Below are 56,159 nucleotides of genomic sequence, written 5' to 3' on the forward strand. Positions count from 1 at the left end.
AAAAGCTGACTCAGTTACAACGCTGGGCCGTCGAGACCGCCGCGCGCATTGGGCACAACAAAGCGGCTGTGGCCCTGGCCAACAAACTGGTACGGATCTGCTGGGCGGTGTGGTGCCATGAACGACGCTTCAATGGCGACTGGCAGAGCGTAAAGCCCGCCTGACGGCGGAGGTAATCAGGAAGGAGTGATGGTTTTCTAGTGGTTGTGGTGAGCAGCAGCACTGTCGGAACAGGCGAGTCCTGCAGCGGAATAAGGCCGATAACAATGCTGATCCTCGGGATCGTTTGAGCGCTTGGCCCCCGCTGCGCGAACTACAGAATGGCCAGGGCGATAAAGCCCAAAACAGGCCGGATATACGCATGCAACCGCGCTGACGACAGATGCAAAAGAAAGGCTTTACTCACTACTTGTGGGGAGAGTCCATATACGCATTGTTAGAGGAACTTCGGAAGGTTATTCCTGATTCGATATTCTTTAGCAGCTTCGAAGACGATGGACATTCGTGTTGCTGTCTTGTATGAAATTGTGATGTTTAGCAACCCTAAGATTGGAGTGATTATATTCCATATTACATGGCGAATATCTTCTGCGGAAAAAATTGTAGATGAGGCAGGGGCTGTTGAGAGGAATATTGGTGCTGACATGTAGATTAGCGTGAATAAAGTAAATATGGTTACCCCTATAGCTGCTCTGAATAGCGAGATAACGAAATACATTTTGTCTTTTAGTAACGACTCAATAATAATTCGCCTCCTTTCTTCGCGCGTAGCTCTCCATGCTTTTAGTCCGGTAAAAATATTGCTTAATAGTTTTTCAATATTATCCTTTAGGAATCCGGCAAAGATACTGGCAATGATTGCAACAAATACAGCCGAAAACCACCAGCCGGGATCTTTAATATAAGCAGCGATGCTTTCCATGTTTTCCTCTAACTATAAATAGACACCAATTGGTGTGATAACGCTTTTACGGTTGTGGTGGATAACATTCCTTGTCCTCTCGTCTATCCCTGTCTAGGCTAGGCATTGCAGCGGTCGGATGACCGTATAAGGGAGTTATACACCATGGACGGAAAGCCCCGGTTGCTCGATCAGATGCGCGAGCAAATTCGCCTCAAACACTACTCGATTCGGACAGAGCGCGTCTATTGCGAGTGGGTCAGGCGTTTTATTCGATTTCACCACTACCGCCACCCGCTGGAAATGGGGGCTGCTGAAGTCGAGGCGTTTCTTTCCGATCTTGCTGTGCGCCGAGATGTTTCCGCATCCACGCAGAACCAGGCGCTGGCTGCTTTGTTGTTCCTCTACAAGCAGGTACTCAAGCTGGATCTGCCGTGGCTTGGGGATGTCGTCCGGGCGAAAAAGCCTGTGCGTTTACCCGTGGTGTTGAGCATTGCCGAGGTTCGGCAGGTGTTGTCGCGTCTTGAGGGCGAACTCTGGCTGGTTGCCAGCCTGCTGTATGGCTCGGGCATGCGCTTGATGGAGGTCATGCGTTTGCGGGTCAAGGACGTGGATTTCGTCCGGAAGGAGATCCTGATCCGTGACGGCAAGGGAATGAAGGACAGGGTCACGGTGCTGCCGCAGTGCTTGATTCTGCCGTTGCAAGGACACCTGGCCATGGTGAGGGCCATCCACCAGACGGAACTCCAGGCTGGACGCGGCGACGTGTATCCGCCCTTCGCGCTCGAACGGAAATACCCGAAGGCGCCGATGGAATGGGCTTGGCAGTATGTCTTTCCTGCCCCCGGTCTATCGCGAGATCCGCGCAGTGGCAAGGTGCGCCGCCATCATCTCGACGAAAAGCGGGTGCAGCGTGCCTTCAAGGCGGCGGTCAAGGAGGCCGGTATCGTCAAGCTGGCCACCCCGCACACGTTACGGCACTCCTTCGCCACCCACCTGCTGGAAGGCGGCCAGGATATCCGCACGGTGCAGGAGTTGCTGGGCCATGCCGATGTGAAGACGACCATGATCTATACCCACGTACTCAACCGCGGCGGATTGGCTGTGCTGAGTCCGCTGGATCGTTGAGCAGCACAGGGGACCCCCACGATTTACCCTGCAAATCTGCACGGAGATACTCGTGTTGCCTATTACCCGGACGCTCGAGTCCGACAGGCTGTTAGCTATGACTCAGGCACGCTACCGCCTTCCCTGCGCACAACGGGGCTGGCGACTGCGTGGCAAACAAGACAGGGAGTAGCGGCGGTCCTTGCCGGATAGGCGGGGTTGGCTGACATTCCCTTGGATTGGCCGAGCATAGTGCAGTGTGTCGCTCGCGCCAAGGCTCCTGCGGCCTGGCAACGAACACCTGGCGTCTGGTTTGTCCGGGCAAGGCGCTGGCGCTCTGCGTTCCGGCCCTCACTCGGGCGGGCGTCCCGGCCAGGTCAGGGCCTTGATGAAGCTGCGGCCCCAGTTGCGGATGTGGTTGGCCTCCAGCACGGCGTACATCTCCCGGTGGCGTGCGCGGCGTTCCTCCAGCGGCATGTCCAGGGCGCGGTGGATGGCGTCGGCCATGGCGTCGCGGTCGTGGGGGTTGACGATCAGCGCCGCGCCCAGCTCGGCGGCGGCGCCGGCGAACTGCGAGAGGATCAGCACGCCCGGGTCGGCCGGGTCCTGGGCGGCGACGAACTCCTTGGCCACCAGGTTCATGCCGTCGCGCAGGGGCGTGACCAGGCCGATCCGCGCCATGCGCATGATGGTGGCGACTTCCTCGCGCTGGTGGTTGCGGCTGACGTAGCGCAGCGGCACCCAGGAGGCGGCGCCGAAGCGACCGTTGATGTGCCCCACCTTGGCGCTGACCGCGGCATCGATGTCGATGTATTCGGGGATGTCGATGCGGCTGCCGGGGGCGATCTGCAGGTAGCTGATGTGGCCGTGCCACCCGGGATATTTCTCGAGGAAGCGCTCGTAGCCATCGAGCCGGTTGACGATGCCCTTGGAGTAGTCGAGGCGGTCGACGCCGACCATCAGGGTCCGCCCGGAGAGGCTTTCGTCGAGTTCCGCGGCGAAGCTGCTGTGCGTCGAGGCCTCGGCCATGCGGCGAAAACCTGCGGCATCGATACCCACCGGGAACACGCCGACGCGAAAGTGTTGCGGGCCCAGGTGGTAGTGGCGGCCGTCGCGGGTGGTCGCGCCGATCACGTGGGTCAGGTAGCGGGTGAAGTTGCCTGCGTCGTTGTCGGTCTGGAAGCCGATCAGGTTGTATTCGGTGAGCGCGCCGACCACTTCGGCATGGTGGGGCAGGGCGGTGAGGAGGTCCGGCGGGGGCATGGGGATGTGCAGGAAGAAACCGATGCGGTTGGCGTGGCCGCGCGCGCGCAGGGCCAGCGCCAGTGGCATCAGGTGATAGTCATGCACCCAGAGGATGTCGTCTGGCTCGAGGAGCGCATCGAGGCACTCGGCGAAGAACGCGTTGACCCGTTGGTAGCCGTCCAGATCGGCCTCGCTGAACTCCGCGAGATCGAGCCGGTAGTGCAGGATCGGCCAGAGCACGCGGTTGGCGAAGCCGTTGTAGTACTCCTGGAAATCCTGCGGGCGCACGTCGGTGAGCACGTACTGCATGTGCCCGCAATCGACCCTGGTGGGTGGCGGTGGCGCGTCGGACACCTGTCCGCTCCAGCCGAACCAGAGCCCGTCGCGCCCCTGCAGGGTGGCCTCCACCGCCACGGCGAGGCCGCCCGGCGCCGGTCGGCCGTCCTCGTCGGGAAGCGCGACCCGGTTGGAGATCACCACGAGCCGCGACATAGGCCTTCCTCCCAGCTGATGGACAGGCGCATCGCGGTGTTGACCAGGCCGGCCATCGAGTAGGTCTGCGGAATGTTGCCCCACATCTCGCCGGTATGCGGGTGCAGATCTTCAGCCAGCAGGCCGTAGGTGTTGCGCGCGGCGACCAGCTCGGCATAGCGCTCGCGGGCCTCGTCGCGGCGACCGATCGCGGCCAGGGCGTCCAGGTACCAGAACTTGACCACCAGGAACGCGGTTTCGGGCAGGCCGAAATCGTCGGCCGTGGCATAGCGCAGCAGGTGGCCGTTGACGTTGAGCTCGCGGCCCACGCAGTCCACGGTGGCGATGAAGCGCGGATCGCTGGCGTCGATGATCCCCAGCTCGTTCATCAGCAGCACGCTGGCGTCGAGGTCGTCGTGGCCGAAGCTGCCGGTGAAGGATTGGCGGCGCGGGCTCCAGGCTTCGCGCAGGATGCGTTCGCGCAGGCGCTGCGCTTCCGCGCGCCAGGTCGCTGCCGCTGGCGCCAGGCCGAGCCGTGCGGCGATGCGCCCGACCCGATCGCAGGCGACCCAGCACAACAGGGCGGAATGGGTGTGCACGCGCTGGCGACCGCGATATTCCCAGATGCCGGCGTCGGGCTCGAAGGCGAAGCAGGCCGCCCGCGAGGCGAGCGATTCGAGCAGGCGCAACATGCCCTCATCGCCCGGGTTCGGCAGGCGTTGGTCGACGAAGCTCTGTGCCACGGCCAGCACCACGGATCCGAAGACGTCATGCTGGATCTGCTCGGCGGCCTGGTTGCCGACCCGCACCGGCCCGTGGCCGAGGAAACCGGCCAGGTCGGGCTCGATCCGTTCTGTGAGGTCGAGGTCGGGCACGATGCCGTACAGCGGTTTGAGCTCGGCGCCGCCGGCGGCCACCGTGGTGATGAAATCGACGTAGCCCTCCATGGTCTTGGTCGCACCGAGGCGATTGAGCGCGAGGATCACGAAATAGGCGTCGCGCAGCCAGCAGTAGCGGTAATCCCAGTTGCGCTGCGAGCCGGGGGCTTCCGGGATCGAGGTGGTCACCGCGGCGATGATCGCGCCGGTCTCCTCGAAGCTGCACAGCTTGAGGGTGATCGCGGCGCGGATCACCACCTCCTGCCATTCGAAGGGGATTGCCAGCGCGCGCACCCACTCGTGCCAGTAGGCGCTGGTGCGCTTGAGGAAACCCTTGACCACCTCTTCCGGGGCGTCGTCGAGCGGCTCGTCGACGCCCATCACCATGCTGATCGGGCGGGTCAGGGCAAACGGTGTCTCGCGCAGGATGTAGGACAGCGGTGCATCGGTGGTCAGGCGAATGGTGTCGGCGCCGCCCAGGTAGCGAATGTGGCTGGACCCGGCGACGGCGTGGCAGGGCTTGCCGTAGCCATGGGCCGGGCGCATGCGCAGGGTTATGCGGGGCAGCCCCTGCAACGGCTCGATCAGGCGGCACAACTGGGCCGGGCGGAAGTTGCGGCCGTACTGGAGAAAGCGCGGGGCGAAATCGGTGATGCGCACGGCGTTGCCGGCCGCGTCCTGGAGGGTGGTGCCGATGATCGCGGTGTTGCGCAGGTATTCCGAGCGGCTGCTGCTCATCCCGTCGAGCAGGCAGTCGCTGAAACCCTTCTCCTCGTCGCCGGCGAGCAGGCGCGAGAAGGCCGGATCACCGTCGAAGTTCGGGTAGCACCACCACACCAGGCGACCCAGGGTATTCACCAGCGCGGCGACGCGGCAATTACCGATGAGCCCGAGTTCCAGCGCACCCTGGTGCTTGATCATCGATCGGTCCCTCCTGCCGCGCGGACGAGGGCGGCCCGCACCGCCGCCGGATTATCGAAGACGGCGCTGGCGCCGGGCAGCAGGCGCCCGACCGACAGGGCCAGGCCGTTCAGCTCGGGCATCAGGGCCAGGGCGGGCTCGTCGGTCACGTCGTCGCCGATGAACAGCGGGCGCCGCCCGGCGAACGGCGCCACCTCGAGGAAACGCCTGATCGCCTGGGCCTTGTCGCTGCCATGGGCGATGACCTCGAACACCATCTTGCCGGGCAGCAGGCGCAGGCCCGCGCCCTCGGGCTCGCTCAGCAGCGCGCGCAGGGCCGCCGCCAGCGCCTGGCCGGCGGCCGGTGCGGCGCGGTAATGCAGGGCGAAACTGCTGCCCTTGTCCTCGCTCAGGATGCCGGCATGGCTGCGCGCCAGGGCGTGCAGCCGCTCACGCACGGGGGCGGCCAGCGATGCTGCCGTCTCGTGGTGCAGCGGCTCGTCGGCATGCACTCGCCACTGGGCGCCGTGGACACCGCAGGCGGGCAGCCGCAGGGGGGTGAAGAGCCGGTCGAGGTCGTCGAGTGGGCGGCCGCTGACCAGCGCCAGCGCCCCGCCGAGGCGGCGATGCAGGCACTCCAGGGCTGCGCGCAACTCGCGCGGAACGCAGACCGCAGTGGGGGATTCGGCGATATCCAGAAGGGTGCCGTCGACATCGAGAAACAATGCGCCTGCCTGCTTGCGGTCGCTCAGCCAGGCGTCGAGCCGGGCACTTGCCGAAGCCTCGCCAGGCGAGGCACTGGCCGCGCCGGCCCGTCCGTGAACCATCGGACGAGACATGGGCCAATCTCCACATTGCCAACCCGTCGCTGCACGCATCGGCGGCAGCGAACGAGAGGAAGGGAGAACCAAGAATAGCACCGCATGCCAGGGGCATCGACCCGGAGGTGGTTCGTCTGGCGCGACCGCGGCGTACGCCGCGGGATCGGGCGCCGGGTAGGGTGCGCCGTGCGCACCGCTGGCAGACGAAGCCTGGTGCGCACGGCGCACCCTACGTGTCATGACAGCGAGTCCGGCATGGGGCGCCTTTTCCGCCAGCCTCAGAGGCTTGTTTCACCCTAACGCGGATATCCCTGCCATCCATGCAGTTCGGCACCTGCCCATCCGGGTAGGGTGCGCCGTGCGCACCGCTGGCAGACGATGCTGGTGCGCACGGCGCACCCTCCGGGCCATGGTCGCGAGTCAGGGTGCGGATGGCTTTTTGGGCAGGTTTTCTGCGGCTTGTTTCAGCCTAGATCCCGAACGGGTAGGTCTCGTCATCGTGACTGGCGCTGCCGGGGGCGCTGAGCGGTTTGATCGGGTGGGTTTCGTCGAGCCAGATGAAGGCATCGAACTGATCGGCCAGCACGGCCTGGAAGTAGTGGCTTTGCAGCTCGGTCAGCGGCCGGTAGATGACGCCGATGGCGCGTTCGAGCAGGAGGGTGGACAGCCCGTCGCGCAGGGGTTGGCGCTTGGGATCGCGCCAGTCGAGCAGGGCGGCGCCGAGGCCGCTCTGGTGAAACTGATACTCCCAACTGTTCGGGCGCGCCGGGCGGATGTCCTTGATGTGCATCTCGCCATCCCAGTCGTCGGCGGCGGCCACCTGGCCATGGTCGGTGCCCATGCCGATCAGCACGGCGTCGTGCTCCCAGGCAATCCGGCTGAGTTGACCGATGTTGAATTCGCCGCGCCAGCCCATGGCGCTGGCGGCGGCATTGCCGATGTGCGAGTTGTGCGCCCAGACCACGGCTTTCGCCGCGGGGCCGCGGTGCTGCAGCAGGGCCTGCAGGGTCTCGAACATATGCCGGTCGCGCAGGTTCCACGAGGCCGCGGAGCCGCGGTACATGATCCGGTAGTACTGCTCGGCCGCCCGCACCACCCGGGCGTTCTGCGCGGCATTGAAGAGGTCTTCGTGGTCTTGCTCGAAGGCTTGCAGGCGTTTGCCCAGCAGGCTGTTGAGCTGGGCGACCACAGCGTCCTCGCAGGAGCTGCCCTTGCCGTGTTCGACGAACAAGCCATAGCGCGCCGGCTCGTCCTGCCAGCGCGACAGGCAGGCATAGCGCTGGCGTGCCTGCTGGGCCTGCTGCGGGTCGACCTGATCCAGATAATGCAGGACCTCGGCCATGGAGTTGCGCAGGCTGTAGACATCCAGGCCGCGAAACTCGACGCGCTGGTCCTCGCGCAACGGCTGGTTGTGGTGGTGCAGCCAGTGGATGAAGCGCGATACATCGGTGTTGCGCCACATCCAGGTGGGGAAGCGGGTAAAGGCGCTTTGGGTCCAGGCCGAGGCGTTGCGCTGGCGGGCGAAACGGTCGAGCTGCGCGGCATCCGGCCAGTCCGCCTCGACCGCGACTATGTTGAAGCCATGCCGTTCGATCAGGCACTGGGTAATGGCGGCGCGGGTTCGGTAGAAGTCCGTGGTGCCATGACTGGCCTCGCCGATCAGCACCACGCGGGCATCGCCGTAGCGGTCGAACAGTTCGGCGAAGGCGCTGCTGTGCAGATCCGGCAGGGGCTCGGCGTATTGGCGGATGAGTGCCGGCAGGTCGGCCACCTGCGCGGGCGAACGGTTGGTTATTTCGACCGGGGACCCCATGGCGCACCTCAGCTGACGAATCGATCACTTATCAGCTTAGTGCGGCCAGGCTCACGGACTCTGGCGCGGCGACGAACGTGCGCCGTCTGTGTCGGGCACCCTGGCAACCGTCTGCCGGTCAAGGGGAACTCACGGCGGGAAGGGGCTGTCGGACCGACTGAATTGTGCTGGTCCCGCGGGGGTGGCGACTCCAGGGCTCTGGCCTCCATCAAGGGGCCACTGTCGATCTGGGGTGACGTCTGGTCGAAAACGGTGTTTGGCGACACCTGGCTTCTCCCGGGGCTTTTCTTTATTGTGGCGGCCCGCCAAAAAGCTCGAGTAATCAATATGTTGGAAAATAGCCTAAGTCAGTTGGAACAGCTGGTCAGCGACCTTGTGCAGGCGAACAAGGCGCTGCAGAGCGCAAACGTGCAATTGAGCAGCGAACTGGCGCAGATCAAGGATGAAAACGAGACCCTGCAGTTGAGCGCGATCGAGCAGGAAGAGCTGCACAGCGCCACTGTCACGCGGATCCAGGCCCTGGTCGAACTGGCCACCGGCAGCAGCACTGTCAAGGCGAGCCCGGCTAGCATATGAGTGGTGACGGTACAGCGATCAAGGTCATTTCAATCCTGGGTAACGACTACAGCATCAAGGTGCCGGTCGGCCAAGAAGCGGATTTAAACGCGTCTGTGTTGCTGCTCAAGCGCCTGCTGGCGGAGACCAAGGCCCAATCGTCGACCCTGATCGGCGAGCGCCTGCTGGTGCTCACGGCGTTGAAGCTGTGTGCCCAGCAGGTCGAGCTGGAGCAGCGCCATCAGCAGGACATCGAGCGTATCGAGGGCGCGGTCAGCGCCAGAGTCGCCGATATCGCCGGCTTGATCCGCCAGGCCTGAGAGGCGGTGAAAAAACTCCCGCCTACTGCGACCGCCTCCAGGCGCCCGCTGCTGACGTTGCGCTCGATATTTTCACAACCTCTGAGGCCAGATACAGTCGCCGACTGTCGGGGCAAGCCCGTCTGCACCGCGGCGCGCTGCTAGGCTTTTCTATTGGCCAGCCCCTTGGAGGGGCTGTCGATCGGCTCCCGCTGTCGGCCACTGGAGAGTGCCGAGCGGCGCAGGAGTTAAGGCTATGACGGAACTCGCGACAGACAAGCAGGCAATCAACCAGGTGGTGCGCACTTATGTAGAGGGTATGGTGTTCGCCGACCAGGCCCGGCTGCGACAGGCGTTCCATCCCGACTGCCGGATCATCGGCCACTTTCATGGCGAACTGGAGTGGTTATCGCTGGATGACTTCATCGCCGCCATCGAGGCCGAAGGCCCGGACCCGAGCGCTGCCCAGCCCGTATGGGAGTTGGAAAGCATCGATATAACGGGTGATGCGGCCGCGGTAAAGATGACCGATCTGTATTTCGACCTGAAGTTCACGGACTACCTGGCGCTGCTGAAGATCGGGCAGGACTGGGTGATCGTTAACAAGCTGTATTACCACCGTGCTTAGGAGGCGGCTAAGCAACTCCATGGGTTGCAGGCGATCAGCCTAGGCTCCGGCGCGGCCGCAGCGAAGCGCCAACAGACCCTGGGTCTTGAACCCGCCGAAAGCCAAGACTTGCGTCTTGGCTTTTTAATTCGAGTCCGCCGCAGGGCCTGCCCAGGCAAAGCAAGTCCATATACGGATGCAATCCGGGCTACGGTTCTTGGGCATTTCGTAGGCGCGGCGGGGACGCCCAGTCCCATGGCCGCGATAGAGCGCTTCCGCAAGAAAGCATCGCGGGCATGGCCCGCTCCTACGCTTTGCGAGCGTTTGTACATGAATATAGGATCTACGGGGTTTTAGCTGTTCGCGGCGCGCTCGGCTTTGGCGGTTGGTATACCGGGCTGCTGAACCTGCCAGGCCAGGAAGCACACCAGCAGTCCGGCAACGGCGGTGGCGGCACCGATGTAGCCGGTTGACGTCCAGCCGAAGCCGGCGCTGATCGCCAGGCCACCGAGCCAGGGGCCGAGCGCGTTGGCGATGTTGAAGGCGGCATGGTTGGAGGCGGCGGCCAGGGTTTGCGCATCCTGGGCGACGTCCATCAGGTGGGTCTGCAGGGCGGGCGACAAGGCGACCATGGTGCCGACGGCGAACACCGCCGGAAATATGCTCCAGACCGACTGGGCCGCCAGCGGGAAGATCAGCAGCACGCCGGCGCTCCACAGCAGCAGCCAGGCCACGGCCTTGAAACGCAGTTTGTCGAACAGCCAGCCGCCGAACATATTGCCGAGGATGCCGCCCAGGCCGAACGCCGCCAGGGCGAAGGGTATCCAACCTTGCGGCACCCCGGTCACGTTCATCAGCGTCGGCGCCATGTAGCTGAACACGCAGAACATGCCGGCGAAGCCGATCGAGCTGATGGCCAGTGCCAGCCACACGGGCGCGCGGTTGAACGCACGCAGTTCGCGCATCGGGTAGCTGCGCGGTTGCTGTTTATCCAGCGGCAGGAAGATCGCCACCATCGCCACGGTGAGCAGGGCGATGACCCCGACCATGGCGAAGGCATAGCGCCAGCTCAGCCATTGACCGAGCCAGGTGGCGACCGGGTTGCCGATCAGGATGGCGACGGTCAGGCCCATCAGCACCCGGCTGACCGCCTTGGCGCGTTTGTGCGGCGGCGCCATGGACGCCGCCACCAGCATCGCCACGCCAAAGTAGGCCCCGTGCGGCAGCCCGGCGAAGAAACGGTACAGCATCAGGGTCTGATAGTCGGCGGCCAGGGCGCTGGCGAAGTTGCCGACGGCGAATACCGTCATCAGCAGCAATAACAGGTGTCGGCGATACAGGTGCGAACCGAGGATCGCCAGCAGCGGCGCGCCAACCACCACGCCGAGGGCGTAGGTGCTGATCACGTTGCCGACCTGCGGCTCGCTGATGCCCAGGTCCTGGGCGACGTTGGGCATCAGGCCCATGATCGCGAACTCGCCGGTGCCGATGGCGAAACCGCCCAGTGCCAAAGCCAGCTCGATCAGCAGGATCGCGCGGGCAGACAGGCGTGGCAGGGCGGTCGTGGCGTGCTCGGTCATGCTGTTCTCTCGGAAGGGGTCAGGTGTTTTCCGGCTCAGTGCCCCGGCCAGTCTGCTGCAATGGTTCGAGGATTAAAGCTTCGGCGGGTCAGCGGTAGCGCGCGAGGATCTGCTCGAACTCGCCCGCCTGCTTCATCTGCACCAGGGCGCGCAGCAGCGGCATGGTCGGCACGTCCGGTTCATCGCGCACGATACAGGCGACAAGGTCGGCGGCAACTTCCTGCAGCGGCTGGAGTTTATCCCCGGCCGGCTGCTGGCGGTTGAACCATTGCAGCGTCAGTTCGTTGCTGATGGCGTAGTCGTAGCGCCTGGCCTGGAGCTTGGCCAGCGCCAGTTCCTGGGTACGGGCGTCGTCGCGCTGCAGTTGGCCGCTGGCGAACAAGGGGGCGAGTCCGGGGTAGGTGAAACCCAGTACGGTGCCGATCGTCTCGCCCTGCATCCGGCTCAGCTGCACCTGCTGCTGGCTGCGGCCGACCAGCAGGTCGCGCTGGACCATGAACGGCACGCTCCAGATGTATTGATGGTGCGACTCGCTCAGCCAGGTCGGGTTGACGTAGCAGCGCACGTCGATTTCACCGCGCTCCAGCATCTGTTGAATGCGCAGGCGCGGGCGCACCAGCATTTCGGCGCGGCGGCCGACCTTCTCGGCCAGCCGCTGTTGCAGGTCATAGAGGACGCCGCCGGTGGCCTGGCCGTTCTCGATGTGGACCATGGGCATGGCCCAGCTTTCGCTGACGGAAAAGCGCAACGGCCGTTCTTCCGCGGTGGTGCCGAGGCTCAACAGGATCAGGGCAAGTAACAAGCAGCGCATAGGGGCGTCATTCGGTTTGCGCCAGGCGACTTGTGGCCTGCCTGGCGGTGGTGGGATGAAACAGCCTCCTGGTGTGCTGCCTCAGAGTTATTGTTTCGCTGACACCGGCTCGTAGGGTGTGCGGGGCCGCCTAGGCCGTGCGCACCAGGCACCCGGGTTGTCAGTGGTGCGCACAGCGCACCCTACACAGGCCTGCTAGCGGGTCATCGGCAAGGCCGCGCCCATCAATGCAAAAAGTCCGCCGCAGCAGCGGTTGAAGCCTTTGCCGCTGCGCTCCAGCCAGGGGCGGATGCGCTGGGCGGCGCGGGCCAGCAGGTATTCGACGAGGCCCTCGACCAGGGCAAAGGTCAGCGCCATTACGGCGAATTGCAGCCAGAGGCTGCGCTGCGGGTCGAGGAACTGCGGCAGGAAGGCGCCGAAGAACAGGATCACCTTGGGGTTGGACAGGGCCGAGAGCAGGCCCTGGCGAAATAATGCCGGGCCGGGTTTGGCGGCGCCCGGGACGACGGCGGCCAGGTGCAGCGCCGGTGCCCGCCAGAGCTGGATACCGAGCCAGATCAGGTAGGCGCCGCCGAGCCATTTGAGCAGGATCAGGGCGTCGACCGAGGCTTTCAGCAGGGCGCCGATGCCGAACATCGACAGGGCCATCAGCACGGCGAAGCCGCTGACGCCGCCAGCCACCGTCCACAGGGTGCGGCGATGGCCGTAGAGCGCGCCGTGGGTCAGGGCCAGCAGGCCGTTGGGTCCGGGCGTCAGCGCCAGGCCGATGACGGCGGTCAGGTAGAGCAGCCAGGTGTGCAGGGCCATGCTTGGGTATCCGTCGCAGATGGTTGTTCTTGAGCGTTGGCAGAACCAGGCGCCCATCTTTTCTCCGCAGGGCGTGCCGGTCAAGCCGACTCTGCGGCTGGCGGTGAAGAGGTCCGGTTTTATCGCCTGCCGGGCGCGCAGACTACACTTGTTTGGGGCTGCCGGCCGCTGCTTGGCACCGCTCTACGGATAACCGACAGACCGCCAGTCAAGCGCTTGTTTGAGGGGCGGGCGAAACTGTTTTGGCTGTGGCACACTCTGCGGCTTGGAATGGGGTGTGCCTTTGCCAGGCTGTTATCACCCCGCCGGCTCCCAGACCTTATGCCGATGGCCGCCCGCCAGCGGCTGCCTGGATAATTGGCCGCCCCGCGCGGCGAGAGAACAAGAGGATTGACCGTGCACAAAGCCGTGATCAGTGGTACCGGCCTGTATACCCCAGCGAACAGTATTTCCAACGACGAGCTGGTTGAATCCTTCAATGCTTATGTGCAGCAATTCAATGCCGCCAACGCCGCGGCTATTGCCCGCGGCGAAGTCGAGGCGCTGATCGAGTCGAGTAGCGCCTTTATCGAGCGGGCGTCGGGGATCAAGAGCCGCTTCGTGATCGACAAGGACGGCATTCTCGATCCGCAGCGCATGGTGCCGCGCATTCCCGAGCGCTCCAACGAGCAGTGGGGCATCCTCTGCGAGATGGCCGTCGCCGCTGCCCAGGAGGCTCTGGCCCGTGCGGGCAAGACCGCCGCGGATATCGACGGGGTGATAGTCGCCTGCTCGAATCTGCAGCGCGCCTACCCGGCAGTGGCCATCGAAGTACAGGCGGCACTGGGCATCCAGGGTTTCGGCTACGACATGAACGTGGCCTGCTCCTCGGCCACCTTCGGCCTGCAGGCCGCGACCAACGCCGTCCAGCTCGGCCAGGCGCGGGCGATGCTGTTGGTCAACCCGGAAATCTGCACCGGCCACCTGAACTTCCGTGATCGCGACAGCCACTTCATCTTCGGCGATGCCTGCACCGCGGTGATCGTCGAACGGGCCGATCTGGCCACCTCCGCGAATCAGTTCGACATCGTCAGCAGCAAGCTGATCACCCAGTTCAGCAACAACATCCGCAACAACTTCGGCTTCCTCAACCGCGCGGCGGAAGAGGGCATAGGCGCGCCGGACAAGCTGTTCATCCAGGAAGGCCGCAAGGTGTTCAAGGAAGTCTGCCCGATGGTCGCCGAGCTGATTGCCAGCCATCTGGCGGAAAACCAGTTGAACGTCAGCGACGTCAAGCGCTTCTGGCTGCACCAGGCCAACCTCAACATGAACCTGTTGATCGCGCGCAAGCTGCTCGGCCGCGATGCCGAGCCGGGCGAGGCGCCGGTGATCCTCGACAGCTACGCCAATACCAGTTCGGCCGGTTCGGTGATTGCCCTGCACAAAAACCAGGACGACCTGCCGAAGGGCGCCCTGGGCGTGCTCAGCTCCTTCGGCGCCGGTTACTCGATCGGCAGCGTGATTCTGCGTAAGCGTTGATGGACTACCCGTCCGATAGTGCGCTGCTCGCCCGCCTGCTGGCCGGCGAGGAGAAGGCCTTCCGCGAATTGGTCGCCACCTATCAGGGGGCGATGCGCGCGGTGGCCTTCGCCATTGTCGGCAGCCGCAATGCCGACGAAGTGGTGCAGGACGCCTGGCTGGCGGTGGTGCGCAATCTGGACGGGTTTCAGGGCCGTTCCAGCCTCAAGACCTGGTTGCTGACCATCACCGCCAACACCGCCAAGACCCGCCTCAAGCACAATCGCCGCGAAGTCCTGCTGGACGACCTGCCAGGGCCGCACGGCACCATCGGCGACGAGCGCTTCGCCGCGGATGGCCACTGGTTGCTGGCGCCCCACGCCTGGCATCAGGACAGCCCGGATGCCCTGCTGACTGCCGCCGAGTTGCGCGAGTGCCTGGAGAAAACCCTGGGCAGCCTGTCCGAGTTGCAAGGCAGCGTGCTGCAGTTGCGTGAACGCGAGGGCCTGGAGTTGGACGAGATCTGTAATCTTTTGCAGGTCTCGCTCTCCAATGTCCGGGTGTTGTTGCACAGGGCGCGCCTGAAGGTGTTCGCCACCCTGGAGCATTTCGAGGAGACCGGCCAATGCTGAGTTGTAAGGAGCTGGTGGCACATTCCAGTGATTTGTTGGATGGCCGGTTGAGCTTGCGTCAGCGCTTGGCCGTACGCGCGCACCTGGCCATGTGTTTGCGCTGCCGGCGTTTCATCAAGCAGATGCGCCTGAGCCAGGCCGTATTGCGCCAGCTGCCGCAAGCGCCGATCGCCGAACTCGATGCCCTGGCCGCCAAGTTGGCCGAGTTGCGGCGCCAGCAGCGTTGAGAGAGTCTCCAGGGGGGCTCGTCGCCCCGCCTTTTATTGGCCGCCACCCAGCCTATGCTTAACAGGCCAGTCACTATCCAGGTGCGGGAGGATGGGATGCCATCGATTACCAACCACGACGCCTGGTTCGCCGGTCTCAAGGCGCTCGGCCATGACGACTTTCCCAAGCGTTGTCGCAACTGCGGCCGGGTCTTCGCAAACGAGGTGGATTACTTCCAGCAGACCCAGGCGATCCGCCCCGAGATCACCGGCCTGAAGGCGGTCGTCGACGATGCAGGGCCGCTGGTCGAGGTCTTTCGCAACTGCGTGTGCGGCTCCACCCTGCTGGTCAACTGCATGTCGCGGCGCGACGACTCGGCAGCCGGGAACAGCCGGCGGCGGCTGTTTAACGAACTGCTTGGCTACCTCGTGCACCACGGCGTCGATCGCGCTCAGGCGCGGATCGAGTTGTTGCGGGTGGTGGCCGGCGAGCGCAGCGCAGTGCTGGAAACCTGGTACGGCCAGATCGCCGCGCGGGGTGCCAAGGTCGAGGACTGAGAGCTTGTGCAACAACTCCCGCCTACCGCGGCCGTTTCCAATCCCCCCTTACGCTCCGCCCATTACCTCGAACAATCCGCGCTCCATAGGCTGTCACTCGCCGCAGGCAGTGCACCAATGGTTCATCGGCGCGGCACCAAGCTGGCGGGCTGTCGCTTCGCGCCGAACGGATCGCCGCCCCCCGGACCGCCCTACCTCCGAACGGACGCCGCCCGGTCTTCTCGCACGAGCAACCTGCTCCGCAGCGACTCGCCCTCGCTACTCAGGGAACCCATTCCTGCTTATAGAAATTCGAAGTAAAAAAGTTCCGCTGTCATCAAAAATTTATATATCAGCAACTGGGCTGACATAACCCGTCGCCAAGATTCCCTGCAGCACGAACGAGCGCGATCGCTCGGGTGTTTTCAACACTAAACGTCTATTAGAGGAATCTTCGATGATCCGTAAGCACAGCTTCCGTGGAGCAATGGCCGGCTTCGCAGCCAGCGCCCTGGCTCTGGCCGTTTCCGCCCAGGCTTTCGCTGGCACCGTCACCACTGACGGCGCCGATATCGTGGTCAAGACCAAGGGTGGCCTGGAAGTGGCGACCACCGACAAGGAATTCAGCTTCAAGCTGGGCGGCCGCCTGCAGGCCGACTACGGTCGTTTCGACGGTTTCCACACCAGGAACGGCGAAACCGGTGACGGCGCCTACTTCCGTCGCGCCTTCCTCGAGCTGAGCGGTGTCGCCTACAAAGACTGGAAATACGTGATCAGCTACGACTTCGCGCACAACGCCGGCAACTCCGACGATGGCTATTTCGACGAAGCCTCGATCGCCTATACCGGCTTCGCCCCCGTCACCCTCAAGTTCGGCCGCTTCGACCCGGACTTCGGCCTGGAAAAGGCCACCAGCTCCAAGTGGATCACCGCCATCGAGCGCAGTGCCATGTATGAAGTCTCCGACTGGGTCAACGGTCACGAGAACGGCCTGGGCGCGCAAGTCAGCGCCGTTGTTGGCGGCATGGCCTGGGTTTCCGCCGGCTTGTCCGCCAAAGACAACAACGATACCGACGGCGACAGCGTCAAGCAGTTCAACGCCCGCGGTGTGTTCGCCCCGATGGCCGAGTCGGGCAACGTATTGCACCTGGGCCTGAACTACGCCCAGCGCGACCTGGATGATGCCGCCATCGACGGCCGGATCCGTCCGCGTCTGACCGTGCGTGGCGTCTCCACTGCAGGTGGTAACGACGCCGGCGCCAACGGCAACCGCGCCACTTTCGGCGGTTTCCAGGGAGTTGCCGGCGACTTCGACAATGACGCCGCCTGGGGTGCCGAACTGGCCTGGGCCCTTGGTCCGTTCTCGGCCCAGGCCGAATACCTGAGCCGCACGCTGAAGGCCGATCGCGCCACCATCGAAGACGTCGAAGCCAGCGGTTACTACGGCCAACTGGCCTACACCCTGACCGGCGAATCGCGCGGCTACAAGCTGGACGGCGCCAAGTTCGACAGCATCAAACCGGCCAACAAGCAGATCGGCGCCTGGGAAATGTTTTACCGCTACGACAGCATCACCGTCGAAGACGACAACATCGTCACCGCAACCGCTACCCGCGAAGTGGGCGACACCGAAGCCCAGCTGCACACCGTGGGCGTCAACTGGTACGCCAACGAGGCGGTCAAGGTCGCCGCCAACTATGTGATGAGCTCGACCGACAAGATCACCAACAACGTCGGCGACGATGACGGCGATGCGGTGGTGATGCGCCTGCAGTATGTGTTCTGAGTAAACGCACCACGAGTACAACGTTGCTCCCTTCAAGCCCCGCCGCGTGCGGGGCTTTTTTTCGTCAGGACAACAGGCCAGACTGCGGTCATGCCTATATCGACCCTGTCTGCGTTGAACGAGCTGGATGCCTCGAGCTGGGATGCCTTGCGCATCGATCAGCAGCCTTTTCTGTGCCACGCCTTTCTCTCGGCGCTGGAAGACAGCGGCAGCGTGGGCGGCCGCAGCGGCTGGCAGGCGGCGCATCGCGTGTTGCAGGACGGCCGGGGGCGGGTGCTGGCGGCCATGCCGGCCTATATAAAAAGCCATTCCTATGGCGAGTACGTGTTCGATCATGGCTGGGCCGATGCCTGTCACCGTGCGGGCATCGACTATTACCCCAAGCTGCTCGGTGCCATTCCCTTCTCGCCGGTGAGCGGGCAGCGCTTGCTCGGCGATCCGCTCGCCGCCGGGCGATTGCTCGATGAACTGAGCGCCAGCCTGACGCAGCAGGGGCTGTCGAGCCTGCATATCAACTTCACCAGCCCGGCCGATGATGCGTTGCTGCAGGGGCGTGACGGCTGGTTGCAGCGCCTCGGCTGCCAATACCATTGGCACAACCGCGGCTACCGGGATTTCCAGGATTTTCTCGATGCCCTCAGTTCACGCAAGCGCAAGCAGATGCGCAAGGAGCGCGAGCAGGTGGCGGGGCAGGGCATCGAGTTCGACTGGCGCGAGGGCCATCAGCTCAGCGAGGCCGAGTGGGATTTCGTCTACCTGTGTTACGCCAATACCTACCGGGTGCGCGGCCAGTCGCCGTATCTGAACCGGTTGTTCTTCAGCCTGCTGGCCGAACGCATGCCGCAGATGATTCGCGTGGTGTTGGCCCGCCGGGGCGGCCGGCCGGTGTCCATGGCGTTCAGCCTGACCGGTGGCGATAGCCTGTATGGCCGCTATTGGGGCTGCCTGGCGGAGTTCGATCGGCTGCACTTCGAGACCTGTTTCTACCAGGGCATGGAGTATGCGATTGCCCAGGGGCTGCAGCGTTTCGATGCCGGCGCCCAGGGAGAGCACAAGCTGATCCGCGGCTTCGAGCCGGTGATCACCCGCTCATGGCACTACCTCTGCCATCCGGGCCTGCGCGCGGCGGTGGCAGATTTCCTCCAGGACGAGCGCCAGGGTGTGCAGGGTTACGCCGAGGACGCGCGCAGTTTGTTGCCGTATCGGCAGGGCTGAGGTTTTTTCGCGGGCATGGCCCGCTCCTACGGGTGATTGCGGTGACAATTATGTAGGAGCGGGGGGGACGTCCAGTCCCATGTCCGCGAAGCGATTACAATTTTGTGGGTATGACCCCATACCGTAGGAGCGGGCCATGCCCGCGAATTTCTCAAGGAGAACGCTTATGGACGAGCATCACAGCCATAAAAAACCGGGGCACGCGGCCTTGCGCAAAGGCCGGGTTTCCCTGAGCAATACGGCTTATCTAATCACCGCAACCAGCGAAAACCGCGAACCGCTGTTCACCCACTTTCCTGCGGCCTGCTCGGCCGCGCGCTGCTTCGAGGACGCCACCTTGTTCAGGGAAAGCCGCATGCTGGCCTGGGTATTGATGCCGGATCATGTGCACTGGTTGCTTCAGCTTGGAGAGACCGACAGCCTCGGCGAGGTGATTGGCCGACTCAAATTCGCCAGTTCTCGCCACACCAACCGGGCCCTGAATCGAACGGGTCCACTCTGGTCGAAAGCCTTTCACGATCATGCCCTGCGCGAAGAGGAAGACCTGCAAGCCGTCGCCCGTTACATCGTGGCCAATCCGCTGCGCGCGGGGCTGATCAAGCGAATCGAGGATTATCCGTTCTGGAATGCCATCTGGCTTTGATCCGACTCGGCGATGGTTGGTGCATCCAACATCGCTTCGCGGGCATGGCCCGCACCTACAAAAAGCAGCGCATGCCGCCATCCGGTAGGAGTGGTGGGGACGCTTAGGTCCATGGCCGCGAAGGGGGGATCACTCCACCCCGACGAAGCCGCCGGTCTGGTGCTGCCAGAGGCGGGCGTAGAGGCCGCCACGTTCGATCAACTGGCTGTGGCTGCCGGTTTCGACGATGCGGCCCTGCTCGATCACCACCAGGCGGTCCATGCGCGCGATGGTCGACAGGCGGTGAGCGATGGCGATCACCGTCTTGCCCTGCATCAGGGTATCCAGGCTTTCCTGGATCGCCGCCTCGACCTCGGAGTCGAGCGCCGAGGTGGCTTCGTCGAGCACCAGGATCGGCGCGTCCTTGAGCAGCACGCGGGCGATGGCGATACGTTGGCGCTGGCCGCCGGAGAGCTTGACCCCGCGCTCGCCGACTCGGGCATCGAAGCCGCGGCCGCCCTGGCCGTCGTCGAGCAGGGGGATAAAACTGTCGGCGCGGGCCTTGCGCACGGCTTCCAGCAACTCGACATCGCTGGCGCCGGGCTTGCCATAGCGCAGGTTGTCGCGGATCGAACGGTGCAGCAGCGAGCAGTCCTGGGTGACCACGCCGATCTGCGCACGCAGGCTCTCCTGGGTCACCGCGGCGATGTCCTGGCCGTCGATCAGGATGCGTCCGTCCTGCAGGTCGTAGAGGCGCAGCAGCAGGCTGACCAGGGTCGACTTGCCGGCGCCGGAGGGGCCGACCAGGCCGATCTTCTCGCCGGGGCGCACGCGCAGATCGAGGCCGGCGATCACCCCGCCGGGCTTGCCGTAGTGGAAGTGGATGTGCTCGAAATGCACTTCGCCACGGCTGACCTGCAGCGGCTTGGCCTCGGGCCGGTCGCACACCTGGCGCGGCTGGACGATGGTGTGCATGCCGTCCTGCACGGTGCCGACGTTCTCGAAGATGCCGTTGACCACCCACATGATCCACTCGGCCATGTTGTTGATGCGAATCACCAGGCCGACGGTCAGGGCGATGGCGCCGCTGCTGATCAGGTCCTGGCCCCACAGCCACAGGGCCAGCGCCGCGGTGGCGGCGATCAGCAGGCCGTTGAGGCAGGTCACGCTGAAGTCCAGGGCGGTGACGGTGCGGGTCTGCAGGCGCACCTTGTCGAGCAGTTCCTGCATCGCCTCGCGGGCGTAGCCTTCTTCCTCGTGGGTGTGGGCGAACAGCTTGAGGGTGGTGACGTTGCTGTAGCCGTCGACCACCCGGCCCATGAGCTTGGAGCGCGCCGCCGAGGCCCTGGCCGAGCGGTTCTTGATCCGCGGCACGAAGTACCACAGCAGCAGGCAGTAGCCGGCCAGCCACAGTGTCAGCGGCAGCATCAGGCGCAGGTCGGCCGCGGCGAACAGGTACAGCGCGCTGCCGGCATAGACCAGCACGTGCCAGAGCGCGTCGACCACCTGCATGGCCGAATCACGCAGTGCCGGGCCGGTCTGCATGATGCGCTGGGCGATGCGTCCGGCGAAGTCGTTCTGGAAGAAGCTCAGGCTCTGCTTGAGCACGTAGCGATGGTTTTGCCAGCGCACCAGGTTGGTCAGGTTCGGGGTAATCGCCTGGTTGGCCAGCAGGTCGTGCAGACCGAACACCACTGGGCGGATGAGCGCCACCACCACGAGCATCCACAGCAGCTCGCCACGGTAGCGGCTGAAGAACTCGGCGCTCGGCGTGGCCTGGGCCATGTCGATCAGCCGGCCGAGAAAGCTGAACAGCGCCACCTCGATCAGCGCGGCGAAGAAGCCGACCACCAGCACGGCGAACATCAGCGGCCAGACCTGACGCAGGTAATAGACGTAGAACGCCAGGATGCCCGTCGGCGGTGCGGCGTCCGGGCTGGCCTTGAATACGTCGATCAGGGCTTCGAAGCGGCGAAACAGCATCTCAGGCATCCTGCCTTGGCGGTGGTAGGAGTACTGATTCTATCCCTTAACCCGCAGGCGCTCGACTGCCGGGTAAAGCCGCAGGGTGCAGGCCACCTCAGGGCGCAGATGTCTGCTGTCGAGCATCGACAGGGACTCCGGCCCGTGCGGTCAGCGCTCGGCGGCTGAGCCCGCAAGCCTCAATTATCGGCCGTTCCGGCACTCTTGCGCCTGGCACCTGTCCATAAAGGTGAGGGGCGGCTTAACCCGCCTGGCCCGAATTCGGGCGTCCACTCACTAGTAATGGAGTTCATACATGCGTATTTCATTTCTGTTACCCGCATTTTTTGCCCTGACGTTGATGGGGTGCGACGACGAACCGGCCAAACCCAGCGCGCCGCCGGCGCCACCACCGATGGAGCAGCAGGCCCCTGCGCCGGCGGAGCCCATGCCAACTGAGCCCATGCCTGCCGAGCCTATGCCAAGTGAGCCTATGCCCGCAGAACCCGCACCAGCAGAGCCTGCCGAGGATGACTACCAGCAGTAAGCTGTGAGGTGTGCATGGCCGGTTCCCGGCTTGAGGTGGGGAGCCGGTGCTATAGGCTGCACGGCAGGGCCGCCCTACGATCTGGTGCAAGCCAGAATCCGTAGGGTGTCACTCGCCGCAGGCAGTGCGCCAAGGTTGCGTCGGCGCGACGCAAAGCGGGCGAGCTATCGCTGCGCTCCGAACGGAACGCCGCGCTGTACAGTGCGGCGCCTTGCCGAGAACGCCTGAAGGCACCCTCGTCACGGCGCTCGATATTTTTACAACGCCTGAGCGCTCGTGAAAGATTCCCGCCTACTGCGAACGCCTCTGCGAACGCCTCCAAATGCCCGCTGCAGCGTTGCGCTACGTGAAAAGCAGGGTCATTTAGCTCACCAAACTCCCCCGCTTTTCACCCAGCGCGCCTTGCCGCGAACGCCTGGAGACGGCCTCACCATGGCGCTCGATATTTTCACAACCTCTGAGGCTCTGCGCGTGCGGTTACGCACTGGCGGTTGCCAAAAAGGGCGGGCGGCATGTGCCGCCTATGGGTTACAGACGCTTGGCTTCGAGAATCAGCACCGGCTCGCGCGGTACGTTCTGGTGGCCGCCACGATTGCTGGTCGGTACCTGGGCGATCTTGTCGACTACGTCCATGCCGCGCAGCACCTTGCCGAAGACCGCGTAACCGAAGTCGCGCGAGCTATGGTCGAGGAAGGCGTTGTCCTTGTGGTTGATGAAGAACTGGCTGGTGGCCGAGTCGCGCACCTGGGTTCGCGCCATGGCCAGGGTGCCGCGCACATTGTGCAGGCCGTTGTCGGCTTCGTTCTTGATCGGGGCTTGCGTCTGCTTCTGTTGCATGTCGGCGTCGAAGCCGCCGCCTTGCACCATGAATCCCGGAATCACCCGGTGAAACTGGGTGCCCGCGTAGTAACCGCTGTCCACGTAGCCGAGGAAGTTTTCCACGCTGACCGGGGCTTTTTCCGCATCCAGCTCGATTTCGATTTCGCCGAGGCTGGTGGTCAGCAGCACTTTCGGGTTCTCCGCAGCCAGCAGGCTGCTGGCAAACAGTACGGAGCAGGCGGCGAGGGCGAGTGTCTTCAGCATGTTTGTTGATCCTTTTGGAGGGGAGTGGAGGCGGCCTGTTCGACTTCTTCGAGGAAGGCCAGCAGGCTGCTGTTGAAGCGTTGCGGTTGATCCAGTGGTGTGGCGTGACGCGAGTCTTCGATCACCAGCAGGCGTGCGTCGGGCATTTCCTTGACGTAGGCCTCTTTCTGCGCGACTGGGGTGTAGTCGTGGTCGGCGGTGATCACCAGGGTAGGACAGGTGATGCGCGCCAGGCGTTCGCGCACACCCCAGCCGATGATGGCGTCGAGGCTGGCCAGGTAGGCGCGCTTGTCGTTCTGTGGCCAGCGCTCTTCGATCTTGCGCCGCAGTTCGGTTTGCTCGGGCTTGGGGAACAACAGGTTACCCAGTACCTTGGCGATGGTCTCCAGGCTGAACAGGCGCGACAGGCCCCAGCGTTTGGCGATTTCCAGGTAGTCGAGCGGGCTTTTCGCCTTCACTTCGGGGCCGCTGTTGACGATGCACAGGCTCTTTAGCAGTTCGGGGCGGTCGACGCCCAGCTGGAAGCCGATCATGCCGCCCATGGAGATGCCAACCAGATGCACCCTGTCGAGGCCCAGGTGTTCGATCAGTGCGCTCACATCTTCGGCAAAACCGGCGATGCTGTAGCGTTCGCGCGGCTTGTCCGAGCGGCCGTGACCGCGTATGTCGATGGCGATCACCCGGTAGTGCGCAGCCAGTTCGGGGATCTGATATTCCCAGTCGCGGGTGCTTGAACCCAGGCCGTGAATCAGCAGCACCGGCGCGCCCTTGCCGTACTCCTCGTAGTGCAACTGGCAACCGTCGTTATCGTAGTAGGGCATGGATGACTCCTGTCAGCTGGTTGGTTGGGGAGCGGCGAAGGGCGCACTGAGTGGTGCCGCGTCGAAGTTCTTGATCAGGTCTACGAGAATCTGGCTGGCCGGCCCCAGGGTCTTGTCCTTGTGGCTGTAGAGGGTAAAGCGTGGGTGGCTGCTGCCGCCCTGTTCCAGCTTCAGGGGTTTGAGGATACCTTCACACAACTCCCGATCGATCAGGTGGCGTGGCAGCCAGGCGAAACCGAGGCCGCTGCTGACGAAGCTGGCGGCGGTCGACAGGCTGCTGACCGTCCAGCGTTGCTCGGCACCCAGCCAGCCGACGTCGCGCGGTTTGCTGCGCCCCGAGTCGCGGATAACCACCTGCAACTGGTTCTGCAAATCCTCGAAGGTCAGCTTGCGTTGCATCTTGTGCAGCTGATGGTCGGGGTGGGCAACCGCGACGAATTCCACTTCGCTGAGTTCATGGCCCAGATAGCCGACCATGGACAGGCTGCTGATGGCCAGATCGGCGGTGCCTTCCAGCAGCACTTCCTCGACGCCCGACAGCACCTCCTCGCGCAGGCGCACGCGGCAGCCGCGACTCTGCGGGATGAAGGCGGCCAGCGCCCTGATCAGCCGTGCGGTCGGGTAGGCGGCGTCAACCACCAGGCGAACCTCGGCTTCCCAGCCCTGATCCATGTTGTAGGCCAGGTCTTCCAGCTGGCTGGCCTGCTTGACCAGTTGCCGCGAACGGCGCAACAGCACGTCGCCAGCCTCGGTGAGCACGGCCTTGCGCCCGTCGATGCGCAGCAACGGCACGCCGAGCTGTTCCTGCATCCGCGCAATGGTATAGCTGACCGAGGATTGCGAGCGATGCAGTACCTCGGCGGCCTGGGCAAAGCCACCCTGATCGACTACGGCCTGCAACGTACGCCATTGATCGAGGGTCACGCGGGGCGCTTTCATTATCCTCTCCTATTCACGCGAGCCGTTGGGTGCACTGAGAGCTTGTGAAAAAACTCTCGCCTACTGCGACCACCTCCAGACGCCCGCTGCTGACGTTGCGCCAGGTGAAAAGCAGGGTCATTTAGCTCACTAAACTCCCCTGCTTTTCACGTAGCGCGTCTTGCTGCGAACGCCTGGAGACGGTCTCGCTACGGCGCTCGATATTTTCACAACCTCTGAGGCGAACTCGCTCTAAACTGGCAGTCCCTTGTTGGAGACTGCCGCATGAAAAAAATTTGCTGTGTCCTGATCGCCTGGTTGCCGCTGGCCGCTTTCGCTTATCCGTTCGAGGTGGAAAAACAGCTCAACGGTGCCGAGGTGTCGGTCACGACCCAGGAAATCGATCACAACATGGGCGCCTTGCTGCTCTACAACTACGGTGAGACCGAGGCCGAGTGCACCGGGGTGTTCCGCAACGGCCCCGAGGCGCCGCGTACCCGCAAAGTATTGTTGGCGCCGGGGCAGAGCAGCAACCTGACGATGAAATTCGCCCGCAGCATCATCAAGCTGCGCGTGCAGTTGACCTGTGGCCTGAAATAACCACCGCCGTCATGAACATTAGCGATCCTAGTGCGAGGTGTTTAATAAATCAATTTTATAGATAGGTAAAAGCGATTATTTGCGCTTTTTAATCGATTGCTGTGTCTCTACTCTTTGCTCCATCGACGTTAACCAACCCCTCTCGATGGAGCAAAAATATGTCAAAAGTTCTGGTAATCGAAAGCAGCGCCCGCCAACAAGGCTCGGTTTCTCGTCAGCTCACCGAGCAATTCATCGCCCAGTGGCAAACTGTTCACCCCGCCGATCAAATCCAGGTTCGCGACCTGGCGGTCGAGCAAGTACCGCATCTGGATGCCAACCTGCTGGGCGGCTGGATGACCCCGGCCGATCAGCAGAGCGTCGCGGAGCAAAGCGCATTGGCCCTGTCCAACAAGCTCACCGATGAAGTGCTGGCTGCCGATGTGCTGGTGCTGGCCGCGCCCATGTACAACTTCGCCATTCCCAGCACCCTGAAAGCCTGGCTGGATCATGTGCTGCGTGCCGGCGTCACCTTCAAGTACACCGAAACCGGGCCGCAAGGCCTGCTCACGGGCAAGCGTGCCTTCGTCCTGACCGCCCGTGGCGGTATCTACGCTGGTGGCAACATGGATCATCAGGAACCCTACCTGCGTCAGGCGTTGGCCTTTATCGGCATTCACGACGTCAGCTTCATCCATGCCGAAGGCCTCAACCTGGGCGGCGAGTTTATGGAGAAGGGTCTGGCCGAGGCCAAGGCGCAGTTGGCACAAGTGGCCTAAAGTTCAAGTAACAGGCAACTCCCTTGGCGTCCCTCTGCTCCTGGGGCGCATGTACCCGGTCGATCGCTTTGGCGATTTGCCGGGTTTTTTTTGCTTATGTACCCGTTAACCGTTGCAAGCATGTCCAGGCGTGACGATCTACCTGCAGGAGCGGCCGCCCCGTCTTCGACGCTCGCCTTGCCGGCCCGCTTGCTGTTCGGTAACGCCGCTCGCTTACCCACCAGCGCCAGCCAGTGGTGGGTCTTGGCCTGGCTCGGTATGGTGGCGTCCGTGCTTGGTCTTTACTGGTGGAACAAGGGCGCGAGCCTGGTCGATGGCGGCACCCTGGCGGTGATGAACAACGCTCTGGTGCCGACGGGTCTGTTGGTCAATCTGTTGCTGTGGAACCGCGATGCCGATCTGTGGCGGTTGAGCCTGGGCGAGGCGGTGATTGCGAGTTCCCTGCTGTTGACCCGGGTCGGCAGTCGGCAGCTACTGGTGGCGAAGGAGATGCGATGAAGCTGTCCGGGCGTGGCGTGTCGCTATCGATTGGCGCCTCGATGCTGTTTGCCCTGATTCCCGGCTATGTGCAGCAACTGGCGCCGCTGGATGGTGTGCAGGTGTTCGCCCAACGGGTGCTCTGGTCGATTCCGGCGGTGTTGCTGCTGGTCGCCGTGGCCCGGCAATGGACGGTGCTGGCCGTGGCCCTCGGCCGCCTGCGCCATGAGCCGCGATTGTTGGCGGCCTTGCCACTGGCGGCGGCGCTGATTGGCGTGCAGTGGGCCTTGTTCGTCTGGGCACCGCTGGCCGGGCGCATGCTGGATGTGTCGCTGGGCTACTTTTTGCTGCCCTTGGCGATGGTGCTGGCCGGGCGGGTGTTCTACGGCGAGCGCCTGCGTCCGTTGCAGCAGTTGGCGGTGTTCTGTGCCTTGCTCGGCGTGCTGCATGAACTGTGGCGCCTGCAGGCATTTTCCTGGGTCACCCTGGTCACCGCGCTCGGCTATCCCCCGTACTTCATGTTGCGCCGCTGGATGCGCCTGGATGCCCTGTCCGGGTTTATCCTGGAAATGCTGGTGCTGGCGCCCTTGGCGGTCTGGCTGATCGTCGCCTGGGGGCCGGTGGCGGTGTTCACCCAGGCGCCGCAGCTGTGGTGGCTGCTGCCGGGGCTGGGCTTGCTCGGCGCCCTGGCGTTCGCGGCGATGATGGCGTCCAGCCGGTTGTTGCCGCTGGGGCTGTTTGGCATCCTCAGTTATGTCGAGCCAGTGCTGCTGTTTCTGGTGGCACTGCTGTTTCTCGGCGAAAGCTTCAATGCCCAGCAATGGCTGACCTATCTGCCGATCTGGCTGGCGGTGCTGCTGGTCGGCTGGGACAGCGCGCGTCTGCTGATCAAGCAGCGGCGTACCTGACGGGAGGTGACATGCAGATCAATGCCGACCTGGCCGAGCGGGTGGTGCTCGATACCCGGACTATCGACTGGCAGGCCTCGCCGTTGCCTGGTGTCGAGCGGCGTCCGCTGGAACGCTTTGCCGCGGAAAGCGGACGCGCCACCTCGATCGTGCGTTATGCGCCGGGTTCGCAGTTCCGTAGCCATCAGCATCCGCGAGGCGAGGAAATCCTGGTACTCGAAGGGGTCTTTGTCGATGAGCATGGCGCCTATCCTGCCGGCTACTGGCTGAAGAATCCGCCCGGCAGCAGCCATGCGCCGTCCAGCCCTGGCGGGTGCCTGCTGTTCGTCAAGCTGTGCTACCAGGAGCCGCAGGATCAGCAAACGCTGCGCATCGATACGCACCAGGCGCAGTGGCAGCCAGGTCTGGTGCCGGGTTTGAGGGTATTGCCACTGGCCAGCTTCGCGACGGTGCACACGACATTGGTGCGCTGGGCGCCAGGCACCGAGTTTCATGCGCACCAGCATCTTGGCGGGGAAGAAATCCTGGTGCTGGAGGGGGTGTTTCAGGATGAGTTCGGCGATTATCCCGCCGGCACCTGGCTGCGCAACCCGCACGGCTCGACGCATACACCGTTTTCCCGTGAGGGTTGCCTGATTTATGTAAAGGTCGGCCATCTGCTCGATGCGGGTGTGGCAGATCAGTCCAGCACGTTTCTCAGCACTTCGTAGATGATCCCGGTGGCAATCGCCACCAGTATCACGTCGGTGCCGGCCTGTTTCCATTCGTAGCCGTCATAGTGCGGCAGTTGGCTGCTCACCCGGCCGTCGAAGTTCTTGGCGATGCCAGGTGGCAGTGGTTTGCCGCGGGCCAGATTCTTGGCGATACCGGGTGGCAATGAGCTAACCGGGCCGATCAGTTCACGGTTGTCGCCCAGGACGATGCGTACGCGGCCGATATCGATGGTCGGGCCACTGAGGTGGACACTGACGTCGCCGTCATGGCCAGCGTCCGGTTTGCCATGGTTATCGGTTTTCGGCGCGGCGAAAACGCTCTGCGTGGCCAGGGCGATGGCCAGGCCGCTACAGATCAGCAGGGTGCGAGACGGGTTGGACATGCAGTTCTCCTGGGCCTTGGGACGGTTGTGCTGCCTGAATTGAGCGCGTTCATGGCGCTTTGTTCAAGTACCGAGGTGCCTGCTCTGTGCGGGTCTGCACAAAGAAATTCGGCCGCAGCGCGGGAAACCGTTACGCTATGCAGCTGATTTCCGTTTTTCGTCGAGGTTACCCCCGTGTTTTCCCAATTCGCCCTGCATGAACGTCTGCTGAAAGCCGTGGCTGCGCTGAACTTTACCGAGCCCACCCCGGTGCAGCTGGCGGCTATTCCGCTGGCGCTGCAAGGGCAGGATTTGCGGGTCACGGCACAGACCGGCAGCGGCAAGACGGCGGCCTTCGTCCTGCCGATGCTCAATCGCCTGTTGGGTGATGGTGCTTCCTCGCCGCGCATGAGTGTGCGCGCGATGATCATGCTGCCCACCCGTGAGCTGGCCCAGCAAACCCTCAAGGAAGTCGAGCGCTTCGCCCAGTTCACCTTCCTCAAGGCCGGTTTGATCACCGGTGGTGAGGATTTCAAGATGCAGGCCGCGATGCTGCGCCGGGTCGACATCCTGATCGGCACACCGGGTCGCCTGATCGAACACGCCAACGCCGGCAACCTGCTGCTCGATGAAGTGGAAGTGCTGGTGCTCGACGAAGCCGACCGCATGCTCGACATGGGTTTTGCCGAAGACGTGCAGCGTCTGAGCGAGCTGTGCAATGCCGAGCGCCAGACCCTGCTGTTCTCCGCGACCAGCGGTGGTGCGGGCCTGCGCGAGATCGTCGGCAAGGTACTCAAGGATCCGGAGCACCTGCAGCTCAATCGCGTCAGCCAGCTCAACGAAGGCACGCGTCAGCAGATCATCACCGCCGACCACAACCATCACAAGGAGCGCCTGGTCGAGTGGCTGCTGGCCAACGAAACCTACGAGAAGGCGATCATCTTCACCAATACCCGGGTGCAGGCCGACCGCCTGTATGGCAAGTTGGTGGCCCACGATTTCAAGGTGTTCGTGCTGCACGGCGAGAAGGACCAGAAGGATCGCAAGTTGGCCATCGACCGCCTCAAGCAGGGCGCGGTGAAAATCCTGGTTGCCACCGATGTGGCTGCGCGCGGCCTGGATGTCGACGGTCTGGATATGGTGATCAACTTCGACATGCCGCGTTCGGGTGACGAGTACGTGCACCGCATCGGCCGTACCGGCCGCGCCGGTGCCGAAGGCCTGGCGATTTCGCTGATCTGCCACAACGACTGGGCCTTGATGTCGAGCATCGAACGCTACCTCAAGCAGCGTTTCGAGCGGCGCAACATCAAGGACCTGAAGGGCATCTACCAGGGGCCGAAGAACCTCAAGGCGTCCGGCAAGGCGGTTGGGCCGAAGAAGAAAAAGGTCGACCCCAAGACCGGCAAGAAGCTGGCCGCGAAGAAACCGGCGGCCAAGGCGCCAAGCAAGCGCAATACCATCAACAAACCCAAGGTCGCGGCGCCGGAATTGGTCAGCCAGGATGGCTTGGCACCGCTCAAGCGGCGCAAGCCGGCGCCTGCGGCGGAGTAAGCCAGCGCTGTCTGCTAGGGTGGGTTTCAGCCCACCGACGTGGTCAACCGTGGCGGGCCGAAGCGGATCGCCGCCCGACCTACGGCACTACCAGGCCAATTTATTTCGGCACGATCAATATCTTGCCGTCGCGCTCGCCGCTGGCGGCCGCGGCCACCGCCTCCTTGATCTGGCTGACGTCATAGGTGGCCGCCACGCGGGTGTGCAGCTTGCCACTGGCGATCAGTTGGGTCAGCTCGCCGAATACCTGCATCTGCTCGGCCGGGGTGGCTTTCTGGAACCATTTGGCCAGCCAGAAGCCGCGCAGGCTCACGTCGCGGAACACGAAGGACGCCGGTGAAACCTGGCAGGGCTGGCGGCTCATCATGCCGTAGTTGACCAGCACGCCGCCCTCGCTGAGGCTCGCGGCCAGATGGTCGGTGGCCTCGCCGCCCACCGCATCGATGCCCAGGCGCACGGCTTCGTCGTCGGTGGCCGCGCGTACGCGCTTGGCCAGATCCGCGCCATCGACCAGCACCACGTCGCCGCCTTCGGCCTGCACCCCAGCCACTGCCGACTCACGGCGCACCACGTTGATGGTCTTGAAGCCGCGCAGCTTGGCCAGCTGGATCAGGTAGCTGCCGACGCCCGAGTTGGCGGCGTTCTGGATCACCCAGTCGCCGGGTTTGAGGTCGACGAACTGGCTGAGCAGCAGGGCGGCGGTCGGCGGATTGACGGTCAGCATCGCCAGTTGCAGCGGGTCGGCTTCTGGCAGCGGGATCAGCTTGTTCGCCGGGGCATTGAGGTGGCTGACCCAAGTGCCGCAGCCGACCGGCAGCAGCACCAGTTGGCCGACCTTGAGGTTGCTCACCTCCGCTCCCAGTTCTGTGACGCGGCCGACCCCTTCGTTGCCGCCAATCGCCGGCAGCGGCGGCAGCATGCCGTATTCGCCGGTGAGGGTGAGGACGTCGGAGGGGTTGATCGGCGCGGCCGCCACCTTGATCCGCACCTGGCCAGCGGCCGGTGGCGGTAGCTGCAGTTCGACCGCTTCGATCACCTCTTGCGGAACCGGGCCGCGGGTTTGGTATTCGGCTTTGAGCATGCTGCTTCTCCAGTTGATGGCGATTCATTCAGAGGACTGAGTCTAGTCCGGAGTGGCTATGCCGCGATGAATCCCGTTCAATAGATCCCTGTGATTGCACTTGGCTTGCTGCACCCGAGCCCGTGAAACCTTGACTGCCCTTTCCGGGTCGGAACTCTAGAGCACCTGGCCTTGGGCAAGGGAGGGTTTCGCGTTCGGCACGCCGAGCGGCCTGCTGAGGGGGAGGTGGGCGTGCAACCAGGATCTGATCGAGCGCCTGTTGCATCCACCGCCTGCACACACATGGGGTCGCAACCTGGCTGTACGTTCACCCTGAGTGGCCGTTTATGCTGCACGACAGCGCAACTAAGGGAACTGGCATGCAGTGGATGTTAGGGATGGTGCTGCTCTGGTTCAGTCTCGCAATTTCGGCTGAACCGTTGCGCCTGGGTATCGGGACGCACAAGCCGCCTTATGTGTTTGAAGGTGAGGCGCGGGGACTGGAGTACGAGATAGTGGCGGCTGCCGCGAAGCGCGCCGGCTTTGCCATGCAAGTCTTGTATATGCCGATGGAACGCCTGCACTGGCTGTTGCGCCGTGGCGAGATCGATGCCATCGCCACCACTAACCAGCAGAGCGGCATCGATGCCTTCTATTCCGAGCCGCATATCTACTACCAGAATGTTGCCGTGGCATTGCGCGCGCGCAACTACAAGATCGAGCGGATAGCCGATCTGGGCAATTACTCGGTCAGCACATTTCAACGTGCACGCTTCTTGCTCGGTAGCGAATTTCAGCGGATGGCGCAGAACAACCCGCGCTATCGCGAAGAGGCGCAGCAGATCGCGCGTAACCGCCTGCTCTACAGCGGGCGGATCGAAGTGGTGGTGGCGGATATACGGATCCTGCGCTATCTCAATCGTGAGGTGCTCGATCAGGTCGATGTCAGCCAGCCATTGACCGAATACTGGATCTTCGCGCCAACGCCCTATCAGGTCGGCTTTCGCCATGAGGCCCAGCGCGATCGCTTCAATCGAGGGCTTGCTGCCATTCGTGCGAGTGGCGAGTACCGCGCGATCGAGCGGCGTTACGCGATGTATTGAACTCGACATCTGGAGTAACGCCCCTGGGCTGCAAGTCGGACAGTGCTGGTGCATGATTCGAACATCCGGCTCCGCCACTTTCCGCCGCGAAGGAGAGAAGCATGCTGCATACACCCCTACTGGCGATTCTGGGCTTGAGCGGCGTGCTGCTGATGCCGCCGGCTACCGCGCAGGTCCGCGAATACCCCAGCGAACACGGCACCCTGCAGGTCAGCCAAGTGGTCGCCGGGCTGGAGCATCCCTGGAGCATGGCTTTTCTGCCTGATCGGCAAGGCCTGCTGGTCACCGAGCGGCCTGGGCGTTTGCGCCTGGTAACGCTGCAGGGCGTGCTGTCCGAGCCGATCAGCGGGGTGCCGGCCGTATACGCCAGAAGCCAGGGCGGGCTGCTCGATGTGGCGCTGTCGCCCGAGTTTGCCGAGGACCGCCTGGTTTATCTGTCCTATGCCGAGGCCGGTGATGGGGAGTACGCCGGTACTGCGGTCGGGCGCGCCAGGTTGTCCCCGGATAACCGCCAGCTGCAAGATTTTGAGGTGATTTTCCGCCAGCTGCCAAAACTGTCCAGCGGCGCGCATTTCGGTTCGCGGTTGGTGTTCGACCGCGACGGTCATCTGTTCATCGCCCTCGGCGAAAACAACCAGCGCTCGACCGCACAGGACCTCGACAAGCTGCAAGGCAAGGTGGTGCGCCTGCACCCGGACGGCAAAGTGCCGCGCGACAATCCCTTTGTCGGTCAGGCAGGCGTGCGCCCGGAAATCTGGTCTTACGGCCATCGCAACCAGCAAGGGGCGGCACTCAACCCCTCGACCGGGCAGTTGTGGACCCACGAGCATGGCCCGCGTGGCGGCGATGAGATCAACATCCCGCAAGCCGGCAAGAACTACGGCTGGCCGCTCGCCACCCATGGGCTCAACTATTCGTTCCTGCCGATTCCGGAAGCCCAGGGCAAGGCGGTCGCCGGCACCGAACCGCCGCACTATGTCTGGGAAAAGTCACCGGCAATCAGCGGCATGGCGTTCTATGACGGCGAGCGCCTTGCCGCCTGGCGAGGCAACCTGTTCATCGGTGCGCTGGTCGGGCAGGCGCTGATTCGCCTGGAATTGCGTGGCGATCAGGTGGTGCATGAGGAGCGTCTGCTGGAACAGCTCGATGCGCGCATCCGCGATGTGCGCCAGGGGCCGGATGGCTATCTCTATGTGCTGACCGACGCCAGCAACGGACAGTTGCTGCGCCTGGCCCTGCAGCCCCGGGAGTAAGCGCCGGTTTACGGCGCTCAGCGGGTCTTCTGGGCGTCGTCCTCGTCGGTCTTGGCCGCCAACAGCTTGGGTTTCAGCGGCCTGCTGGTCACGCTGAAATCGAGGATCTCGATGGCGCCTTTACCCTCGCCGAGCAGGTGGAAGGAGAACGCCTTGCGTGCGGCCAGGTTGTTGAAGCTGAAGCTGACCTCGATCGGCTTGTCCTGGGTCAGACGCGGCAGTTCAGGGATCGGCAGGGCCACGTCGCGCTCGAACTCCTTGGTTTTCAACTGCAGCGTGGCACCTCTGCTATCCATGCCGACGCCACGCACCTTCAGGGTGACGGTGGTTTGCGTGCCGCGGGGCAGCTCCAGGTACTGGGCGCCGACCAGACTGTCCGCCCAGTCGTCGCCGACTTTGCGTTTCAGCTTGATGCGTTTGCGGTTGGCGAACTGGTAGTGCAGTTGCGCCTGACCGTTGTGCAGGGATTGGTTGAGCAGGGTGGCGCGCTGGCTGACCAGGCGCGCCTCGCGGCCGCTGATACGGCCGAGGTAAGCCGCGCTATCGGCAATGAACCCACTGCTGGCATAGCGCCGGCAGACTTGCTGGAAGTCGCATTCGGTGAAGGTGCCCAGGCCGTCGTGCTGGCGCAGCATGCCGTTGGTGGCGGATAGCATGGCCCGCCCGCTGGTGTAGTCGCGCAGCAGCGAGCGGCCGGCGATATTTTCCGGGACTGGCAGGGCGAAATAGTCGAGCACCGAAGCCGTCAGGTCGACGTGCCCGTAGACGCCAGTCTTCAGCGCCGGCAGTTGCGCCTGCTCCGGCGCCAGCAGCAGGTTGAAGCCCCAGGCCGACGCCAGGCGCACGTTTTCCACGCCATGGGATTCGTCGGAGGTGATCAGTACCAGGGTGTCCTTGAGCACGCCCTGTTTCTCCAGCCCGACGAGGAAATCCGCCACGGCATCGTCCAGGTAGGCGACTACTGCCTGCTTGGCGGTCGGGTAGCGGTCAAGGTAGTCCTGCGGTGCCGAGTAGGGCTGGTGGGTGCCGACGGTGAGCAGAGTGAGCATCCAGGGGCGTTTCTGCTGGCGCAGTTGCTTCACATACTTCAGGGCGCCTTCGAAATAGGTCTTGTCGTCCACGCCCCAGCCGAATTCCAGGTAGGGTTTTTTCTTGAACCAGTCGCGGCCCAGGGTCTTGTCGAAGCCCATGCGCGGCATGATCTGGTCCTTGGCCATGAAGCGCAGTCCGGCGCCTTGCAGGTAATGGGTGGTGAAACCGCGCTGGCGCAGCTGCGCCGGAAGGCACTGCTCGCTGCGCTGGGGATTGCCGAGCAGTTCGATGCCTTTTGGCGTGCCGGAGTCGAGCTTGCTGTAATCGCCGCAGAGCATGGCGTACAGGCCGCGAATGGTCTGGTGGCTGTGCAGCACATAGTCCGGGGTGAGCATGCCGCGCTCGGCCCACTGGCTGAGCCGCGGCATCAGCGCCTGCCGATAGCTGCTGCGCAGCGCCTTGCGGCTGGCGTCGATATAGGCGCCCGGGATGCCTTCCAGGGTGATGATCAGCACATTGCGCGCCTGTCCCGGGTGGTCGAGCAGCGGTGTGCCGGCGAGGTCGAGCTGGTTGAACGCGCTGATGTCCGGCGGGCTGCTGGGTTGGTCGCCGGCCAGCCAGTCCTCGAGGCGTAACTGTCCGGCGCTCAGGCTTTCTGCCAGCATCTTGTGCGGCAGGTTGAACTGCAGCCATTGGGCGGCTTCGCTGGGGCTGCGGTACTGGTAGACGGCATGAGTCACCAGTAATGACAGCGGGGCCAGCAGCCAGACCAGTTTGATGCCTTGCCGCGGCGGTGCGCTCGGCCGCCGGCTCAGCAGCAGGTGCAGGGCGATACCAAACGTCAGCGCCAGGGCCAACAAGGGGTGGCTCAGGCCACCGCCCTGGGTCGAGTGACGGACGAATTGGGCATCGCCCAGGTAGTGCAGATCTGCCGGCTCGGGCATGCGCCCGACCGCGCTGACCAGTTCGGCACTGCTCAGGCTGAAACTGCACCAGATCAGGAGCACGGGCAGGCGCAGCAACCAGCTGCGGCCGTGCAGCAGGATCAGCAGCAGGCTACCGATGGCCAGATCCGACAGGTAACCGAACGGGTGCGACCAGCCCAGCCCGTAGCGACTGACCAGTGGGATCACGATCAATACCAAGGCCAATGTCAGCGGGGCGCTGGCCGGGTGCTGCAGCCAATGGCTGGGTGGGCGCACGGAGACTCCAGAGGTAGTTGTCATAGATGTAGAGATGTAGATGATCGACAGCAGTGCCGAGTTCACCGCAGAGCGCGATTAGACATGATTCTGAAACATGCGTGTGCTAACCGCCAGTGGGGGCAGTTGAATTCACTGAAATAGAGGGGAGAGGATGAAGCATTAGCCCAGCGCCTTGTCTGGGGGAGCAAAGCGCTGCGGGGCTAAGGTAAGTCGGCTATTTCTTGCCGATGGTGATCTGCTTGGAAGCGCCGTAGACCTGGCCACTGACACCCTTGGCGATCTGCTGGATTTCACCGCCGGAGTTCAAGAAGGCGGCGATCTGTGCATCAATCGAGGCGCTGGTTTCGACGGCTGGAGCTGGCTTGGGCTTGCTGTTTGATGCTTTAACGCGCATGGCGGCCATTAACCTATTTAAAAATTAATTTGGCCGCCGATTGTACACGAACGACTTGACAATTACTTGGTAAATAACGCTGGCAACTCAAGTTGCGACTATACCGGTGATTTGCCGAATGGATGAATAGTGCTGATGGCACTGAGTAAACCATTGTTTTATCAGCGCTCTATTAGAGACGTGAGCTGCCTGTCGGTTCTCGCTGACGGGCGCTTTCCGCTGGTCGGATCGCTTCGGGCGCCCTGGCCAGTCCCGGTGAGTCCGCGTGTCGACGCCAGGAAACCAGGCCGCAACTCAGGTAGAATGTCCGGCTCGCAACGAGGGTAGGGCACCATGGCTGTAATCGGACGAATGAATAGTTTGCAGGTCGTGAAACACACCGACTTTGGCCTGTATCTGGATGGCGGCGCGGATGGCGAAATATTGCTGCCCAAGCGCTATATCCCCAAAGACACGCCAAGTGAGGTGGAAGACTGGCTGAATGTATTTATTTACCTGGACAGCGATGACAAGCTGATTGCCACCACGGAAACCCCGAAAGTGCAGGTCGGTCAATTTGCCAGCCTGAAAGTGGTGGATATCAACCGCGTCGGTTTATTTCTCGACTGGGGGTTGCCGAAAGATCTGCTCTTGCCCCATTCGGAAGAGAAGCGCCCGCTGCAAGTTGGCGACTACTGCGTGGTCTACGTGTTTGTCGACAAGCGCAGCAAGCGCATCACCGCCACTGCGCGCCTGGATCGTTACCTGGACACCGTGCCGGCCACCTACACGGTCGGTCAGGAAGTCGGCCTGCTGGTGGTCGAGTCCACCGACATGGGCTTCAAGGCGATCATCAACGGCAAACACTGGGGCCTGATCCACAAGAACGAACTGTTCAAGTTCCTGCGCAGTGGCATGCAGGAGAAGGGCTTCATCAAGGAAGTGCGTGCCGACGGTAAGATCAGCCTGAGCCTGCAGGCGGTTGGGCAGGAAGCGGCGAGCAGCCTGGGCGAGCAGATCCTGGCCAAGCTGCGCGAGCACGATGGCGTGCTGCCCCTCAATGACAAGAGTTCGCCAGAAGCCATCAGCGCCCTGTTTCGCGTCAGCAAAGGCAACTTCAAGAAGGCCATCGGCGGCTTGTACAAACAGGGTCGCATCGTGATTTACGACGACCACATCGAACTGGCCGCCAAGTAACGGCGTTTCCCCCGGCAGAGGGTGCGCTGGGTGTGCCTCAGCACCGGTTTTTTACAAAACCCGCTTGAGCGCCCGCGGACTCCATTGAATAATGCCCAGGCTTTTGCCGTTGTAGCTCAGTTGGTAGAGCACGTCATTCGTAATGATGGGGTCGGGGGTTCGATTCCTCTCAACGGCACCAATACTATGTTTCAGCATGTTCCCGTATGATGCTGAAACCCTCATAAACCGGCCGTCGTAGCCGGTTTTTTATTCCTGCTTGTTTCTCTATGTCCCCGTATAGCCGTTGATGCCGTGTATGCCTGCTTGTATGCTTCTGAGTAACGCGAACTTAGGCATACAAAAATGAAGCGAGCAGGCATCAAGCGGCGCCCCCTGGCTGACACTGTTCTGGCGACTCTGGAGCCCGAGGCCGCGGCATATCGCGAGGCTGACGGCAACGGTCTGTACTTCCGAGTGAAGCCCAACGGCACCAAGTCGTGGGAGCTGCGCTACAAGAAGCCTGACGGCAAGTGGTCTTGGCACGGTCTGGGCGGGTATCCCGATCTGTCTGGCTCCAGAGCGCGAGAGAAGGCAGGGGAGGCGCGCAAGCTGCTGTCTGATGGCGTTGATCCGGTTGCACGCAAGACCGCCGCCAGAATGGCCGAAGCAATCGCCGCCGCTAACACCTTCCGAGCAGCCGCCGAGGAGTGGTATGCCGCCAAGGAGGCAGACGGCAAGGCCGAAAGCACGCTTTGGCGCATTCGCCTCTACCTTGATAAGGACATCCTGCCGGCGTTGGGCGATAAACCACTGAGGGAGATTACTCGCACTGACTGCGCCCAGCTGCAGGCCACGATCGAGGGGCGCGGAGCGCACAACATATCGGCCAAAGCCAGGGGCTGGGTTAATCAGATATTCGGGCGCGCGATAGGCCGTGGTCTGTGTGAGAACAATCCGGCATCGAATCTGGTGGACATTGCTGCATCTGCTCCGAAGTCCAAGCAACACCCGCACCTGTTAGAGCCTGAGCTGCCAGTCTTTCTGCATAGCCTGCGTGCGACCACTAGCCGCTTGCCAGCCCGTACCGCCACTTGGATGTGCCTGTGGACTGCGAGCCGGCCCGGCATGGTGCGCTGGGCGGAGTGGACAGAGATCGACTTTGAGAAGGCCCTGTGGACTATCCCTGCTGCCAAGATGAAGGCCCGCCGTGATCATATGGTGCCCCTGCCACGACAGATGCTGGATGCCCTGCGCGAGCTGCAACGCATGACCGGTCGCAGCCGCTACCTGTTCCCAGGTATTGGCCCCAAGAAGCCCGTGATGAGCGAGAACACCATTAACCTGACGCTCTCCAAGGTCGGCTATCGCGGCAAGCTGGTAGGGCATGGCAGCCGCCACACTGCGAGCACGCTGCTACGCGAACACGGATGGCTCAAAGAGCACGTCGAAGCGCAGTTGGCGCACAAGGAAGCAGGCGTCTCCGGTATCTACAACCAGGCCCAGTACCTGCCTCAGCGCCGCGCCATGATGCAGTGGTATGCCGATTATCTCGACTGCCTGGCTAATGACATGACACCAGTACTGCGCGCAGAGTTTGACCGCCAAGTAAACGTGATCGAAGGCAACGTGGTGGAAATCAAGCGCGCATGAGTAAACCGCAGCGACCATAAACTGGATAACCCGAGGCTTTGCTGTCTAGGTTCCAGATTGGTAAGGCTGCTACTGAGTCCTTGTCAATCAGTGGGGGCAGCGGTTCTGCACGCTATGAATTAGCTACATTCCGCTGACCGGCCAAAATCTTTAGACGTGCCTGCTACGCCACCCCTGGTGCTCAAAGGCAATGCGGTTCATCACGCACGGGGGAATGGCAAATCCTTGAATGCTTGTTGTGAGCGTTTCGCTTCCTTCGGCAAGCAAGGTGAAGTGGTTGTATCGACGAAAATTCATACCCCGGCCAGGGTAGTTATTCAGGGTGATCTCCCATGAGTTTTCGTCTGAATAAAAGCCTGCGATCTGTGACCAATTTGATTGGATGCCAGCCCCAGTGATTCCTTCAGGAGTTAGGCAGAAAATTTCTATCCCATTTTCCTGCCCAATAGGTGTGGCATAGATCCGACCGTTTGGCGCGATAGGCGGGAAGTAGCAACCGCTACCAATATGGCGAAATTCCATTGTGCTGCTCCGCATAGAGGATGTCCCAGGACACCCTATGGCTGCTTGCGGATAACCCAAGCCTCGGCGGCTGAAAGCGAGACCGTTGTACACGCTTGGGATTTGCTTTGATCGGGGCACTGTGAAGTCTCCAACCCGAGGAGACGAACATGAACCCCGTGCAATGCCTCATCAATTCAATCTTGATCGCTCTGCGCCGGCAGTCGGAGGCGTACACCACAGTGGTTTACCCAACCAGAGGGCGTGCAGTCGTCCTGCGGGACGATCTCGGAATCGCGTTTGAGCGCAAATGGTATGAGTGCGCCGTCGACGAACAGGGTGAAGTGCCCGCACCTATGGACATCTTCGACACACAAATGGATCTACTGAGCGTTGACCAAGCTGCCTGGATTGTGAGCTGCGCAAATGCCTGGATGGATGGTGGCCGCATCACGGTCAACCCGGCCACCGGCTTGCCCATGGTTGATGGCGCTATCGGTGTGATGGGTAACCCTCTGGGAATGGATCTGCATGACCTTGACGGATTCTCAGGGGATTTCGCCGGTATGGATATTAGCGGTCATGACGGCTGTAGCCTTTCCTCGGACAGCACCTTTTGAATTGTCTAAGCCGCCTGCCGCCAGCGTGGTCAAGAGACCACAGACAGCGTAGCTTGGGATCTCGGTTTGCTGTGCAATTTGGATCGTGTGACTGCTCGACAACTAGTCCGTAGCGGAGCGCTGACACCGGGGGCATATCCGCTTATTCTGCCGTATTGGTGGCCGATGCTGGGAGGAGGGCCGGTCATTTGTGTCGTTCTGTCGGTGGTTTGTATGGGCTTTGTGGCAAACGGGTTGGAGCACGCAGAGAGGCGAAATTGATCGGGTCAGAAAAGCCGAATCCAGTAATCCCGGGAAAGTTACTCACCGTGATTGAGGGAGGGGTCTTTTAATTTTCGCCACGGCTGATTGCTCGCTACCCACTATCAGGCTGGCATTTGCCGCCTGCTGTGGATAATTGCGCAATTACCCTGCGCTGCGTAGCTTGGGATTTGGTTGGCCTGTGCTATCACCGAGTAGATCATCTGTATGGGAGCCCCTCTGATGAAAAGTTTGCCTCTTCGGACCGATGCCATCGGACTCATTTTTTCCACGCTACTGCTGTTGGCAGTGCTTCTGCTCGGTGCATGGGCTATGTGGATGTGGTGGTACATTGCGCAACTGCCGACAGACCAGGCTGGTGAGATCGGTTTAGCTGTTCGTCTGGCACCGGTGGCCACGACGCTGGTGGTGGTTTGCCTCTGGATGGGAGGTCTATTGCTGACGGTTGGCCGGGCATTAGTGTTGCCGGTGGTCGGCCATTATCGGTGGCGGTTTGGCTGCTGCCTTGCCGCCACATTCGGTATTTTCCTTGTAGCGTTGCGGATGTTGATGATGCGCCCCTACCAGTGGGGGGAGCAGGACGAGCAGATGCTGCTTCTGGGCGGCTTCATTGGCGGGTTACTGATTGCTATCGCGCTTGTCGGAGTTGTTGGTTACTGGGTTGCTGGCAGGCTGGATGCTCGGTATCAAACAAACTCTTTGTGCTGAGCTATTGGTGTCATGCCTAGGCGAGGAGGGGCGTGGTCACAGCCTCTGTCAGCAGTTAGCGAACCACCTGTAAAATCGATACCCGGCGTAAACAGCAAGTACATAGGTCATCCAGGTGAGCAGTTCATACTTATGTTCGATGCCCAGCCACCACTGAATCTTCATCAGAAAAGCACCTACTAAAATGCAGGCAAGAACGCCAAGTCCAATACCCAGTAGGGCATACACCTGCGCTTGCAGCGTAGGCATGCTGCCATCCCAGTTCTCGCTTAGGCAAAACGGGCAGTGATTTGAAACCGGTCTACCTCCGCCCCAGCCTTGGTAGCTGCGGCTGTAGCTTGTCCTCGGAACCATCATTTTTCCGCAGCATTGACACATGACCAACGAATGACGCATTCGACACCTCCCGCTTCCTGACGTGCCTCTACGATCCGACAGAGTTGGGGAAACCCAAGTCATGAACCGCACTTCGTCGTCATGAGAGACGTCGGATGACGATGCCTGTAGAGTCAAGAGCGGCATCGTCGTCACCAGAGGCGACAAGCAGCGAAGCATGCGGCCTGACCCCTGAGGCGTCGTCACCAGGCACAGCAAATGACGACAAGACTATTTACTGTTAGTGGTTTTGCGCGAGTACGGGACAAGGTTTTCATCACCACGGCACTTCCTTCACGACCTGGCTTTCCGTGAAGACTGCTCGAGGCATATCGGGGGCTCTTTTTCTCTTTTGATCGGAATTCTGTATATCACCTCAAGGCTTCTAGCACTCTGAACAGCTTGCATGCGGGTCAGATAGACCTGCTGCCGCTGGGGCAGCTTTGGATTGGCGAGCTTGGTGATCGCTTTTGTCGCTTGGGTTTCCACACAGAAAATTCCCCGTGAGCAGCCCTCCGATCAGGAGAGTTTTTTCGTGTGCGCTGCAGATGTGGCAACAGATGGTCGTCAAATGACGACGTGTGAATCGCGCAAACCGGCTTCCTTGGTTGGGTAGGTAACGGATGTACGACAGATGACGACGACAACTAGCTCATCGTCCGTAGATCCGTGCTCGCTCGTGCTGGCCTGGTTTACGATTTTGACCTTGAAGGACTCAGGGCAAATGTGGTTCGATCTGTGCTGGGCGACTTGCAGGCGCCTGCCACCCGCTATAGCGAACCCCAGTGGGGACTGCTCTAAGACCTTTTTCATGCGTATCACCCTTGTGCTGAAAGCGGCCGCAAGGGGTATTAGCGGGTGATGCCTGATTGGCTGCGCAAGCACGTGAGGATGACGTATGAGCAGCTATTCCCAGCGCCTTGAGGCGCATCTGAAAAATCGCGCACAGCGTATCAAGAAAACTTCCCAGCTTAGCCATGGCCATGCGCTCGACCAGGCCGCGATTGATTTCGGCTTTTCCGGTTGGAAGCAGGCCACCTCTCACATGGTTTGGGCAGATGGCCAGGTTGCAGAGGCGCTGGTTTCACTGTCAGACCTGGTTCAGCGCCGCGCCGAAGAGCTACGTCTCCAGGCTGGATACCCCCATGTTCTTGAAGATAGAACTGGGATCAATTATGAGCCTGGCTCCAAGACTCAACGCCAGGATTTGGCCGAGCGTTTGGTCATGCTCGATCTATTCGACTCGGTGAACGCACCTCTCGAGCACCGGTGCCAGTCGGCAGCCGCACAACTGTGGTTCCGTCCGGTGCTCGACTATGAGGATGCGGTGCGTCATGCCCAGGATGGGCAGTGGGCGTTGCGTCGTCATTCGGTCTCAATCTCTCGGAACAAGCCTGAAGAATCTGCATCCAGCACTGATGTGGCTGCGGCTGGAGATCATGAATTGCCATCGCCGGGGCTCGTATACCTGGATCTTCTTTCTACGTTACATGGCTTCTATTCCCTCTCAATCCTGCGAGTCCTGGCTGGAAAGCCCGAAGATGTGCTCAGCCATCCGTGCTTCAAGGAATTCTTTCGCCACGCAGTCGTTGCATGGCGAAAGAGAGGTTCTGACTACCCGCTGGATCATCTACTTGAGTATGTAGCTGCATCGGTAGGCGACCTACCCCGAGAGAGCCAAGTGGATCCTGCCAATCTTATCTGGATAGGTGTGCATGAGTTAGAAGGCCGCATGAGAGAAGGGGTATCCATGCTTGCCGGTATTCCTAATCATCCTCGCTTGCGGCGACCGGTCAATCCACTAGGAGAGAACGAGCATAGTCAGGTTGCGCAATGCCTGCGCCAGTTGCAGTTGTTTGCCTCCGGTAAGAAGAATCTGCACGGGCGAATCTACAAGCTGTTGCAGGAGCTGGCTCAATGGATGGGGGCGGAGACGGGAAGCCCTGAGGTTGCGGAAAAGTGTTACTTGGTTGGTGGTCCCCGGTACCTTCCATTTAGGTTTCTTGCACCGGCACAGGAGGTAGACGTCCGCGCGCTGCTGGCAAGAGTCGATCAGGCTATCAGAATGGGGTATGAGGACTGCTCACCCAAAAGAAAGCTGTTAGCGCAGGTGAGCAAGATCGACGGCCTGTTCGAGAGTTGGATGGCGCGCACAGCCGGGCATTGGCTAAAGGTAGATCGCAAGCTGCTGATGAACTCATCAGGACTGGTTGCAGTTGATGTCTCAGAAGAGCCGAGCTTTGAGCCTGGCTCGCCCTGGAAGCCTGTTCAACTGATGGGAACGTCTCGGGAGGCTGAGTTAATCGAGGTGCTCAGGCCTCATCTTTTTGAGGTTTGGCGCGAAGAAGATTTGGCGGAGGATGTCTCCTTTGATCCTGCTGATCCAGATGCCGAACAGTCTCTGCTTGAGCATCTCGAAAACCTGTCATTCTTCCGCTACGTCGGTCAGGCGCGAACCAGCAGGCAATTCCTAATTGAGGTGCGAGAAGCATTTTTCTTTCAGCCGGTGCACGTTTGGTTCAAGCAGAGGTTGATTGAGATGCGGTAGCGGGCTCAATTGCGGCGGGTTCGGATATAGGAGGTAGGTGCGGATTTCTACCTGTAACCCAGCTGACTGTCGGAATATCTTGTCACTGCCAGAACGGGTGGGGGAAGATAAATCGCGTAACAGGACAGGTACTTTTCCGGAAACCCTGATCGCAATGCGATCAAGCTGAAGTCGAGCGGGGATTCTTCGGGATACTTAAAGGACGCTCGGTTTTTGCTGTTGAGCAATGCAAGGAGGTGAGATGGTTCGATCGCTGACCAAATGCGACTCAAAAGGAGCGCTATACATTCGCCCACCCACGGTGGAGGCCCAGATTGAGCAGGTTCTCAGCCTGGATCTCGCGACATTGCGACACCGGTTTGCGATCACAGATCGTAGCTCGCCCGGCCATCTGAGTTCCGAGTGCCTGGTTCACTTGATCCGCGATGCGATTTGCTCCGGAAACATCGTCAAAGCTAGTGCAGTGCTCCCTATATTACTCGCTCGCTGCGAAGCCAATCTCCTCGTCAAGATTCCGGACGGACAACTCTCGAGTGCGGCCAGCTTGCGGGAGGAGGCACTGAGCCTGTTCAGTGAGATGTTCGCAACCGACGGAACGGAGGAAAACCCGAACGATCTCGACTATTTCGAATGCCGCTTCAATCGGGCTTTTCGAGCCCTCCGCATCGACTTGGTGCGGAGCGAGATGAACCGTCTTAAGCATTTAGCGCCACTGCCCGATCACGCCGACGACGCTGAGCCAGATCCCGATGAGGATGTCTTCGCCCGCATGACGGAGACATTTAGGACCCCTGCTACACAAGAGAGCACTCTTTTCCTGGATGAGCTCTTAGAAGCGATCAATGCTTTACCGCCTGACGAGCGTAAGGCCGTTACTCTCTGCCATGTGTTGGGGTACAAGGAGGAATCCGAAGACCCTGAGGAGGTGACGGCAGCAACGTTGTGCAATTGCACAGGGCGTACCATTCGCAACCGCTTGACTCGGGCGGCGGCGAAACTGTCGCGATTCAAGGAGGACATATGCCCCTGAACCTGATTCCCAGTGCCGCGCCGCTGCGCGACGCACTATACGAACTCTCATTGGCGAAACACGAGCTCGATGCTGATCTGCTTGACGACTTGGTTCGACGTTATCCGAACTATGCTGAGGAGCTAACTGACTTCGCCATTGAGCTCGCCCTAGATGCACTGCACAGCGATGCTGCCGTCGAAGCGGCTGAGGCTGCTATCGATCCGACTGTCGTCAGCCCCGCGGTGTCGCGCGCAATGAGCCGCTTTCAAAACCGCCTTTACGCGACTGGAAGAAGTGGTCCGACCGCTGTCAAACAGGATCGGCCGCTGGAGGCATTCAAGGATGTACCGAATCCTTTCTCTACCCTAACCCGCGGTGAGTTTCGGGCGTTCGCCGGCCGGATCGAGGCTTCAACCGTTTTCGTCGCGAAGCTACGTGATCGACAGATCGAACCGGAGACGCTAACGGACGGGTTCCTGCGCTTGGTCGCTGACGAGCTCCATGCGCCGCTCGACGTCGTCGTCGCGCATTTTTCCGCCACACGAACTGCAGCGCCGATGGGGCGACAGTTCTACAAGGCTGACGAGAAGCCGAACAACGACAGATTCCAAACCTTCGCAGAAGCTGTGCACAGCTCGGGCCTGACCGAGGCGCAACAGCAACGGCTTTTGAGTCTCTGACGGCATGGACGCGTTCGAATCGATTCGGGAGGCGGCGGCCCGTCTTCATGGCGAGTTGGTAGCAACTGGTTCGGATCCGCTTGATCCGCTTGCGCTCGTCCATGCTGCAGTGGCGCGACTGGATCTCGAACTCGTCTGGTTAGAGCCCGGCGACCCTGCGCTGAAAAACGCGCGAGCGCTCTTCGACGAACAGAGCGGCGTGGTCTGCTGCGAGACGTCAGGTGACATTGCCACGCGAGCATTGCTTGTTGCCCACGAGATCGGACATGCCGAGATTCATTCGGGCTCTTCGTCTTGCGTGGCGGATGACATTGACCCGTCGCGCTCGACTGAGGCCGTACCTGTAGGCCTGCAACGCGTCGAAGACTATGGCGCAAGGGAGCGGCGCGAGCTTCAGGCGAACGTCTTCGCTCGGGAGTTTCTCTTGCCGCGCTCCTTCGCGAGACGGCTCCATCTCGATGATGGCCAGACAGCGAGCACAATCGCCCAGCGTACGGGTCTGCCGAAACCGCTCGTGCGCCAGCAACTCTTTGACGCCTTGCTTCTTCCACCGGTGCCGACTTCGGAATCGGTATCGGAGCCACCCTATACTCCGCGACCCGACCCATCACAGGACCGGGCCGCAGCCCATCGAGGAGTGCCGTTTCAACTCCAGGCCGGGCCAGGAACGGGCAAGACCCGTACGCTCATCAAACGCGTCATGTCGCTTCTGGCGGAGGGCATCGACCCGACCGCAATTCTTGTGTTGACCTTCTCCAATCGTGCCGCCGGTGAGTTAGCAGATCGTCTGGCGCTCGCGGCCCCCGAGGCAGCGCCCCGAATCTGGATCGGGACCTTCCACGCCTTCGGATTAGAATTAGTTCGGCGCCATCATGATCGGCTTGGCCTTCCGTCGAATCCGACGCTCTTCGATCGCAGCGACGCCATCGAGGTGCTCGAGGAAATCCTGCCAACACTGTCGCTCATCCATTATCGCAATCTCTGGGATCCGGCGATGGTACTGCGGGATGTGGTGGCCGCTATTTCGCGCGCTAAAGACGAACTTGCCGATCCGGTGCGATACCGGGCCCTGGCAGATGCGATGCTCACTGCAGCGGCCGACGACGATGCCCGAGTTTCGGCCGAGAAATGCCAGGAAATCGCCAACATTTACGACCTGTATGAGCAAGCCATACGCGAACGCGGCGCCGTCGATTTCGGTGACTTGATAATGCGGCCGGCACTGCTCCTCGAGGCTGATCCGGCGCTTCGCCTTGCTGTCCAGCTTCGTCACCGGCACTTGCTCGTTGATGAATATCAGGATGTGAACCGGGCGAGTGCCAGATTGCTGAAGGCCGTGGCGGGCGACGGTAGTCGTTTATGGGTAGTTGGCGACTCCCGTCAATCGATTTATCGGTTTCGGGGCGCGTCCTCGGCCAACATGGCCCGGTTCAGCGTCGATTACCCTGGAGCGGATGTAGATCAACTGAGGATCAACTATCGCTCAACCGAGCAGATCGTAAACAGCTTCGCCGCCGTCGCGCCGAAGATGGGGGCATCTGGAGGTATGCTGCCGCTTGCCCTTGAAGCCGACCGGGGACAAGGCCCAGCGAAACCTGAGATCCGCAGATTCGACACACTTGAAGATGAGGCGGAGGGCGTAGCAGCGAGCGTTCGCGAGCTTGAGCACCAAGGAGTGGCCTTGCGAGACCAAGCTGTACTATGTCGGTCGAATAGGCGGTTGAATGACATCGCCGCGGCGCTGGAGGCGCGTGGCATTCCAGTTCTTCATCTCGGAAGCTTCTTCGAGCGCGAGGAGGTCCGAGACTTACTGGCGCTTATCAGTCTTGCGGTCGACCCGTTCGGCGATGCCCTCGTACGCGTCGGAGCGATGTCGCGCTACCACCTCTCATTGCAGGATGTGCATGTTGCTTCTCGCCATCTCCGTACCATGGGCCAACCGGCCTTGGCCGGCTTAGCTTCGCTGGCAAGCGCTGAAGGTTTGTCGCCGGAAGGCTGCATGTCGCTGACCCGTCTTGGTCAAGATCTAGCAGGAATCTCGCCAAACGCATCGGCATGGGAGTTCCTGTCGACCTATCTCCTTGATCGGACCGACCTCCTGCGCGAAATGGTGCAGGTGACCACAGTCGCGGGCCGGATGCGAGCGGTCGCAGTCTGGCAGTTCCTGAACTTCGTGCGTGAACAGAGCCCAATTGGTGGCGGCACTCCTATCCAGCGAACGCTTGATCGTGTTCGACAGCTCGTTCTTCTCGCGGAAGAGCGCGACCTCCGGCAGGTTCCACAAGCTGCGCTTCACATGGACGCCGTGCGCCTTATGACTGTGCATGGCAGCAAGGGCCTTGAATTCGAGGCTGTTCATGTTCCAGGCCTGACAGTGCAGAGCTTTCCATCCGCGAATCGCGGCCAGCGCTGCCCGCCGCCGACCGGCATGATTGAAGGTGCCGAAGAGTTCTCTGTCTCGGATGAAGCTAAACGCGCGCACGAGCATGAGGAAGAGTGTCTGTTCTTCGTCGCGCTCTCGCGTGCTCGCACCTATTTGCGGCTCTATCTGGCGCGGCGCCAGCCCAACGGTATGAATCGCTCGGCCTCACGCTTTCTCGAGTGGATGCCACCGGCGCTCATTGATGAGATCGCGCGCCCTGCAATGTTTCCTCTGTCTGCAGATGCACCGTGCCCCTTATCGGTTGTGGTGACCTGGCCCGCAGACTGGATAGTCACGGACAGCCGCCTTACCTCCTATGAGAAATGCCCACGCCGCTTCTTCTATACGCACGTGCTGGGCCTCGGTGGTGCACGTAAGGCGACTGCCTTCTCCCGAACCCACGATTGCCTCTACGCCTTGCTGCGCTGGCTGGCCGAAGCCCGACGTAGTGCCGAACCGACACTGGCCGAGGCCGAGGCGGCATTCGAGGAAATCTGGCTAGAACGTGGTCCCGTCGACCACGCCTTTGCGGGCGACTATCGCCGTCTTGCGTCGCGACTTGTCGCTGCTCTGATCCGCTCGGGTGCCGGAAGGTGTTTCAGCGAAATCGAGCCACTGGCGATCGACCTCCCCAATGGCCGCATCTACGTCGAACCCAATGAGCTTGCGGAGCTTCCCGACGGCACTGTAGTGCTGCGCCGCGTTCGCACGGGTTACAAGCGCAGCGATGAATATGACCGGCTCGAATACACGCTTTATAAGCTCGCTGCGCAGGCACGATTCGGTACCGCTGCCATAGTCCAGGCACTGCATCTCACTGACGATACGGCCGAGGCCGTTACCGTATCGCCCACCAAGCTCAACAACCGCCAGACCAAGAGCGACACCATGCTCGCCGGCATCGGGGCTGGACGGTTTCCTACCGAGGTCGACTCAGTGACGTGTCCCCGGTGCCCCCACTTCTTCATCTGCGCCGCGATGCCAGAAGGGCCGCTGACACTCCTCTAAAGAATTTTGCCTTCGCCTTTCCGGGTTCCGCTGTCTGAACCGATCAGAGAGGTAAGGGACGGAGCTGGGCAATAGAGCCTTGCACTTCCGGTCCCCGGAGTGCAAAACCATGAAATCTATCGACCTGTTCTATCAAGGCGAAGGGCTTGGCGAGATCGAACATCTCGAAGTCGAGCCAGACGCAACCTTCGCCGTCATCAAAGCCCGCCTCGCCGAAAAACACGGCGTCGCCGCCCACGCGTTCCTCTTCATCGAGGACGAGGAAGATCCGCTCGCCGACAACGAGCGGGTGGGCGATCGCGCTGGCGCGATCGGACTGAAGCTTCATCTGAGTCGCTGCCGCCACATCGAGGTTACGGTCACCTTCAATGGCGAAAACGTCGACCGCCGCTTCCCGCCAAGTGCGACGGTTGCCCGCGTCAAGCGCTGGGCCGCCGAGCGTGAGTTCGAAATGAGCGAGGAGGAGGCCGGCGAACACGTCCTGCAGATCGTAGGGACGCACGATCGCCCAGCGCCCGGCACCCACATCGGCGCCTTGGCTCCACGTAATACCTGCGCACAAGCCTTTGATCTAGTCGCCGACGAGCGTGTCAACGGCGCGCTGGAGATTGATGAGTGAGCGCGCCTGACCAGCGGGCATTCGAGGCAGACGTGGCGAAAGCCACGTTCCGCCTGGGACAGACCGAAGGGCGATGGCGCCTGATCGGGGTCACTTGGCCCTTCGTTTTGATTGCCATTACCGCGAAGGACAATCACGAGTACGTCTTGCGACTGGATTGTGCCGGCTACCCGCAGACCCCACCGACTGGCGGCCCCTGGGATCCTGATCAGAATGCCGTCCTGGCTTTCGAACTCTGGCCCTGTGGGCGGGGAGGGAGGGTTACGGCCGTGTTTCGCACCGACTGGAAGAATGGCATGGCGCTTTATCTTCCTTGTGATCGAGAAAGTATTCTCGGTCATGACAACTGGCGAACTGAGATGCCATCGAAAATCTGGCGCCCATCACAGGGGATCGTCCAATATTTGGAGCTCGTACATGAACTTCTCCATTGCCGAGACTATTCGCCGCCTCCTTGCGCCGCGGCATGAACTGTCCTGCTCCTGGCTCCTGTGGCGAAGGCTTATTGCAGCTTTGCGCGAGCGGGGGCGGGGATGCAGGCAGGAGAGCGGCGCGTTCCTGCTGGGATATCGGAGCGCTGGCCGTGCCCGCATCGTCGATTTCGTCCTCTATGACGACCTCGACCCACACTGTCTGGACACTGGAATCGTCCGGTTCGATGGCCGCCACTTCGGTGACTTGTGGGCGATCTGCAAGGCGCGCGGATTGTCGGTTGTCGCTGACATCCATGTTCATCCCGGTGGTGAAGCGCAGAGCCACTCAGACCGCGCACACCCGATGATCTCGCGGGCGGGGCACTTTGCTCTGATCCTTCCGCGGTTCGCTACTGAGCCACTCTCGCGCCGTGACATCGGCATCTACCGCTACCAGGGTTCAAAGGACTGGGTCACCATTCCGCCGTATGAACGGCGGCTTTTTCTCCATATCGGTTTCTAAAGGATCCGCCATGATCACCTTCGACCCCTCCGAGAAGCTGCACCGTCTGGTCAAGCAAGCGCTAGACAGTGGCGCTGCCCAAAGTCTCGCCGAAGCCGAGGCCCTGTTTCAGGGCTATTGCCTCGCGCTCATTATCGATCAAACCGAAGCAACGAATCCCCTGAGTCAAGCGGCTCTCTTAACGGCCGTAGCCCTCGGCCGGCGCGTGTTCCTAGGCGGCGTGATGGTCGAGGGCACACTTGATGTGCCGTTGACCGTGCCGATGCCACTGGGCGCCACATTGCGTGAAGCGGTGATAGCGCTAGGGGGGGCAGTCGCGTCCGCCGCAGATGGAACGCCGACCATCGTCATCGGCGGGGGCGCCCGACTGCGGCGCCCCGGTTTCTGCGTCAGGACCGCGGTCGGCGGATGGCGCGGCGGAATCCTGCCGATCCACTCCGAACTTGCTCCGGAACCTGGACCTGAAATGCCTCTGGCCGCAATGCTGGCTGCAGCCCTGGCGATCAACGAGGCCTTCCTCTTCGTCAACGGCGGAGTACCGGTGGCGGGGCACCGGCCCATCGGCGTGTCCCTCTGGAGGCCCGAGGCGCAAGCAGACTGGCTAACGGGTGACTCTAACGAACCACAGTTGGCCTATCTTCCGTCTCGTTTGTGGTTGATTGGCCTGGGGCATCTCGGGCAAGCCTATCTGTGGGGTTTAGGGCTCCTGCCTTATGCGGATCCGGGCGATGTTTCTTTGGTGATGCAGGACGTGGACGTGATTACCCCGTCCACGGAAAGCACGTCGATTCTCACTGACGCTTCGATCCTGGGCGTGAAGAAGACTCGCGCCATGGCGGCGTGGGCCGAACGGCGCGGGTTCACGGCCGTCATCCACGAGCGACTGTTTGACTCCGGCTTCACGAGGCAGGCCGATGAGCCTACGGTGGCATTGTGCGGGCTCGACAATGCGCTCGGTCGACGCGCTCTCGATCTGGTTGGGTTCGATCTCGTCGTTGAGGCCGGGCTCGGCCGCGGCCATCGTGACTTCCGAACCATACGGCTTCACGTCCTGCCCAGCCCCCGTCCGGCGGCCGAGATCTGGAAGGTCGGTAAGAGGGACGATAAGGTAGAGGACCGCGCCGCTTACGCGAAGATGTTTGAGGATGGCCAACTCGACCGCTGCGGCGTCACCCTGCTGGCCGGAAAGGCGGTGGGAGCACCTTTCGTCGGAGCTGTCGCGGCAACCTTGGCTCTTGCGGAGGTGCTGCGGTTGCTCCATGGTGGCGCGTTGCACCAGTTGATTGATCTCGACTTGCTGAGTGTTGAGCACCGGCTTGCATCGCCGCACCCCTTCGATTTCAGTCGCCTTAACCCCGGCTATGGACTCGCGGTAACCTGACTCGCCGCCATCTTATGAGCCTTCGTAGCAAGCAACCTTTTGCTTCACGGGCGTCGCTGCATCACCTGCAAAAATGGAGCTACATCAGCTGACCTATACTTCCGCCGAACACTAAAAATGGGGGAATTACCAGCGCACTTGCTTTAGAGCTCTCTCATTACAACGGTCAGCCCTAAGGGCGTGGACGCTTCGCGCCCACAAAGACATCGGAAGTCCGAACGCTCATTAGCTGGAGTCCCATATGGCTAGAACCCTTTTAGATGTTCAGCTTGCACGCCTGCTTTACCCCTTGGTTATAGACGTGGCCGCGAGCAATGCTCTGCTTACCTACTCGGAACTGATCGACCGTGCCCAGGCTCGCTATTCCGATGATCAGCGGGTCGCCAACCTCATTCCAGTTCGTGTGGGACGAATTCTCTGGGTTATATACGATTTTGTAGAGGAGCGTGAGTTGCCGCGTCTGACGTTGGTGATAGTCAGCAAGACGGATAAGTACCCTGGCAGCGCCATGTGGCAACACGATTGTGAGGCTGAACAGCAGCGTTGATTTGAGTTTGATTGGTCAACCGTTGACCGCGACTTCAACCTATACGGCAAGCAGAGTGAGAAGGCGGTTACCCCTCTCAGGCGACTCAAGCGCGAGGAGGCAACGCGGCTAATGTCCGAGCACTATTTTGGCAATCGCGCCAGCTATCCCAGTACCATCAGGGATCTTCGTGAGACCATCATCGAAAACATCGTTAACGGCATGAGCGTGGCTGACGCGTTCGCCGTAGAGGCTGAGTTACTACAAAGCTGATTTCTTCGGGGTTGCGATCGATTCCGTCTTCTCCCGCATTTAGCTCAGCGGGTTGGCTGTCGGCGAGCGTAGCCAAAATGTTGTTGCCGGTACCTGAAGGCAATGCGAGTGATGGGCAATCGACTGAAAGGCTTTTATTTACCGTGAATTGAAGGTTAGCCATGGCTAACCCGGATAAGGACAAACCAATTGACAGTGTTCACTCCCGGCATGCGTGTTGAATGCCGTAATGCAGAATGGTTGGTAACCCGGGTGGACGCCGCTGGCAGCAGTCAGCATCAGATCGTGTTCTGCTCAGGTGTTGATGATCTCAATCGTGGGCATGAAGCGGCCTTCCTGACCCAGCTCGATACGCTGCGTGAAGTGGATCCGCGTAAGACTGAACTTATCCGTGACGACTCCAACGGTTATTCCCGGTCACGGCTGTTCCTTGAGGCGCAGCTGCGCCAAATGCCGTTAACCGATCCAGAGCCGCATGTGGATGACATGGGGGCATTTACCCCCATGGACTATCAGAAAGAGGCAGTTCACCGCGCCCTCAAGCAGATGCGGCCGCGTCTGTTGCTGGCTGATCAGGTCGGTTTGGGTAAAACAATCGAAGTCGGCATGATCCTCAGCGAGCTGATTCGCCGCGGGCAGGCAGGGCGCATTCTGGTGCTCGCCAAAAAGTCCATGCTCACCCAGTTTCAGGCTGAACTGTGGAATCGCTTTGCCTTGCCGCTGGTGCGCATGGACTCTGCTGCTTTATCCAAGCTGCAGTTGAAAATTCCCGCCTCGAAAAACCCCTTCGAGGTTTATCACCGCATCATCATGTCGATTGACACCCTCAAGGACATTGGCCGTTACGCCCATTTCCTGGAAAACACCCGCTGGGATGTGGTCGTCATCGATGAGGCCCATAACGTGTCCGGTGGTGGCAACCCTGAAAAGCACCTCAGCTACCGACTGGCCCGTCGTCTCTCGCGCCGAGCCAACAGCATGATTCTTACTACGGCCACGCCCCATAACGGCAAGCGGGAAACCTTCGGGCGCCTCATCAGTCTGCTTGACCCCTCAGCTGTTCCCGACCCGAAGCTGCAGGAATATGAAGCCGCAGACATCGCCCCCTTCTTCCTGATGCGTTTCAAGGAGGACGTCAGAGCCGAGGCCGGAGACAACTTCTCTGATCGGGAAGTGATACCGCTCGAACAAACCACCGTCAGGGCCACAGAAGCTGAGGAGAGTGCCTACCACCAGCTCGCGCATATCCGGCAGCTGGTACGGGACAAGCAGATCGATACCCAGGCCATCGTCAGTTGGGGTATGTACAAGGCCTTCTTGTCCAGCCCGGAGGCTTGTCTTTCCACCGCGCGCAAGCGACTGACACAGTTGCAGTCCAATGATCCCGGCTCCCGCGAAGTGGACGAGCTGAAATTGCTGATAAGTCAGCTTCAGCCGCTCAAGCTTGAAACCAGCGCACGTTTTGCTCTGCTGATCCAGCAGCTGGAAGCCATGGGCTGGGATGGCACAGCCAAGAGCCCGCGACTACTTATGTTTACGGAAAGCCGGGTTACCCAAGAGTTTCTGGCACCAGCGCTGGCCAAACACTTTAGCTTGGCTTTCAGCGACAAGCAGGAAAAGCAGGCCGGCCAAGTCATTGCTGCCATACACGGCGGTATGTCTGATGCGACTCTGGCTGAGGTGGTTGAGTCATTCGGTACGGGCACCAGTCCGATGCGCCTGCTGCTGGCTACTGATGTGGCATCAGAAGGCGTGAACCTGCATCACCAGTGCCATCACATCATTCACTATGATCTGCCTTGGTCGATCATCACCCTTATCCAGCGCAATGGCCGTATCGACCGATTTGGCCAGAAACACTCACCCGTGATCCGCTATCTCATGGTGGAAACCCGTGAGGGTTTGCTGGAAGGGGATAGCGAGATTTTCGGGCGCCTGGTCCGCAAGGTGGAAGAAATCAACCGCTCCACCCGCACCGGAGAGAGCGTGCTCAAGCTGTATGACGCCAAGCGTGAAGAAGAAGTCATTGGTGAAAGTCTGGTGCAGGGTGACAGGGCACTGCTTGATCGTATGGAGAAAAGCAGTGGGGAGACTAGCGAGCTGGAGTCACTTCTCAAGTCAGCCAATCAACAGGGTCATGAGAACTTACTCGACTTCCTGCTAGGGGATGGCAGCCAGCCAGCCGAGATGGCACTCGATGCTGAAGGCATCAAGGACAACTCCCGCATTCGTCTGCTCTCCAACAGCGAATTCTTTGAGCAGGGCTACCGGATACTGAAGACTCAGGTCGGTGGCAACGACTGGCACCCGCTGGAAAAAACCGCAGAACAGTTTATTTTCACTCCGCCAAAAGAACTGGCGCGTCGCCTGGGGGCGCCCTGGGTTGAAAGCGAAATGGTCTATGGTGCCTCAGCCATGCCCGAAGAAGCTTGGCCAGAGGATCAGCAACTCTACCTCACCGCCAGCCCCAAACGGGTCAACAACGCTATCCAGGCTGCACTGGCGCACAAGGGCCAGTGGTCACGCGAGCTACTGCTGACAGAGCAGCACCCAGTCATGCAGTGGCTGGCTGAGCGACTGATGATGCTGCAGCAGCGGGGGGAAGCGCCGCTCATCAGCTCACCCTTCCTGCAGCCCGGCGAGCTGCTGTTCTGCTTTATCGGTCAGGTCAGCTCCCGCGCCGGCACGCCGCTGATTGTCGACCCCCATGGCGTATCCTTCCGCAAGGGCGGTCAATTCCAGATCCGCCCGCTCAAAGAAGCGCTGGCGGAGGTCGACTTCAACAAACTCACCAACAGCGGCAAGCGCGGCAATCTGCCTGAACATTTGCTCAAAAGCTTCCTTTCCTCCGCGGTAGACCAGAGCCTGCACCACATGCGCAAGCTCAAGGATCTGCGCCGCGCTGAAATCCGTCCGCGCCTGGACGAAGAGAACAAACGCCTGGAGCACTGGTTTGCCCGCTGGGCTGAACGTATTGATGGACAGTTGGCCGGGTTACCGCCTGAAGGCAAGCGCGCCACCCAGCTCAGGCAGAAACGTGAAGAAATGGAAAAGTACCTGGACGACCGCAAGGAAAACTGGGAAATGACCCACTACCGGGCGACGGATGAAGCCACTACACGCCTGGTGTTGGTTGTGGAAGGGGTTCAATAATGGCTTTGGATAACGCAATCAAGAACGTGGGTGACTACTATGCCGCCCACTACCTGGCCGACAAGAACGGCTTCGCCAAAGACATTGCCGCGCAGTCCAAAGCCTGGAAGGAAGCCGGCAGCCAGTCGGCCCCTCGCAAGCTGGCTGCCCTTTCCACAAGCTACTTCAAAGCCAAGACCGAGGCGCTGGACTACCCCGAGCCGCTGCTGCGCGCAAGGGCAGCCAACGCTGCGATTGATGCCTGGCACCCGGCCTTGCTGCATGCTCTGGGCTACCAGCCGCAGCCCT

The 56,159-nt window shown here is 61.6% G+C and carries 52 protein-coding genes, 1 tRNA gene and 2 pseudogenes (1 of these 55 running past the window's edge); 37 read left to right on the forward strand and 18 right to left on the reverse strand.

Annotated elements, in window-relative coordinates; translation table 11 throughout:
* A pseudogene (locus tag G9C89_RS06480) lies at positions 1-164 on the forward strand (IS110 family transposase); the annotation flags it as partial.
* A 272-nt stretch (positions 165-436) separates the two neighbouring features.
* On the opposite strand, the gene G9C89_RS06485 reads toward G9C89_RS06480, so the two are convergent.
* A complete protein-coding gene (locus tag G9C89_RS06485; RefSeq protein WP_172146444.1) occupies positions 437-922 on the reverse strand; it encodes a hypothetical protein in 486 nt (161 codons plus the stop codon).
* 144 nt (positions 923-1,066) lie between these two features.
* On the opposite strand from G9C89_RS06485, the gene G9C89_RS06490 reads away from it, so the two are divergent.
* On the forward strand, positions 1,067-2,029 hold the full coding sequence (locus G9C89_RS06490; protein ID WP_172146447.1) for an integron integrase: 963 nt from the start codon (positions 1,067-1,069) through the stop codon (positions 2,027-2,029).
* 330 nt (positions 2,030-2,359) lie between these two features.
* Here G9C89_RS06490 and G9C89_RS06495 read toward each other — a convergent pair whose 3' ends face one another.
* The 4 genes from G9C89_RS06495 to G9C89_RS06510 all read right to left on the reverse strand — a co-directional run bounded on the left by G9C89_RS06495 (position 2,360) and on the right by G9C89_RS06510 (position 8,136).
* A complete protein-coding gene (locus tag G9C89_RS06495) occupies positions 2,360-3,745 on the reverse strand; it encodes an alpha,alpha-trehalose-phosphate synthase (UDP-forming) (RefSeq protein WP_172146450.1) in 1,386 nt (461 codons plus the stop codon).
* Entirely contained in the window at positions 3,727-5,523 is a 1,797-nt protein-coding gene (locus G9C89_RS06500; protein WP_172146452.1) for a glycoside hydrolase family 15 protein, read from the reverse strand. Before G9C89_RS06500 ends, G9C89_RS06495 begins: the two co-directional genes overlap by 19 nt.
* On the reverse strand, positions 5,520-6,341 hold the full coding sequence (otsB, locus tag G9C89_RS06505) for a trehalose-phosphatase (protein WP_172146464.1): 822 nt from the start codon (positions 6,339-6,341) through the stop codon (positions 5,520-5,522). Before otsB ends, G9C89_RS06500 begins: the two co-directional genes overlap by 4 nt.
* A 451-nt stretch (positions 6,342-6,792) precedes the next feature.
* Positions 6,793-8,136: an erythromycin esterase family protein gene (locus tag G9C89_RS06510; protein WP_172146467.1), complete on the reverse strand. Its 1,344-nt coding sequence runs from the start codon at positions 8,134-8,136 to the stop codon at positions 6,793-6,795.
* A gap of 327 nt (positions 8,137-8,463) precedes the next feature.
* On the opposite strand from G9C89_RS06510, the gene G9C89_RS06515 reads away from it, so the two are divergent.
* The 3 genes from G9C89_RS06515 (at position 8,464) to G9C89_RS06525 (ending at position 9,618) form a co-directional block, all read left to right on the forward strand.
* The gene (locus G9C89_RS06515; protein ID WP_172146470.1) at positions 8,464-8,712 is read left to right on the forward strand and encodes a hypothetical protein; all 249 of its coding nucleotides are present in this window, start codon (positions 8,464-8,466) and stop codon (positions 8,710-8,712) included.
* Entirely contained in the window at positions 8,709-9,011 is a 303-nt protein-coding gene (locus tag G9C89_RS06520; protein ID WP_172146473.1) for a cell division protein ZapA, read from the forward strand. The genes G9C89_RS06515 and G9C89_RS06520 overlap by 4 nt, the downstream gene beginning before the upstream one ends.
* Positions 9,012-9,246: 235 nt before the next feature.
* Entirely contained in the window at positions 9,247-9,618 is a 372-nt protein-coding gene (locus G9C89_RS06525) for a nuclear transport factor 2 family protein (RefSeq protein ID WP_172146476.1), read from the forward strand.
* A 332-nt stretch (positions 9,619-9,950) separates the two neighbouring features.
* Here the strand turns inward: G9C89_RS06525 and G9C89_RS06530 are convergent, their stop codons facing one another.
* From G9C89_RS06530 to G9C89_RS06540, 3 genes are all read right to left on the reverse strand, one after another.
* The gene (locus G9C89_RS06530) at positions 9,951-11,177 is read right to left on the reverse strand and encodes an MFS transporter (RefSeq protein WP_172146479.1); all 1,227 of its coding nucleotides are present in this window, start codon (positions 11,175-11,177) and stop codon (positions 9,951-9,953) included.
* Between the two features lie 88 nt (positions 11,178-11,265).
* Positions 11,266-11,988 (reverse strand): substrate-binding periplasmic protein, encoded by a 723-nt coding sequence (locus G9C89_RS06535; protein ID WP_172146482.1) that lies wholly within the window; start codon positions 11,986-11,988, stop codon positions 11,266-11,268.
* Between the two features lie 195 nt (positions 11,989-12,183).
* Positions 12,184-12,795 carry a LysE family translocator gene (locus G9C89_RS06540; RefSeq protein ID WP_172146485.1) on the reverse strand — a complete coding sequence of 204 codons (612 nt, stop codon included), beginning with the start codon at positions 12,793-12,795 and terminating at the stop codon, positions 12,184-12,186.
* A 396-nt stretch (positions 12,796-13,191) separates the two neighbouring features.
* On the opposite strand from G9C89_RS06540, the gene G9C89_RS06545 reads away from it, so the two are divergent.
* The 7 genes from G9C89_RS06545 to G9C89_RS06575 all read left to right on the forward strand — a co-directional run bounded on the left by G9C89_RS06545 (position 13,192) and on the right by G9C89_RS06575 (position 19,311).
* Entirely contained in the window at positions 13,192-14,313 is a 1,122-nt protein-coding gene (locus G9C89_RS06545; RefSeq protein ID WP_172146488.1) for a beta-ketoacyl-ACP synthase III, read from the forward strand.
* Complete coding sequence (locus G9C89_RS06550; RefSeq protein WP_172146493.1) at positions 14,313-14,924, forward strand: RNA polymerase sigma factor; 612 nt, start codon at positions 14,313-14,315, stop codon at positions 14,922-14,924. Before G9C89_RS06545 ends, G9C89_RS06550 begins: the two co-directional genes overlap by 1 nt.
* Positions 14,918-15,151, forward strand: coding sequence for an anti-sigma factor family protein (locus tag G9C89_RS06555; RefSeq protein ID WP_172146496.1), 234 nt, complete (start codon positions 14,918-14,920; stop codon positions 15,149-15,151). The genes G9C89_RS06550 and G9C89_RS06555 overlap by 7 nt, the downstream gene beginning before the upstream one ends.
* 96 nt (positions 15,152-15,247) lie before the next feature.
* The gene (locus G9C89_RS06560; RefSeq protein WP_172146499.1) at positions 15,248-15,688 is read left to right on the forward strand and encodes an oxidoreductase; all 441 of its coding nucleotides are present in this window, start codon (positions 15,248-15,250) and stop codon (positions 15,686-15,688) included.
* Between the two features lie 436 nt (positions 15,689-16,124).
* Entirely contained in the window at positions 16,125-17,453 is a 1,329-nt protein-coding gene (locus G9C89_RS06565) for an OprO/OprP family phosphate-selective porin (protein ID WP_172146502.1), read from the forward strand.
* A gap of 90 nt (positions 17,454-17,543) precedes the next feature.
* Positions 17,544-18,668, forward strand: a complete 1,125-nt coding sequence (locus G9C89_RS06570) for a GNAT family N-acetyltransferase (protein WP_172146505.1) — start codon at positions 17,544-17,546, stop codon at positions 18,666-18,668.
* A 166-nt stretch (positions 18,669-18,834) separates the two neighbouring features.
* A complete protein-coding gene (locus tag G9C89_RS06575) occupies positions 18,835-19,311 on the forward strand; it encodes an REP-associated tyrosine transposase (RefSeq protein WP_172146508.1) in 477 nt (158 codons plus the stop codon).
* Positions 19,312-19,440: 129 nt separating this feature from the next.
* Here the strand turns inward: G9C89_RS06575 and G9C89_RS06580 are convergent, their stop codons facing one another.
* From G9C89_RS06580 to G9C89_RS06595, 4 genes are all read right to left on the reverse strand, one after another.
* Positions 19,441-21,273 (reverse strand): ABC transporter ATP-binding protein, encoded by a 1,833-nt coding sequence (locus G9C89_RS06580; protein WP_172146510.1) that lies wholly within the window; start codon positions 21,271-21,273, stop codon positions 19,441-19,443.
* A gap of 1,054 nt (positions 21,274-22,327) precedes the next feature.
* The gene (locus G9C89_RS06585; RefSeq protein WP_172146512.1) at positions 22,328-22,882 is read right to left on the reverse strand and encodes a peptidylprolyl isomerase; all 555 of its coding nucleotides are present in this window, start codon (positions 22,880-22,882) and stop codon (positions 22,328-22,330) included.
* Positions 22,876-23,703, reverse strand: a complete 828-nt coding sequence (locus G9C89_RS06590; protein WP_172146514.1) for an alpha/beta fold hydrolase — start codon at positions 23,701-23,703, stop codon at positions 22,876-22,878. The genes G9C89_RS06585 and G9C89_RS06590 overlap by 7 nt, the downstream gene beginning before the upstream one ends.
* Before the next feature lie 12 nt (positions 23,704-23,715).
* Positions 23,716-24,642: a LysR family transcriptional regulator gene (locus tag G9C89_RS06595; RefSeq protein ID WP_172146516.1), complete on the reverse strand. Its 927-nt coding sequence runs from the start codon at positions 24,640-24,642 to the stop codon at positions 23,716-23,718.
* Between the two features lie 264 nt (positions 24,643-24,906).
* On the opposite strand from G9C89_RS06595, the gene G9C89_RS06600 reads away from it, so the two are divergent.
* The 5 genes and pseudogenes from G9C89_RS06600 to G9C89_RS06620 all read left to right on the forward strand — a co-directional run bounded on the left by G9C89_RS06600 (position 24,907) and on the right by G9C89_RS06620 (position 28,074).
* Positions 24,907-25,221 carry a 3-phosphoglycerate kinase gene (locus G9C89_RS06600; RefSeq protein ID WP_172146518.1) on the forward strand — a complete coding sequence of 105 codons (315 nt, stop codon included), beginning with the start codon at positions 24,907-24,909 and terminating at the stop codon, positions 25,219-25,221.
* Between the two features lie 158 nt (positions 25,222-25,379).
* Positions 25,380-25,979 carry an FMN-dependent NADH-azoreductase gene (locus tag G9C89_RS06605; protein WP_172146520.1) on the forward strand — a complete coding sequence of 200 codons (600 nt, stop codon included), beginning with the start codon at positions 25,380-25,382 and terminating at the stop codon, positions 25,977-25,979.
* A 171-nt stretch (positions 25,980-26,150) separates the two neighbouring features.
* Positions 26,151-26,477 (forward strand): annotated as a pseudogene (locus tag G9C89_RS06610) (hypothetical protein); the annotation flags it as partial.
* Complete coding sequence (rarD, locus tag G9C89_RS06615; RefSeq protein WP_172146521.1) at positions 26,474-27,364, forward strand: EamA family transporter RarD; 891 nt, start codon at positions 26,474-26,476, stop codon at positions 27,362-27,364. The pseudogene G9C89_RS06610 and the gene rarD, both read left to right, overlap by 4 nt.
* Positions 27,365-27,375: 11 nt before the next feature.
* Positions 27,376-28,074: a cupin domain-containing protein gene (locus G9C89_RS06620; protein ID WP_172146522.1), complete on the forward strand. Its 699-nt coding sequence runs from the start codon at positions 27,376-27,378 to the stop codon at positions 28,072-28,074.
* Here the strand turns inward: G9C89_RS06620 and G9C89_RS06625 are convergent.
* Entirely contained in the window at positions 28,044-28,460 is a 417-nt protein-coding gene (locus G9C89_RS06625) for an anti-virulence regulator CigR family protein (protein WP_172146524.1), read from the reverse strand. The genes G9C89_RS06620 and G9C89_RS06625 overlap by 31 nt on opposite strands.
* Positions 28,461-28,634: 174 nt before the next feature.
* Between G9C89_RS06625 and G9C89_RS06630 the strand changes: the two genes are divergently transcribed.
* Positions 28,635-29,993, forward strand: coding sequence for a DEAD/DEAH box helicase (locus G9C89_RS06630; protein WP_172146526.1), 1,359 nt, complete (start codon positions 28,635-28,637; stop codon positions 29,991-29,993).
* A 100-nt stretch (positions 29,994-30,093) separates the two neighbouring features.
* Here the strand turns inward: G9C89_RS06630 and G9C89_RS06635 are convergent, their stop codons facing one another.
* Positions 30,094-31,074 (reverse strand): zinc-dependent alcohol dehydrogenase family protein, encoded by a 981-nt coding sequence (locus G9C89_RS06635; protein WP_172146528.1) that lies wholly within the window; start codon positions 31,072-31,074, stop codon positions 30,094-30,096.
* Between the two features lie 326 nt (positions 31,075-31,400).
* On the opposite strand from G9C89_RS06635, the gene G9C89_RS06640 reads away from it, so the two are divergent.
* Positions 31,401-32,156, forward strand: coding sequence for a substrate-binding periplasmic protein (locus G9C89_RS06640; RefSeq protein ID WP_256674132.1), 756 nt, complete (start codon positions 31,401-31,403; stop codon positions 32,154-32,156).
* A 101-nt stretch (positions 32,157-32,257) separates the two neighbouring features.
* On the forward strand, positions 32,258-33,409 hold the full coding sequence (locus G9C89_RS06645; protein ID WP_172146530.1) for a PQQ-dependent sugar dehydrogenase: 1,152 nt from the start codon (positions 32,258-32,260) through the stop codon (positions 33,407-33,409).
* A 17-nt stretch (positions 33,410-33,426) separates the two neighbouring features.
* Here the strand turns inward: G9C89_RS06645 and G9C89_RS06650 are convergent, their stop codons facing one another.
* Positions 33,427-35,643 carry an LTA synthase family protein gene (locus G9C89_RS06650; protein ID WP_315852797.1) on the reverse strand — a complete coding sequence of 739 codons (2,217 nt, stop codon included), beginning with the start codon at positions 35,641-35,643 and terminating at the stop codon, positions 33,427-33,429.
* Positions 35,644-35,860: 217 nt separating this feature from the next.
* Positions 35,861-36,049: a hypothetical protein gene (locus G9C89_RS06655; RefSeq protein ID WP_170862154.1), complete on the reverse strand. Its 189-nt coding sequence runs from the start codon at positions 36,047-36,049 to the stop codon at positions 35,861-35,863.
* A gap of 324 nt (positions 36,050-36,373) precedes the next feature.
* On the opposite strand from G9C89_RS06655, the gene G9C89_RS06660 reads away from it, so the two are divergent.
* The 3 genes from G9C89_RS06660 (at position 36,374) to G9C89_RS06670 (ending at position 38,848) form a co-directional block, all read left to right on the forward strand.
* The gene (locus G9C89_RS06660; RefSeq protein ID WP_172146534.1) at positions 36,374-37,216 is read left to right on the forward strand and encodes a CvfB family protein; all 843 of its coding nucleotides are present in this window, start codon (positions 36,374-36,376) and stop codon (positions 37,214-37,216) included.
* Positions 37,217-37,321: 105 nt separating this feature from the next.
* Positions 37,322-37,397, forward strand: a tRNA-Thr gene (locus tag G9C89_RS06665).
* Between the two features lie 164 nt (positions 37,398-37,561).
* On the forward strand, positions 37,562-38,848 hold the full coding sequence (locus G9C89_RS06670; protein ID WP_172146537.1) for a tyrosine-type recombinase/integrase: 1,287 nt from the start codon (positions 37,562-37,564) through the stop codon (positions 38,846-38,848).
* Between the two features lie 150 nt (positions 38,849-38,998).
* Here the strand turns inward: G9C89_RS06670 and G9C89_RS06675 are convergent, their stop codons facing one another.
* On the reverse strand, positions 38,999-39,370 hold the full coding sequence (locus G9C89_RS06675; protein ID WP_172146540.1) for a hypothetical protein: 372 nt from the start codon (positions 39,368-39,370) through the stop codon (positions 38,999-39,001).
* A gap of 149 nt (positions 39,371-39,519) precedes the next feature.
* Between G9C89_RS06675 and G9C89_RS06680 the strand changes: the two genes are divergently transcribed.
* Positions 39,520-39,969 carry a hypothetical protein gene (locus tag G9C89_RS06680; RefSeq protein WP_172146543.1) on the forward strand — a complete coding sequence of 150 codons (450 nt, stop codon included), beginning with the start codon at positions 39,520-39,522 and terminating at the stop codon, positions 39,967-39,969.
* 483 nt (positions 39,970-40,452) lie between these two features.
* Positions 40,453-40,938, forward strand: coding sequence for a hypothetical protein (locus tag G9C89_RS06685; protein WP_172146546.1), 486 nt, complete (start codon positions 40,453-40,455; stop codon positions 40,936-40,938).
* 48 nt (positions 40,939-40,986) lie between these two features.
* Here the strand turns inward: G9C89_RS06685 and G9C89_RS06690 are convergent, their stop codons facing one another.
* A complete protein-coding gene (locus tag G9C89_RS06690; RefSeq protein WP_172146549.1) occupies positions 40,987-41,187 on the reverse strand; it encodes a hypothetical protein in 201 nt (66 codons plus the stop codon).
* 1,024 nt (positions 41,188-42,211) lie between these two features.
* Here G9C89_RS06690 and G9C89_RS06695 point away from each other — a divergent pair.
* From G9C89_RS06695 to G9C89_RS06745, 12 genes are all read left to right on the forward strand, one after another.
* Positions 42,212-43,861, forward strand: a complete 1,650-nt coding sequence (locus G9C89_RS06695; protein ID WP_172146552.1) for a hypothetical protein — start codon at positions 42,212-42,214, stop codon at positions 43,859-43,861.
* Between the two features lie 241 nt (positions 43,862-44,102).
* Complete coding sequence (locus G9C89_RS06700; RefSeq protein WP_172146555.1) at positions 44,103-44,891, forward strand: hypothetical protein; 789 nt, start codon at positions 44,103-44,105, stop codon at positions 44,889-44,891.
* Complete coding sequence (locus G9C89_RS06705; protein WP_172146558.1) at positions 44,882-45,553, forward strand: hypothetical protein; 672 nt, start codon at positions 44,882-44,884, stop codon at positions 45,551-45,553. Before G9C89_RS06700 ends, G9C89_RS06705 begins: the two co-directional genes overlap by 10 nt.
* A 4-nt stretch (positions 45,554-45,557) precedes the next feature.
* Positions 45,558-48,983 (forward strand): ATP-dependent helicase, encoded by a 3,426-nt coding sequence (locus tag G9C89_RS06710; protein ID WP_172146561.1) that lies wholly within the window; start codon positions 45,558-45,560, stop codon positions 48,981-48,983.
* 109 nt (positions 48,984-49,092) lie between these two features.
* On the forward strand, positions 49,093-49,602 hold the full coding sequence (locus tag G9C89_RS06715) for a hypothetical protein (protein ID WP_172146563.1): 510 nt from the start codon (positions 49,093-49,095) through the stop codon (positions 49,600-49,602).
* Between the two features lie 32 nt (positions 49,603-49,634).
* Positions 49,635-50,072: a DUF7665 family protein gene (locus G9C89_RS25690; RefSeq protein WP_449301110.1), complete on the forward strand. Its 438-nt coding sequence runs from the start codon at positions 49,635-49,637 to the stop codon at positions 50,070-50,072.
* Positions 50,020-50,538 (forward strand): hypothetical protein, encoded by a 519-nt coding sequence (locus G9C89_RS06720; RefSeq protein ID WP_172146565.1) that lies wholly within the window; start codon positions 50,020-50,022, stop codon positions 50,536-50,538. Before G9C89_RS25690 ends, G9C89_RS06720 begins: the two co-directional genes overlap by 53 nt.
* Positions 50,539-50,548: 10 nt before the next feature.
* Positions 50,549-51,919: a thiamine biosynthesis protein ThiF gene (locus G9C89_RS06725; protein ID WP_172146567.1), complete on the forward strand. Its 1,371-nt coding sequence runs from the start codon at positions 50,549-50,551 to the stop codon at positions 51,917-51,919.
* A gap of 241 nt (positions 51,920-52,160) precedes the next feature.
* Complete coding sequence (locus G9C89_RS06730) at positions 52,161-52,466, forward strand: hypothetical protein (protein WP_172146569.1); 306 nt, start codon at positions 52,161-52,163, stop codon at positions 52,464-52,466.
* Positions 52,467-52,577: 111 nt separating this feature from the next.
* Entirely contained in the window at positions 52,578-52,718 is a 141-nt protein-coding gene (locus G9C89_RS06735; protein ID WP_172146571.1) for a hypothetical protein, read from the forward strand.
* Positions 52,719-52,913: 195 nt separating this feature from the next.
* The gene (locus G9C89_RS06740; RefSeq protein ID WP_315852806.1) at positions 52,914-55,871 is read left to right on the forward strand and encodes a DEAD/DEAH box helicase; all 2,958 of its coding nucleotides are present in this window, start codon (positions 52,914-52,916) and stop codon (positions 55,869-55,871) included.
* Positions 55,871-56,159: the 5' end (the start) of a hypothetical protein gene (locus G9C89_RS06745; protein ID WP_178115480.1), read on the forward strand. Its footprint extends 4,961 nt past the window's final position; the window shows 289 of its 5,250 coding nt (coding positions 1-289); the start codon lies at positions 55,871-55,873; its stop codon lies off the right edge, out of view. Before G9C89_RS06740 ends, G9C89_RS06745 begins: the two co-directional genes overlap by 1 nt.

Origin of the sequence: Pseudomonas tumuqii (assembly GCF_013184545.1) — a bacterium.
Lineage (GTDB): Bacteria > Pseudomonadota > Gammaproteobacteria > Pseudomonadales > Pseudomonadaceae > Aquipseudomonas > Aquipseudomonas tumuqii.

Excerpts from the sequence above, each read along its gene's own strand:
- G9C89_RS06485 (WP_172146444.1), bottom strand. The coding sequence starts at position 922 with ATGGAAAGCATCGCTGCTTATATTAAAGATCCCGGCTGGTGGTTTTCG.
- G9C89_RS06490 (WP_172146447.1), top strand. The coding sequence starts at position 1,067 with ATGGACGGAAAGCCCCGGTTGCTCGATCAGATGCGCGAGCAAATTCGC.
- G9C89_RS06495 (WP_172146450.1), bottom strand. The coding sequence starts at position 3,745 with ATGTCGCGGCTCGTGGTGATCTCCAACCGGGTCGCGCTTCCCGACGAG.
- G9C89_RS06500 (WP_172146452.1), bottom strand. The coding sequence starts at position 5,523 with ATGATCAAGCACCAGGGTGCGCTGGAACTCGGGCTCATCGGTAATTGC.
- otsB (WP_172146464.1), bottom strand. The coding sequence starts at position 6,341 with ATGTCTCGTCCGATGGTTCACGGACGGGCCGGCGCGGCCAGTGCCTCG.
- G9C89_RS06510 (WP_172146467.1), bottom strand. The coding sequence starts at position 8,136 with ATGGGGTCCCCGGTCGAAATAACCAACCGTTCGCCCGCGCAGGTGGCC.
- G9C89_RS06515 (WP_172146470.1), top strand. The coding sequence starts at position 8,464 with ATGTTGGAAAATAGCCTAAGTCAGTTGGAACAGCTGGTCAGCGACCTT.
- G9C89_RS06520 (WP_172146473.1), top strand. The coding sequence starts at position 8,709 with ATGAGTGGTGACGGTACAGCGATCAAGGTCATTTCAATCCTGGGTAAC.
- G9C89_RS06525 (WP_172146476.1), top strand. The coding sequence starts at position 9,247 with ATGACGGAACTCGCGACAGACAAGCAGGCAATCAACCAGGTGGTGCGC.
- G9C89_RS06530 (WP_172146479.1), bottom strand. The coding sequence starts at position 11,177 with ATGACCGAGCACGCCACGACCGCCCTGCCACGCCTGTCTGCCCGCGCG.
- G9C89_RS06535 (WP_172146482.1), bottom strand. The coding sequence starts at position 11,988 with ATGCGCTGCTTGTTACTTGCCCTGATCCTGTTGAGCCTCGGCACCACC.
- G9C89_RS06540 (WP_172146485.1), bottom strand. The coding sequence starts at position 12,795 with ATGGCCCTGCACACCTGGCTGCTCTACCTGACCGCCGTCATCGGCCTG.
- G9C89_RS06550 (WP_172146493.1), top strand. The coding sequence starts at position 14,313 with ATGGACTACCCGTCCGATAGTGCGCTGCTCGCCCGCCTGCTGGCCGGC.
- G9C89_RS06555 (WP_172146496.1), top strand. The coding sequence starts at position 14,918 with ATGCTGAGTTGTAAGGAGCTGGTGGCACATTCCAGTGATTTGTTGGAT.
- G9C89_RS06560 (WP_172146499.1), top strand. The coding sequence starts at position 15,248 with ATGCCATCGATTACCAACCACGACGCCTGGTTCGCCGGTCTCAAGGCG.
- G9C89_RS06565 (WP_172146502.1), top strand. The coding sequence starts at position 16,125 with ATGATCCGTAAGCACAGCTTCCGTGGAGCAATGGCCGGCTTCGCAGCC.
- G9C89_RS06570 (WP_172146505.1), top strand. The coding sequence starts at position 17,544 with ATGCCTATATCGACCCTGTCTGCGTTGAACGAGCTGGATGCCTCGAGC.
- G9C89_RS06575 (WP_172146508.1), top strand. The coding sequence starts at position 18,835 with ATGGACGAGCATCACAGCCATAAAAAACCGGGGCACGCGGCCTTGCGC.
- G9C89_RS06580 (WP_172146510.1), bottom strand. The coding sequence starts at position 21,273 with ATGCTGTTTCGCCGCTTCGAAGCCCTGATCGACGTATTCAAGGCCAGC.
- G9C89_RS06585 (WP_172146512.1), bottom strand. The coding sequence starts at position 22,882 with ATGCTGAAGACACTCGCCCTCGCCGCCTGCTCCGTACTGTTTGCCAGC.
- G9C89_RS06590 (WP_172146514.1), bottom strand. The coding sequence starts at position 23,703 with ATGCCCTACTACGATAACGACGGTTGCCAGTTGCACTACGAGGAGTAC.
- G9C89_RS06595 (WP_172146516.1), bottom strand. The coding sequence starts at position 24,642 with ATGAAAGCGCCCCGCGTGACCCTCGATCAATGGCGTACGTTGCAGGCC.
- G9C89_RS06600 (WP_172146518.1), top strand. The coding sequence starts at position 24,907 with ATGAAAAAAATTTGCTGTGTCCTGATCGCCTGGTTGCCGCTGGCCGCT.
- G9C89_RS06605 (WP_172146520.1), top strand. The coding sequence starts at position 25,380 with ATGTCAAAAGTTCTGGTAATCGAAAGCAGCGCCCGCCAACAAGGCTCG.
- rarD (WP_172146521.1), top strand. The coding sequence starts at position 26,474 with ATGAAGCTGTCCGGGCGTGGCGTGTCGCTATCGATTGGCGCCTCGATG.
- G9C89_RS06620 (WP_172146522.1), top strand. The coding sequence starts at position 27,376 with ATGCAGATCAATGCCGACCTGGCCGAGCGGGTGGTGCTCGATACCCGG.
- G9C89_RS06625 (WP_172146524.1), bottom strand. The coding sequence starts at position 28,460 with ATGTCCAACCCGTCTCGCACCCTGCTGATCTGTAGCGGCCTGGCCATC.
- G9C89_RS06635 (WP_172146528.1), bottom strand. The coding sequence starts at position 31,074 with ATGCTCAAAGCCGAATACCAAACCCGCGGCCCGGTTCCGCAAGAGGTG.
- G9C89_RS06640 (WP_256674132.1), top strand. The coding sequence starts at position 31,401 with ATGCTGCACGACAGCGCAACTAAGGGAACTGGCATGCAGTGGATGTTA.
- G9C89_RS06645 (WP_172146530.1), top strand. The coding sequence starts at position 32,258 with ATGCTGCATACACCCCTACTGGCGATTCTGGGCTTGAGCGGCGTGCTG.
- G9C89_RS06655 (WP_170862154.1), bottom strand. The coding sequence starts at position 36,049 with ATGGCCGCCATGCGCGTTAAAGCATCAAACAGCAAGCCCAAGCCAGCT.
- G9C89_RS06660 (WP_172146534.1), top strand. The coding sequence starts at position 36,374 with ATGGCTGTAATCGGACGAATGAATAGTTTGCAGGTCGTGAAACACACC.
- G9C89_RS06670 (WP_172146537.1), top strand. The coding sequence starts at position 37,562 with ATGAAGCGAGCAGGCATCAAGCGGCGCCCCCTGGCTGACACTGTTCTG.
- G9C89_RS06675 (WP_172146540.1), bottom strand. The coding sequence starts at position 39,370 with ATGGAATTTCGCCATATTGGTAGCGGTTGCTACTTCCCGCCTATCGCG.
- G9C89_RS06680 (WP_172146543.1), top strand. The coding sequence starts at position 39,520 with ATGAACCCCGTGCAATGCCTCATCAATTCAATCTTGATCGCTCTGCGC.
- G9C89_RS06685 (WP_172146546.1), top strand. The coding sequence starts at position 40,453 with ATGAAAAGTTTGCCTCTTCGGACCGATGCCATCGGACTCATTTTTTCC.
- G9C89_RS06690 (WP_172146549.1), bottom strand. The coding sequence starts at position 41,187 with ATGCCTACGCTGCAAGCGCAGGTGTATGCCCTACTGGGTATTGGACTT.
- G9C89_RS06695 (WP_172146552.1), top strand. The coding sequence starts at position 42,212 with ATGAGCAGCTATTCCCAGCGCCTTGAGGCGCATCTGAAAAATCGCGCA.
- G9C89_RS06700 (WP_172146555.1), top strand. The coding sequence starts at position 44,103 with ATGGTTCGATCGCTGACCAAATGCGACTCAAAAGGAGCGCTATACATT.
- G9C89_RS06705 (WP_172146558.1), top strand. The coding sequence starts at position 44,882 with ATGCCCCTGAACCTGATTCCCAGTGCCGCGCCGCTGCGCGACGCACTA.
- G9C89_RS06710 (WP_172146561.1), top strand. The coding sequence starts at position 45,558 with ATGGACGCGTTCGAATCGATTCGGGAGGCGGCGGCCCGTCTTCATGGC.
- G9C89_RS06715 (WP_172146563.1), top strand. The coding sequence starts at position 49,093 with ATGAAATCTATCGACCTGTTCTATCAAGGCGAAGGGCTTGGCGAGATC.
- G9C89_RS06720 (WP_172146565.1), top strand. The coding sequence starts at position 50,020 with ATGAACTTCTCCATTGCCGAGACTATTCGCCGCCTCCTTGCGCCGCGG.
- G9C89_RS06725 (WP_172146567.1), top strand. The coding sequence starts at position 50,549 with ATGATCACCTTCGACCCCTCCGAGAAGCTGCACCGTCTGGTCAAGCAA.
- G9C89_RS06730 (WP_172146569.1), top strand. The coding sequence starts at position 52,161 with ATGGCTAGAACCCTTTTAGATGTTCAGCTTGCACGCCTGCTTTACCCC.
- G9C89_RS06735 (WP_172146571.1), top strand. The coding sequence starts at position 52,578 with ATGTCCGAGCACTATTTTGGCAATCGCGCCAGCTATCCCAGTACCATC.